This window comes from Methylobacterium mesophilicum, assembly GCF_022179445.1.
GTDB lineage: Bacteria > Pseudomonadota > Alphaproteobacteria > Rhizobiales > Beijerinckiaceae > Methylobacterium > Methylobacterium mesophilicum.
This window is the reverse complement of record NZ_BPQU01000005.1, coordinates 1-55,801: the sequence shown is the minus strand read 5'-3', so window position 1 is coordinate 55,801 and position 55,801 is coordinate 1. Positions and strand designations below refer to the sequence as shown.

52 protein-coding genes and 2 tRNA genes (1 of these 54 cut by a window edge) are annotated in these 55,801 nt (G+C 69.2%); 21 read left to right on the top strand and 33 right to left on the bottom strand.

Features of this window, described 5'->3' with window-relative positions:
- The 3 genes from MFF40_RS07610 to MFF40_RS07600 form a co-directional block, all read left to right on the top strand.
- A protein-coding gene (locus MFF40_RS07610; protein ID WP_147899036.1) for a TadA family conjugal transfer-associated ATPase crosses the window boundary here: on the top strand, nucleotides 1-812 show its 3' portion. It extends 634 nt beyond the left edge of the window; only the last 812 of its 1,446 coding nucleotides appear in the window; the start codon falls outside the window, past its left edge; its stop codon occupies nucleotides 810-812.
- Nucleotides 813-814: 2 nt separating this feature from the next.
- A complete protein-coding gene (locus MFF40_RS07605) occupies nucleotides 815-1,792 on the top strand; it encodes a type II secretion system F family protein (RefSeq protein ID WP_147856379.1) in 978 nt (325 codons plus the stop codon).
- 173 nt (nucleotides 1,793-1,965) lie between these two features.
- Nucleotides 1,966-2,946, top strand: a complete 981-nt coding sequence (locus MFF40_RS07600; RefSeq protein ID WP_147856380.1) for a type II secretion system F family protein — start codon at nucleotides 1,966-1,968, stop codon at nucleotides 2,944-2,946.
- 19 nt (nucleotides 2,947-2,965) lie between these two features.
- Here the strand turns inward: MFF40_RS07600 and MFF40_RS07595 are convergent, their stop codons facing one another.
- The gene (locus MFF40_RS07595; protein ID WP_147856381.1) at nucleotides 2,966-3,199 is read right to left on the bottom strand and encodes a GcrA family cell cycle regulator; all 234 of its coding nucleotides are present in this window, start codon (nucleotides 3,197-3,199) and stop codon (nucleotides 2,966-2,968) included.
- Nucleotides 3,200-3,618: 419 nt separating this feature from the next.
- On the opposite strand from MFF40_RS07595, the gene sseA reads away from it, so the two are divergent.
- The gene (gene sseA / locus MFF40_RS07590; protein ID WP_238260074.1) at nucleotides 3,619-4,464 is read left to right on the top strand and encodes a 3-mercaptopyruvate sulfurtransferase; all 846 of its coding nucleotides are present in this window, start codon (nucleotides 3,619-3,621) and stop codon (nucleotides 4,462-4,464) included.
- A gap of 114 nt (nucleotides 4,465-4,578) precedes the next feature.
- Here the strand turns inward: sseA and MFF40_RS07585 are convergent, their stop codons facing one another.
- From MFF40_RS07585 to MFF40_RS07570, 4 genes are all read right to left on the bottom strand, one after another.
- Nucleotides 4,579-5,403, bottom strand: coding sequence for an FTR1 family iron permease (locus tag MFF40_RS07585; RefSeq protein ID WP_147854223.1), 825 nt, complete (start codon nucleotides 5,401-5,403; stop codon nucleotides 4,579-4,581).
- 29 nt (nucleotides 5,404-5,432) lie between these two features.
- Nucleotides 5,433-6,749, bottom strand: coding sequence for a 4Fe-4S binding protein (locus MFF40_RS07580; protein WP_238260162.1), 1,317 nt, complete (start codon nucleotides 6,747-6,749; stop codon nucleotides 5,433-5,435).
- 112 nt (nucleotides 6,750-6,861) lie between these two features.
- Nucleotides 6,862-7,206, bottom strand: coding sequence for a cupredoxin domain-containing protein (locus MFF40_RS07575; protein ID WP_238260073.1), 345 nt, complete (start codon nucleotides 7,204-7,206; stop codon nucleotides 6,862-6,864).
- A 34-nt stretch (nucleotides 7,207-7,240) separates the two neighbouring features.
- Nucleotides 7,241-7,804: an iron transporter gene (locus MFF40_RS07570; protein WP_210247790.1), complete on the bottom strand. Its 564-nt coding sequence runs from the start codon at nucleotides 7,802-7,804 to the stop codon at nucleotides 7,241-7,243.
- Between the two features lie 350 nt (nucleotides 7,805-8,154).
- Between MFF40_RS07570 and MFF40_RS07565 the strand changes: the two genes are divergently transcribed.
- Nucleotides 8,155-10,281, top strand: coding sequence for a carbohydrate porin (locus MFF40_RS07565; RefSeq protein WP_238260072.1), 2,127 nt, complete (start codon nucleotides 8,155-8,157; stop codon nucleotides 10,279-10,281).
- Nucleotides 10,282-10,291: 10 nt separating this feature from the next.
- Here the strand turns inward: MFF40_RS07565 and MFF40_RS07560 are convergent, their stop codons facing one another.
- Complete coding sequence (locus MFF40_RS07560) at nucleotides 10,292-10,573, bottom strand: hypothetical protein (protein WP_238260071.1); 282 nt, start codon at nucleotides 10,571-10,573, stop codon at nucleotides 10,292-10,294.
- A 198-nt stretch (nucleotides 10,574-10,771) separates the two neighbouring features.
- Nucleotides 10,772-11,497, bottom strand: a complete 726-nt coding sequence (gene lipB / locus MFF40_RS07555) for a lipoyl(octanoyl) transferase LipB (protein WP_238260070.1) — start codon at nucleotides 11,495-11,497, stop codon at nucleotides 10,772-10,774.
- Nucleotides 11,498-11,600: 103 nt separating this feature from the next.
- On the opposite strand from lipB, the gene MFF40_RS07550 reads away from it, so the two are divergent.
- The gene (locus tag MFF40_RS07550) at nucleotides 11,601-11,906 is read left to right on the top strand and encodes a FliM/FliN family flagellar motor switch protein (RefSeq protein ID WP_147854230.1); all 306 of its coding nucleotides are present in this window, start codon (nucleotides 11,601-11,603) and stop codon (nucleotides 11,904-11,906) included.
- Between the two features lie 4 nt (nucleotides 11,907-11,910).
- On the opposite strand, the gene MFF40_RS07545 is transcribed toward MFF40_RS07550, so the two are convergent.
- Entirely contained in the window at nucleotides 11,911-12,672 is a 762-nt protein-coding gene (locus MFF40_RS07545) for a GDSL-type esterase/lipase family protein (protein ID WP_238260069.1), read from the bottom strand.
- Between the two features lie 85 nt (nucleotides 12,673-12,757).
- On the opposite strand from MFF40_RS07545, the gene MFF40_RS07540 reads away from it, so the two are divergent.
- A complete protein-coding gene (locus tag MFF40_RS07540; protein WP_147854232.1) occupies nucleotides 12,758-13,375 on the top strand; it encodes a TetR/AcrR family transcriptional regulator in 618 nt (205 codons plus the stop codon).
- A 184-nt stretch (nucleotides 13,376-13,559) separates the two neighbouring features.
- Nucleotides 13,560-13,644: transfer RNA gene (locus MFF40_RS07535), tRNA-Leu, on the top strand.
- 145 nt (nucleotides 13,645-13,789) lie between these two features.
- Here MFF40_RS07535 and MFF40_RS07530 read toward each other — a convergent pair.
- The gene (locus MFF40_RS07530; RefSeq protein ID WP_147854233.1) at nucleotides 13,790-14,020 is read right to left on the bottom strand and encodes a DUF6429 family protein; all 231 of its coding nucleotides are present in this window, start codon (nucleotides 14,018-14,020) and stop codon (nucleotides 13,790-13,792) included.
- Nucleotides 14,021-14,279: 259 nt separating this feature from the next.
- Here MFF40_RS07530 and MFF40_RS07525 point away from each other — a divergent pair, with 259 nt between their 5' ends.
- The gene (locus MFF40_RS07525; protein ID WP_147854234.1) at nucleotides 14,280-16,226 is read left to right on the top strand and encodes an OPT family oligopeptide transporter; all 1,947 of its coding nucleotides are present in this window, start codon (nucleotides 14,280-14,282) and stop codon (nucleotides 16,224-16,226) included.
- Nucleotides 16,227-16,252: 26 nt separating this feature from the next.
- Here MFF40_RS07525 and MFF40_RS07520 read toward each other — a convergent pair whose 3' ends face one another.
- Nucleotides 16,253-16,513 (bottom strand): AbrB/MazE/SpoVT family DNA-binding domain-containing protein, encoded by a 261-nt coding sequence (locus MFF40_RS07520; RefSeq protein ID WP_147854235.1) that lies wholly within the window; start codon nucleotides 16,511-16,513, stop codon nucleotides 16,253-16,255.
- A gap of 382 nt (nucleotides 16,514-16,895) precedes the next feature.
- Here MFF40_RS07520 and MFF40_RS07515 point away from each other — a divergent pair, with 382 nt between their 5' ends.
- The 5 genes from MFF40_RS07515 to MFF40_RS07495 all read left to right on the top strand — a co-directional run bounded on the left by MFF40_RS07515 (nucleotide 16,896) and on the right by MFF40_RS07495 (nucleotide 20,057).
- The gene (locus MFF40_RS07515; protein ID WP_147897396.1) at nucleotides 16,896-18,452 is read left to right on the top strand and encodes a DEAD/DEAH box helicase; all 1,557 of its coding nucleotides are present in this window, start codon (nucleotides 16,896-16,898) and stop codon (nucleotides 18,450-18,452) included.
- Between the two features lie 192 nt (nucleotides 18,453-18,644).
- Nucleotides 18,645-18,830 carry a YegP family protein gene (locus MFF40_RS07510; protein ID WP_147857947.1) on the top strand — a complete coding sequence of 62 codons (186 nt, stop codon included), beginning with the start codon at nucleotides 18,645-18,647 and terminating at the stop codon, nucleotides 18,828-18,830.
- Between the two features lie 189 nt (nucleotides 18,831-19,019).
- A complete protein-coding gene (locus MFF40_RS07505) occupies nucleotides 19,020-19,289 on the top strand; it encodes a hypothetical protein (RefSeq protein ID WP_007566004.1) in 270 nt (89 codons plus the stop codon).
- A gap of 149 nt (nucleotides 19,290-19,438) precedes the next feature.
- A complete protein-coding gene (locus tag MFF40_RS07500) occupies nucleotides 19,439-19,576 on the top strand; it encodes a hypothetical protein (RefSeq protein WP_187193523.1) in 138 nt (45 codons plus the stop codon).
- 28 nt (nucleotides 19,577-19,604) lie between these two features.
- Complete coding sequence (locus tag MFF40_RS07495; RefSeq protein WP_187278086.1) at nucleotides 19,605-20,057, top strand: acyl-CoA thioesterase; 453 nt, start codon at nucleotides 19,605-19,607, stop codon at nucleotides 20,055-20,057.
- Nucleotides 20,058-20,063: 6 nt separating this feature from the next.
- On the opposite strand, the gene MFF40_RS07490 is transcribed toward MFF40_RS07495, so the two are convergent.
- Nucleotides 20,064-20,597 (bottom strand): superoxide dismutase family protein, encoded by a 534-nt coding sequence (locus MFF40_RS07490; protein ID WP_147897397.1) that lies wholly within the window; start codon nucleotides 20,595-20,597, stop codon nucleotides 20,064-20,066.
- 110 nt (nucleotides 20,598-20,707) lie between these two features.
- Here MFF40_RS07490 and MFF40_RS07485 point away from each other — a divergent pair, with 110 nt between their 5' ends.
- The 5 genes from MFF40_RS07485 (at nucleotide 20,708) to MFF40_RS07465 (ending at nucleotide 26,090) form a co-directional block, all read left to right on the top strand.
- Entirely contained in the window at nucleotides 20,708-21,490 is a 783-nt protein-coding gene (locus MFF40_RS07485; RefSeq protein WP_238260068.1) for a TlyA family RNA methyltransferase, read from the top strand.
- A complete protein-coding gene (locus MFF40_RS07480) occupies nucleotides 21,487-22,725 on the top strand; it encodes a class I SAM-dependent RNA methyltransferase (RefSeq protein WP_147897398.1) in 1,239 nt (412 codons plus the stop codon). The genes MFF40_RS07485 and MFF40_RS07480 overlap by 4 nt, the downstream gene beginning before the upstream one ends.
- A 127-nt stretch (nucleotides 22,726-22,852) precedes the next feature.
- Nucleotides 22,853-23,140 carry a hypothetical protein gene (locus MFF40_RS07475; RefSeq protein WP_147853631.1) on the top strand — a complete coding sequence of 96 codons (288 nt, stop codon included), beginning with the start codon at nucleotides 22,853-22,855 and terminating at the stop codon, nucleotides 23,138-23,140.
- A 164-nt stretch (nucleotides 23,141-23,304) separates the two neighbouring features.
- Entirely contained in the window at nucleotides 23,305-24,309 is a 1,005-nt protein-coding gene (locus MFF40_RS07470; RefSeq protein ID WP_147853632.1) for a magnesium transporter CorA family protein, read from the top strand.
- 95 nt (nucleotides 24,310-24,404) lie between these two features.
- Nucleotides 24,405-26,090: a methyl-accepting chemotaxis protein gene (locus tag MFF40_RS07465; protein WP_238260067.1), complete on the top strand. Its 1,686-nt coding sequence runs from the start codon at nucleotides 24,405-24,407 to the stop codon at nucleotides 26,088-26,090.
- Nucleotides 26,091-26,105: 15 nt separating this feature from the next.
- Here the strand turns inward: MFF40_RS07465 and MFF40_RS07460 are convergent, their stop codons facing one another.
- The 4 genes from MFF40_RS07460 to MFF40_RS07445 form a co-directional block, all read right to left on the bottom strand.
- Entirely contained in the window at nucleotides 26,106-27,794 is a 1,689-nt protein-coding gene (locus tag MFF40_RS07460; protein ID WP_147857246.1) for a B12-binding domain-containing radical SAM protein, read from the bottom strand.
- Between the two features lie 136 nt (nucleotides 27,795-27,930).
- Nucleotides 27,931-28,737, bottom strand: a complete 807-nt coding sequence (locus MFF40_RS07455) for an SDR family NAD(P)-dependent oxidoreductase (RefSeq protein ID WP_147897411.1) — start codon at nucleotides 28,735-28,737, stop codon at nucleotides 27,931-27,933.
- Between the two features lie 35 nt (nucleotides 28,738-28,772).
- On the bottom strand, nucleotides 28,773-29,540 hold the full coding sequence (locus MFF40_RS07450; RefSeq protein ID WP_147897400.1) for an enoyl-CoA hydratase-related protein: 768 nt from the start codon (nucleotides 29,538-29,540) through the stop codon (nucleotides 28,773-28,775).
- A gap of 11 nt (nucleotides 29,541-29,551) precedes the next feature.
- A complete protein-coding gene (locus tag MFF40_RS07445; protein WP_238260066.1) occupies nucleotides 29,552-31,291 on the bottom strand; it encodes an acyl-CoA dehydrogenase family protein in 1,740 nt (579 codons plus the stop codon).
- A 135-nt stretch (nucleotides 31,292-31,426) separates the two neighbouring features.
- On the opposite strand from MFF40_RS07445, the gene MFF40_RS07440 reads away from it, so the two are divergent.
- Nucleotides 31,427-32,425: an L-threonylcarbamoyladenylate synthase gene (locus MFF40_RS07440; RefSeq protein ID WP_238260065.1), complete on the top strand. Its 999-nt coding sequence runs from the start codon at nucleotides 31,427-31,429 to the stop codon at nucleotides 32,423-32,425.
- Nucleotides 32,426-32,567: 142 nt separating this feature from the next.
- On the opposite strand, the gene wrbA is transcribed toward MFF40_RS07440, so the two are convergent.
- Nucleotides 32,568-33,164, bottom strand: coding sequence for an NAD(P)H:quinone oxidoreductase (gene wrbA, locus MFF40_RS07435; RefSeq protein WP_238260064.1), 597 nt, complete (start codon nucleotides 33,162-33,164; stop codon nucleotides 32,568-32,570).
- Between the two features lie 140 nt (nucleotides 33,165-33,304).
- Between wrbA and MFF40_RS07430 the strand changes: the two genes are divergently transcribed.
- On the top strand, nucleotides 33,305-34,177 hold the full coding sequence (locus MFF40_RS07430; protein ID WP_238260063.1) for a LysR family transcriptional regulator: 873 nt from the start codon (nucleotides 33,305-33,307) through the stop codon (nucleotides 34,175-34,177).
- Nucleotides 34,178-34,183: 6 nt separating this feature from the next.
- Here the strand turns inward: MFF40_RS07430 and greA are convergent, their stop codons facing one another.
- From greA to MFF40_RS07345, 17 genes are all read right to left on the bottom strand, one after another.
- A complete protein-coding gene (greA, locus tag MFF40_RS07425) occupies nucleotides 34,184-34,660 on the bottom strand; it encodes a transcription elongation factor GreA (RefSeq protein ID WP_147857084.1) in 477 nt (158 codons plus the stop codon).
- A gap of 45 nt (nucleotides 34,661-34,705) precedes the next feature.
- Nucleotides 34,706-35,692: an acrylyl-CoA reductase (NADPH) gene (gene acuI / locus MFF40_RS07420; protein ID WP_238260062.1), complete on the bottom strand. Its 987-nt coding sequence runs from the start codon at nucleotides 35,690-35,692 to the stop codon at nucleotides 34,706-34,708.
- A 122-nt stretch (nucleotides 35,693-35,814) separates the two neighbouring features.
- Nucleotides 35,815-36,414 (bottom strand): hypothetical protein, encoded by a 600-nt coding sequence (locus tag MFF40_RS07415; RefSeq protein ID WP_147857218.1) that lies wholly within the window; start codon nucleotides 36,412-36,414, stop codon nucleotides 35,815-35,817.
- A 685-nt stretch (nucleotides 36,415-37,099) separates the two neighbouring features.
- The gene (locus MFF40_RS07410; protein ID WP_147897413.1) at nucleotides 37,100-38,200 is read right to left on the bottom strand and encodes a cell wall hydrolase; all 1,101 of its coding nucleotides are present in this window, start codon (nucleotides 38,198-38,200) and stop codon (nucleotides 37,100-37,102) included.
- Between the two features lie 296 nt (nucleotides 38,201-38,496).
- Complete coding sequence (gene rpoC, locus MFF40_RS07405) at nucleotides 38,497-42,705, bottom strand: DNA-directed RNA polymerase subunit beta' (protein ID WP_147854853.1); 4,209 nt, start codon at nucleotides 42,703-42,705, stop codon at nucleotides 38,497-38,499.
- A 172-nt stretch (nucleotides 42,706-42,877) separates the two neighbouring features.
- Nucleotides 42,878-47,002 carry a DNA-directed RNA polymerase subunit beta gene (gene rpoB / locus MFF40_RS07400; protein ID WP_147854852.1) on the bottom strand — a complete coding sequence of 1,375 codons (4,125 nt, stop codon included), beginning with the start codon at nucleotides 47,000-47,002 and terminating at the stop codon, nucleotides 42,878-42,880.
- A gap of 244 nt (nucleotides 47,003-47,246) precedes the next feature.
- Complete coding sequence (gene rplL / locus MFF40_RS07395; RefSeq protein WP_147897404.1) at nucleotides 47,247-47,624, bottom strand: 50S ribosomal protein L7/L12; 378 nt, start codon at nucleotides 47,622-47,624, stop codon at nucleotides 47,247-47,249.
- 49 nt (nucleotides 47,625-47,673) lie between these two features.
- Nucleotides 47,674-48,192, bottom strand: a complete 519-nt coding sequence (gene rplJ, locus MFF40_RS07390) for a 50S ribosomal protein L10 (protein ID WP_007566048.1) — start codon at nucleotides 48,190-48,192, stop codon at nucleotides 47,674-47,676.
- A 642-nt stretch (nucleotides 48,193-48,834) separates the two neighbouring features.
- Nucleotides 48,835-50,478 carry a B12-binding domain-containing radical SAM protein gene (locus MFF40_RS07385; protein ID WP_147897405.1) on the bottom strand — a complete coding sequence of 548 codons (1,644 nt, stop codon included), beginning with the start codon at nucleotides 50,476-50,478 and terminating at the stop codon, nucleotides 48,835-48,837.
- A gap of 243 nt (nucleotides 50,479-50,721) precedes the next feature.
- Nucleotides 50,722-51,015, bottom strand: coding sequence for a GIY-YIG nuclease family protein (locus tag MFF40_RS07380; protein ID WP_147855890.1), 294 nt, complete (start codon nucleotides 51,013-51,015; stop codon nucleotides 50,722-50,724).
- A 325-nt stretch (nucleotides 51,016-51,340) separates the two neighbouring features.
- Entirely contained in the window at nucleotides 51,341-52,039 is a 699-nt protein-coding gene (rplA, locus tag MFF40_RS07375) for a 50S ribosomal protein L1 (RefSeq protein WP_147855889.1), read from the bottom strand.
- A gap of 11 nt (nucleotides 52,040-52,050) precedes the next feature.
- Nucleotides 52,051-52,500 (bottom strand): 50S ribosomal protein L11, encoded by a 450-nt coding sequence (rplK, locus tag MFF40_RS07370; protein WP_147855888.1) that lies wholly within the window; start codon nucleotides 52,498-52,500, stop codon nucleotides 52,051-52,053.
- A gap of 223 nt (nucleotides 52,501-52,723) precedes the next feature.
- On the bottom strand, nucleotides 52,724-53,257 hold the full coding sequence (gene nusG, locus MFF40_RS07365) for a transcription termination/antitermination protein NusG (protein WP_007566056.1): 534 nt from the start codon (nucleotides 53,255-53,257) through the stop codon (nucleotides 52,724-52,726).
- A 109-nt stretch (nucleotides 53,258-53,366) separates the two neighbouring features.
- The gene (gene secE, locus MFF40_RS07360) at nucleotides 53,367-53,663 is read right to left on the bottom strand and encodes a preprotein translocase subunit SecE (RefSeq protein WP_147897407.1); all 297 of its coding nucleotides are present in this window, start codon (nucleotides 53,661-53,663) and stop codon (nucleotides 53,367-53,369) included.
- Between the two features lie 184 nt (nucleotides 53,664-53,847).
- Nucleotides 53,848-53,924 (bottom strand) — tRNA-Trp (locus MFF40_RS07355).
- Nucleotides 53,925-54,081: 157 nt separating this feature from the next.
- Nucleotides 54,082-54,972, bottom strand: a complete 891-nt coding sequence (locus MFF40_RS07350) for a DUF1444 domain-containing protein (RefSeq protein ID WP_238260061.1) — start codon at nucleotides 54,970-54,972, stop codon at nucleotides 54,082-54,084.
- A 212-nt stretch (nucleotides 54,973-55,184) separates the two neighbouring features.
- The coding region (locus MFF40_RS07345; protein WP_283206093.1) for an EF-Tu C-terminal domain-related protein at nucleotides 55,185-55,801 on the bottom strand (617 nt) is incomplete at its 5' end.

The window sequence follows — 55,801 nt, the reverse complement described above, 5'->3', positions numbered from 1 at the left end:
CGCTCACGATCCGCAAGTTCAAGAAGGACAAGCTGACCCTCGAACAGCTCGTGCGCTTCGGGGCGATCTCCCCGGAGGGCGCCGAGGTCCTGAAGATCATCGGACAGTCGCGCTGCAACGTGGTCATCTCGGGCGGCACCGGCTCGGGCAAGACCACCCTGCTGAACTGCCTCACGGCCTTCATCGAGCACGACGAGCGGGTCATCACCTGCGAGGACGCGGCCGAATTGCAGCTCCAGCAGCCCCACGTCGTCCGCCTGGAGACGCGCCCGCCCAACATGGAGGGCCAGGGGCAGGTCACCATGCGCGACCTCGTCAAGAACTGCCTGCGCATGCGGCCCGAGCGGATCATCGTCGGCGAGGTCCGCGGCCCGGAGGCGTTCGACCTGCTGCAGGCGATGAACACCGGCCACGACGGCTCGATGGGGACGCTCCACGCCAACAGCCCGCGCGAGTGCCTGTCGCGCATCGAGTCGATGATCTCGATGGGCGGGTTCACGCTGCCGTCGAAGACCCTGCGCGAGATGATCTGCGGCTCGATCGACGTGGTGATCCAGGCCATGCGCCTGCGCGACGGCTCCCGCCGCATCACCCACATCACCGAGGTGCTGGGGATGGAGGGCGACGTCATCACCACGCAGGACATCTTCCTCTACGACATCGTCGGCGAGGACCCGAACGGCAAGCTGATCGGGCGCCATCGCTCCACCGGCGTCGGCCGGCCGAAATTCTGGGAGCGCGCCCGCTACTACGGGCTCGACCGCCGGCTCGGCGAGGCGCTCGACGCCGCCGAGATCGTCGACGGGGCGTGACCATGGCGGATTCGTCCCAACTCCCGCTCGCCGCCGGCCTGATCGGCATCGCCGTGGCCGCCGTGGCCTACGTCGCGGTGCTCCCGCTGCTCGGCGGCCAGCGGCGGGCGAGCAAGCGCCTGAAGTCGATCGGCGTCACGGCCTCCGGTGCGGCGGTGCGCGGGGTCGCGGTCAACCGGCGGGAGCAGGTCGCCAAGACGCTGAGCGAGATCGAGGCGAAGGCCAAGAACGCCAACAAGGCGACGCTGGAGCTGAAGCTCGCCCGCGCCGGCCTGAGCTGGACCAAGCGGACCTTCTACACAGTCTCGGGGGCCAGCGCCGCGATCCTCGGCCTGCTGCTGTTCATCGTCACCGACAGCCCGGTGGCGGCGGCCGGCGCCGCCTTCGCGGGGGGCTTCGGCGTGCCCGCCTGGCTGCTGCGCCACCTGCGGCTCCGGCGCATCGCGAAGTTCAACAAGGAGCTGCCCAACGCTGTGGACGTGGTGGTGCGCGGCATCCGCACCGGCATCCCGGTGGGCGACTGCTTCCGCATGGTCTCGCGCGAGGCCGAGGAGCCGGTGCGCAGCGAGTTCCGGACGGTGATCGAGACCCAGGCGATGGGGCTCTCGCTGGGCGAGGCGGTCTCGCGCCTGTTCGAGCGGGTGCCGACCGCCGAGGTCAACTTCTTCGCGATCGTGATCAACATCCAGCAGCAATCGGGCGGCAACCTGTCGGAGGCGCTGAACAACCTCTCGGTGGTGCTGCGCGACCGGGCCAAGATGCGCGGCAAGGTCCAGGCGATGAGCATGGAGGCCAAGGCCTCGGCCTCGATCATCGCGTGCCTGCCCTTCGCCGTGGCGGGCATCACCACGCTGACGAGCCCGGACTACATCTCGCTGCTCTGGACGACGGATGTCGGCACGATCGCGCTGGTGGGGGCGGCGATCTGGATGTCGATCGGCGTCTTCACGATCAAGAAGATGATCGCCTTCGACTTCTGAGGGGGGTTTGCAGAGATGCCCTGCGGTTTTGTGAAACCTGCGATTCCTCAAAGCCCTGAGCGGGCGAAGCGCCGGCCTTCCGACGCAAGTCCGCTCGCAGCATCGCCTCGAAAGGTGGTCGCCGACCTTCGGGATGCGGCGCGGCAAAATCCCAAACAAACGGATCCCGTCCCATGATCGACGCCATCGCGGAGAAGCTGTTCGATCCCCGCTTCATGGGCACGCTGCTGACCGCCGTCGCGGCGGGCGCGACCGCCTTCGCGGTGGTGCAGCCCTTCTTCGAGTCGGACAAGCTCGCCAAGCGGATGAAGATCGTCAGCGACGAGCGCGAACTCATCCGGCGGCGGGAGCGCCAGGCGGACCGGGCCCGGCCGAACGACCGGGCGACCCTGCGCGTGGCGCCCAAAGCCTACATGAAGTCCATCGTCGACCGGTACCAGCTGCACCGCTGGCTCGGCACCGATACGGCCAAGCGCAAGCTGATGATGGCGGGTTATCGCGGCCAGGGCGCCGAGACGACGTTCCTGTTCTTCCGCCTGATCGTCCCGGTGGCCTCGGTGATCGCGGCCGTGTTCTACCTGTTCGTGCTCGAGGCCATCGACGCCACCTACCTGATGCGGATCGGGATGGTGATCGGCGCGGCCTATATCGGCATCAAGGCGCCGGAGCTGTTCCTGGTCAACACCGCCAAGAAGCGGCAGGCCGAGATCAAGCGGGCCTGGCCGGATGCCCTCGACCTGACGCTGATCTGCGTCGAGTCCGGAATGGCGGTCGAGAACGCATTCCGGAAGGTCAGCACCGAGATCGCCACGTCCTCGGTGGTGCTGGCCGAGGAACTGGCCCTGATGACGGCCGAGATGTCGTTCCTGCCGGACCGGCGGCAGGCCTACGAGAACCTGTCGCTGCGCACCGGGCTGGAACCGGTCAAGTCGGTCGCGACCGCGCTGATCCAGGCCGAGCGCTACGGCACGCCGATCGGCCAGGCGCTCCGGGTGCTGAGCCAGGAGAGCCGCGACCAGCGCATGAACGACGCGGAGAAGAAGGCGGCCAGCCTGCCACCCAAGCTGACCGTGCCGATGATCCTGTTCTTCCTGCCGGTGCTGTTCGTCGTCATCATCACGCCCGCCGTCATCCAGGTCATGCGGACGCAGTGACGGCCGAGGGGTCGGGCACTCAGCGGATACGGCCGGGACGGGTCGGCTCGAACACGATGCGCCGGTGGAACGCGCACCAGCTCTTGCCGTCGGAGACCGGCGCGCCGCAGCAGACGGCGCGGTCGTTCGGCTCGCCGATGATGTACTTGCACACGAAGGCACCGGATTGCGCGAAGGGCACGCGCAGGTCCGCCGACGGCTCCTGGACGCCCTCGGCATCACCGATCTGAGACATGCGGACGAGTTGATTCATGGCGGTGATCGGCTCAATAAGCAGGCTGCACGGTCGGCGCGTACGCCTCGGCAGTGAGGGAGGGTTGAACGCCCTGCCTTCAGGCGGCGGCCCCGTCTCGCGTGTCCGGGACTGGCGTCTCGCGGAACGGCATCGGGGGCGACCCGCCCGAGCCGGCCTCGACGGCTGGCGCGGTGAGCGTCATCGTGTTGTCGTAACTGGGGTTACAACGATTGAAAACAAGACCAGCGTGCATTCGCTGCATCGGACCACGGTGCGGGGTGCGTAGCTGGACGCGGGATTGCGGCCCCGCGCCGGTCCGCCCGGGGGCCTGACGAAACCGTCCGACCGCGAAGTCCCCGGCCGGCGACCGGGCGTGCAACAGGGTCCAGCCTGTGGTTTGGTGGGCGCTCGCGCGAACCAGAGCCGGATAGTGGATTATGGCCCACCCGCCCCTCGTCACCCCCGAATGGCTGCACGACCGCCTCGCGGCGCCCGACATCGTGGTGCTCGACGCCTCGTGGTACCTGCCCGCCGCCGGTCGCGACGCCGCGGCCGAGTATCGGGCCGCGCACATCCCGGGGGCTCTGCGCTTCGACCTCGACGCCATGAGCGACACCGAATCGAGCCTGCCGCACATGCTGCCGCGCTCCGACGTGTTCGCCTCGCGGATGCGGGCGCTGGGCGTCGGCGACGGCATGCAGATCGTCGTCTATGACGGCCAGGGCCTGTTCTCGGCGCCGCGGGTCTGGTGGATGCTCAAGACCTACGGGGTGCGCGACGCGCTGGTGCTGGATGGCGGCCTGCCCGCCTGGATCGCGGCGGGCTACGCCACCGAGGACGGCGACCCGGCCCCGCGCGAGCGGCGCCACTTCACCGCCCGGCTCGACCACGGCGCCGTGGCGGACGCCAACGACGTCGCCCGGGCCCTGGAGACCGGCTCGGCCCAGGTGGTCGACGCCCGCTCGGCCACCCGCTTCCGCGGCGAGGAGCCGGAGCCGCGGCCGGGCGTACGGCCCGGGCACATGCCCGGCGCGCACAACCTGCACTACGCGTCGCTTCAACGGGACGGCCGGCTGAAGAGCCCGGAGGAGTTGGAGAACGTGTTCGCGGAGGCCGGCATCGATCCCGACCGGCCGATCGTGACCACCTGCGGTTCCGGCGTGACCGCGGCGATCATCGCGCTGGCGCTGGAGACCCTGGGCCAGCCCGCCCGTGGCCTCTACGACGGCTCCTGGTCCGAATGGGGTGCGGACACGGCGCGCCCGGTCGCGACGGGCGCCTGATCGCGGTTTCGAAAGGTCGGGACCTTTTGCGGGTCCAGGGCGGAGCCCTGGTCCATCATCAGGGCTCCGCCCTGACGACCCGCCAAAGGGCTGAGCCCTTTGGGAACCCGGACCTCAGGCGGTGCGGACCGTCCGGCGCTTGTCTGCGGAACTCCACTGCATCAGCCCGACCATCACCGCGATGGTGCCGAGATAGACGAGCCCCTGCAGGGCGGTGGGTCGGTCGGTGTAGCCGACGAGCGCATGCAGCACCCGGCCCGGCCAGGAATTCTCCGCGATCACCCCAGAGCTGTTCCACAGGGTCTGGCCGAGCACATCCACCACCCCGGCATTGGCCAGGAACTGGGCCGCCTGCGCGGCGAGGCCCGCGGCCAGGAAGATGATCAGCACGCTGGTGATCGAGAACACGTAGCGGCTCGGGATCGCGGCGAGGCCGAGATAGGTCACCGCGGAGAGGAGGATCCCGGCGCCGATGCCCGCGAACGCGCCGAACTGGATGTCCGCACCCGAGGTGCCCGACGCCACGAGGCCGTAGAGGAACAGCACCAGCTCCGCGCCCTCGCGCAGGATCGCGGCGCCGACGACGATCGACAGTGCGGCCGCCTCGCGCTCGCCCGAGCGCACCGCTGCGCCGGCCGCCCGCAACTCGCCCGCGAGCTCCTTGCCGTGCTTGCTCATCCAGGTGTTGTGCCAGATCAGCAGCAGCACTGCGACGATCAGCACCGCGGCGTTCAGGATGTCCTGGCCGCTGCCCTCGAAGGCGTCGGAGATCTTTTCCGCGAACAGCGCCACGAGGCCGGCCCCGGCGAGGCCGCCGACGACACCGAGCAGGACCCAGCGCATGCGGCCCGGGATGCCCCGCGTGGCCGCCAGCACGATCGAGATGATCAGGCCCGCCTCGATGACTTCGCGGAAGGCGATGATGAAGGCGCCGATCATGGCGTTTCCTCAGTTGAACGCGGACCGCGCTACCAGACCCAGAACAGGAGCACCCAGTTGGCGACCGAGAGGGTCACCGCGGAGGCGATGCAGGCCGTGGCCGCGGCCCGCTGAAGGCCGCCCGCCCCGAGGCCGGCGACCCGCCAGGCGAGCCACACGCTCCACAGGCCGGCGCCGGTCAGCATGGCGGCCCGGATTTCCGACACGTACGGGATCACGATGCCGTCGCCGCGCAGGAACGTGACGGTCAGCGCCGAGAGGCCCAGGAAGACGCCGCAGCCCGCCACCGGGATCAGCGTCTGCGTCAGGTGATGGAAGCGCCGGAGCGACCATCCGCCGAGCGCCAGGGTCGCGAGCGCCACGATTCCCGACACGGCGAGCCCGAGGATCACCGTCGCGGCGCCGATGTAGGCCAGGAGCAACCCGCCGTCGAGGAGGGTCATGACGTCGCTGTGGTCGGGGTAGTTCGTCAGGACGAACCACGGCGCCGACATCTCCAGCGGCCAGGTGATGCCGTGCTCGATCAGCCAGGTGGCGGCGATCTGCTTGGCCTCGACGAACCAGGGGCTCGACGACCATTGGAACGCGCCCACCGCCAGGGCCAGCATGCCGAACAGGATCAGCACGGTCTGTTCCAGGCTCGGCTCGTTCCCGGCGACGTGGACGATCTCGTGGTTGGGCGAGCGCAGGGCCAGGCGCACCGCGCCGCGATGGCCGCTGCAGCGCCCGCACATGTGGCAGGAGCCCGAGCCGCGCATCGCCTTGACCGGCACCAGGGGCGCGCAGTTGAAATGCTCGCTGCCCCGCACGGGCTTGGGCGAGGCGGCCCAGGCGGCGCGGTCGACCTGGAAGCTGATCGGCGCCAGCTTCGAGAGCACCGCGAAGACGCCGTTGACCGGGCAGAGATAGCGGCACCAGACCCGCTTGTTGCGGCCGTAGAGCAGGCCCACGACGATCGCCGCGACGGTCGAGCCGCCGAGCACCGCCAGCACCGGCTTCGGGTAGCCGTAGACGCTGGTCATCTGCCCGTAGACGGTGGTGCCGGCAAACGCCAGGAACGGCCAGCCCTGCCAGGTGATCCAGCGCGGCACGGCGTAGCCCCGGCTCCAGCGGCTGGCGAACTCGCTCAAGGCGCCCTCGGGGCAGAGCACGCCGCACCAGGCCCGTCCGACCAGCACCATGCTCAGGAGCACGAACGGCCACCAGATGCCCCAGAACGCGAATTGCGCGGCCAACGTCAGGTTGGTCCAGATATGCGCGGTGTTGTCGGGCAGCGGCAGCAGCGCAGGCACGATCACCAGCACCCCGTAGACGCCGACGATCACCCACTGCACGGCCCGGATCATCCAGCCGTGCTGCCGCAGCCAGTCGCCGAAGCGGGCGAGCCGCTCGTCAAGCAGGTCCCGGCGCGCGGGCGCGTCGGCGAGGAAGGTCGGGGCAGTCACCGTCGAGACCCGCTCACTTGGCCACCAGGGTGGCCTTCGCCTCGGGATGGAAGTCGTCGAACACCTGGTAGGTGCCGGGATCGAGGGTGCGGAACACGATCGACGAGGTCGAGCCGGCCGCCAGCGCCTTCTCGCGCTTGAGTTCCGTGCTCTCGAACTCCACCGGCGACTGCCCGGTATTCGAGATCTCCAGCTTGAACCGGGTGTTGGCCGGAACTTCGATGGTCGCCGGCAGGATCACGCCGTCGCGCATCTCCACCTTGATGACCGGCATGTCCTCGGCGCGCGCGGAGAAGGCCGCGCAGGAGACGGCCAGGAACGCGGCGGCGAAGCGGACGGTGCGCGACGAGCGTGACACGGATATCCTTGCGGTTCAGGAGGCGCCCGACTTCTCAGTAGGCGCCCTTCTTGCCGACGCCGGCGAAGGTGAAGTCCTGGGTTACGTCGAAGGGCTCGAACCAGGGGCCGACACCGGTCTCCTTGTCGACGTGGCGGCCGAAGTGACTGTCCTTGCCGGGGGGCGCCACCGTGACCTTCAGGCGGTAGCGGCCGGGGCCGAACAGCTTGACGTTGTCGCCGTAATGCGGGCCGTCGTTGGCGACCATCGGCATGAGCGCGCCCGAGACCTTCTGGTCGGTGGGCTTGTCGCCGTCGAGCTTCACCGCCTCGAACCGGACTTCGAGGGCGGGCACCCAGTCGCCCTCCGCGAAGCCGTTCCGGTTGTCCTTTGCGGCGCGGATGTCGGTCTCGAGATGCAGGTCCGACTGCGCGGCGTCGCGCATCATGCCGGGCGGGTCCATCTCGATCGGCTGCAGGTAGACGGCGGCGACCTCGAGGCCGTTCTTGGTCACATGCGGACCGATCGGCACCTCCTTGGCCGCGGCGGCCCCCGCCGTCGCCAGGAGGGCACCCGCAGCCAGGCCGCGGAGAATCGGGAAGAGAGTCGAAGCGCGCATGGCGATGCACATAACGCTCCCGCGGGGAGTTTCAAAGAGGCAAACCGGCACAGATCAAATGATAACAATTCTAATCTGACACCATTACAGCGTCGGCGAATGATAGTTCTTGGTCTTTACCTGAAGACGTATCGAGTTTCTGCGGGCGGATCGAAGTTATTCCGCCGGCTGTGTCCGCGCGTATCTTGACCCCCGGAGAGATGTGGAGATCGTCACGGCACTGCCATGCACGGCATCGACAATGCGACCCGGGACGAGAAACGATGTGGCCCGTGTTCGAGGCGATCCGAAACAGCTTGCGTGTCCGCGAACCCTATTATAGCAAGTGCTATACCTTGTCTGCGAGTCCGATGCCGTCCCGTCCCGTGCCCCTCCTCCGTGCCGCCACCCTCGTCCTGGTGGGGCCCCTGATCGCGTCCGTTCCGGCGGCCGCGGCCGACCCCGCCGGGCGGCGCCCGGTGCCCGACCTCCCCGCCTACACCGACTGGTCGGGGGGCTATATCGGCCTCCAGGGCAGCGCGGGCGGGTCCTACGGGGCCTATAATTTCGGTCCGACGGCGATCGGGAACCGCGCGGTGCCGGCGTTCAAGAGCGGCGATTCCACCGGGCGCAGCGACCAGGGCCGCAACGCCACCACGGCGGTCGGGGGCCTGTTCGGCGGCTGGAACTGGCAGACCGGCCCCTGGGTCTACGGAGCCGAGGCGACCCTCGACGTGGCGAACCTGAAGCGGCCGGTGCCCTCGACCGTCACGGGCTTCGGCTACGAGGATGCCGACCAGCCCTTCAACATCGTGCGCGCCAAGACCGACCTCTACGGCACCCTCCGGGCCCGGGTCGGCTACAGCTTCGACCGGTACCTGATCTACGGATCGTTCGGGCTCGCCGGCGCCAACGCGCGGTTCCTGGCGAACTATCCGGACCTCGACGCGGGCGGCCAGAACACGGCGCGGCGCGAACTCGGATATCTCGGCTTCACCCTGGGCGCGGGCATCCAGTACGCGATCAGCGACTCGCTCGCCCTGGGGATCGACTACCGCTACATCGACCTCGGCGGCAGCCGGCGCTTCTCGCTGGGCAGCGTGCCGGGGGACGACGGCGGTCCGGTCACGTCCCGGGCGAGCTTCACCTCGAACCAGCTGTTCGCGCGGCTGATGTGGTTCCCGGGCGGCCTGAAGGCTCCACCCGATCCGGACGAGACCGCCCCGCACGACCCCGACAACGGCGAGACCGGGCGCTTCTCGCTGCACGGGCAGACGACGCTGATCGCCCAGGGGGTGCCGGGCTTCCGCTCGCCCTACGAGGGCGCGCAGAGCCTGATCCCGCACCAGGCCCGGCAGACCACCACGGCCACCATCTTCCTCGGGCTCAAGCTCACCGACAGCACCGAGCTCTACTACAACCCCGAGTTCAGCCAGGGCTTCGGCCTGTCGCGGACGCTGGGCGTCGCGGGCTTCGTCAACGGCGAGGCGCAGAAGGCCGGCGCCCCGTTCCCGAAGCTGCGCTCGAACCGCTATTACGTGAAGCAGACGATCGGGCTCGGCGGCGAGACCGTGGAGGTGCCGGACGGGCCGAACCAGGTCGCCACCCGGTACGATGCGGAGCGGATCACCCTGATCGCCGGCAAGTTCGCGCTGGGCGACTTCTTCGACGGCAACGTCTACGCCCACGACCCGCGGGTCGACTTCTTCAACTGGTCGCTGTGGGGGGCCTCGGCCTGGGACTTCCCGGCCAACCTCCCTGGCTTCACGCAAGGGCTCTACGCCGAATACAACCGGCCGGAGTTCGCGATCCGCGCCGCCTACACGCAGGTGCCCAAGGAGCCGTCCAGCGACGTGCTCGACCCGCGGGTGTTCCGGCGCGCCGGCCTGAACGCCGAGTTCGAGGAGCGCCACGTGCTCCCATGGCTGGAGCAGCCCGGCAAGATCCGCATCGGCCTGTTCTCGAATGTCGGGGTCTCGGCCAACAACCGGGAGCTGGTCACCCTCACGCAGCTCGGCCTGTTCGACAACGGCAGCGATGCCGCCCTCGCGACCCGCAAGCCGCGTCGGAAGACCGGCGGCTACATCAACCTCGAGCAGGCGCTGACGCCCGAACTCGGCCTGTTCGCCCGGGCGAGCCTGAACGACGGGCGCACGGAGAACATCTCCTTCACCGACATCGACCAGAGCTTCTCCGGCGGCCTGTCGTTGAAGGGCAAGGCCTGGGACCGGCCGGACGACACGGTCGCCATCGGCACGGCGATGAACCGGCTCTCACCCTCGCACCGCGCCGCCTTCGCGGCCGGCTATTACGGCCTGCTGGTCGGCGACGGGCGGCTCAACTACGGCAGCGAGCGGGCGATCGAGACCTACTACGCCCTGAACCTGACGAAGTTCGTGACCCTGACCTTCGACTACCAGTTCGTGAACAACCCCGGCTACAACCGCGACCGCGGGCCGGCGCACTTCTTCGCGTCGCGGCTGCACGCGGATTTCTGATCGTCGGTTGTCAGGGGACCGGCGGCGATCCTTCCACCGCCTGCCGCAGCTCGGCCTCGGCTTCGTCCACGCGCGCGGCCATGAACCGGACTTCGGTGATCGCGTCCAAAACGCGGTTCTCCATCGTCAGCAGATCGCCGCGCATCTCACCGACGTCACGCCGGATATAGGCCATGTCGTCGCGGATACGGGTGAAGCCTTCATCCATCCGCACGGCGATGCGGTTCATTAGCTCGATCGTGCGGGCCTCGCGCTCCATCAACTCACGCATGTCACGACGCAGGCCATCCATCTGCCTGAGCAACAGGTTGTTGCTCGGCGCCGGCGCAGCCTCTGACGACCGTGGTTCTTTCGGAGGAGCGAGCGACATGCACCATCATGTGCGCGCGGTCTGTGTGGACGCAAGGGTCCAATCTGGCGGCGCATGGGCGAAGCGCTCCGCTCATCGCCGAGGCCGGTTCCGCCGACCGAATGCCGATGCCCTTTCGGATCACGGATTCTCCGGCGCCTCGCTCACCGTAGCCCCGAAAATCTCTTCGAACGCCGCGCGCAGCTGCATGTCGACCTCCGCCAGGCTCACCGGCAGGCCGAGATCGACCAGGCTCGTCACCCCGTGCTCGCGCACGCCGCACGGCACGATGCCGGCGAAGTGCGACAGGTCCGGCTCGACGTTCAAGCTGATCCCGTGGAAGCTGACCCAGCGGCGCACCCGGATGCCGATGGCCGCGATCTTGTCCTCCACCCCCGGCCCCTTCTCGGGACGGCGCACCCAGACGCCGACCCGGTCCTCCCGGCGCTCGGCCCGGACGTTGAAGGCCGCCAGGGTCTCGATCAGCCAGCCCTCCAGGCTCGCCACGTAGGCGCGCAGGTCCCGGCTCCGGCGGTCGAGGTCCAGCATCACGTAGGCGACCCGCTGGCCCGGGCCGTGATAGGTGTACTGGCCGCCCCGGCCCGTGACGTGGACCGGGAACCGATCGGGCGCCACGAGGTCCTCGGACCGCGCCGAGGTGCCGGCGGTGTAGAGCGGCGGGTGTTCGAGCAGCCAGACGCATTCGGGCGCCGCGCCCCGGGCGATCCGCTCGACGCGCGCCTCCATCCAGGCCACCGCGTCCGCGTAGCCCACGGGCGCGTCGCTCACGCGCCAGCCCACCGGATCCGAGCCGGGGCGCGCCGGGAAGGCATGGGGCGAGACCGTGAGGCGGGGCGCGTTTACCAAGGGTTCACCATCCTGCGTCGATGGTCGAAGCCTTCAACATCCGCGGCCGGCGGTTGCAAGTTTTGGGTGCATCGGGTCGGCGGCGAGACGGGATGGGCGCGCGGTGGCGGTCTTCGAGACCCTGAAGGTCGATCTGACGGTGGTGCTGGGCCGGGCCCGGATGCCGCTGCACATGCTGCTGCGCATGGGCCGCGGCGCGGTGATCGAGCTTGAGGCCAGCGACAGCGACATGGTCGAGATCCTGGCCAACGACCACCCGATCGCCCGCGGCCAGATCGTGGTCACCGGCGACCGCATCTCCGTCGAGATCACGGAGCTGATCCGCAAGGCCGCCGCGATCATCGAGCCCGGCACCACGATCGGCGACAGCGCGACGCCGTTCCTGGACGACAACTACGCGTCCGGGTGATCAGTCACGGCTCTTCGGCGCCCAGCGTCTTACGGATTACCGGGGCGATCGCGGCCGCCAACTGACGGTGATCGGCCGGAGACAGGTGCAGGCCATCGGCACCATGTGCGCCGCCGCCGATCGCGGATGCGGCGTCGAAGCTCGGGATCCGGGCCTTCACCGCCGCTTGCGCAAAAGCTTCGGCGAAGTGCTGCGATTTCTCCCGACCGCCGTCATAGCGCTCGCTCCAGCCCTGGATCGGAATCGTCGCCACCTGGACCGGCGATACCAGTAGCACGCGCGGCGCCGGATAGGCGTTGCCGATGCCTCCCGAGGAGGCCTGCACCTGCCGTGCGAGCCCCACTGCGGCGTCGGCAACCTGCTCCGGCGAGCGTTGATAGCGGGCCTGAAGATCGTTCGTGCCGAGCATGATCACGACCAGATCGAGGGGCATGTTGGCCGCGATCGACACCGGCAGATGTTTTGAGCCGTTGACCGTGTCGGGCCGAATGATGCTGTCGGGCCAAGCCTCGCCGTCGAGGTCGGTCGTGCGCAGATTCAGTCCGTCCTCCACCACCTCGTAATCGGCACCGAGCGCCTGCTGGAGCAGGCTCGTCCAGCGCTGGTCGCGCCCGTAGCGGCGGGCAGGCTGGCCGTCAGGGCTCGCCACATAGCCCCAGGTGTTGCTGTCCCCGTAGATCAGGACCCGCCGCGGGTCGGCCTGCGCCCCTACGCCGAGCCCGGCCCCGAGAGCGAGAGCACCCAGAGCGACGATCGCATGCCGCATCATCGGAAAGCCTTTTTGCAGGAATCGCTACAGAATTGAGGACGGCTTGTGGCGCGCCTGTCAAGGCATTATCGCAGTGGTCGCTATGGAAATCGAAAACCCGTCGGGTCGGAGAGGGCGCGGCCGGCCACGCCAGTTCGATCGCCAAGAAGCTCTCGAGACCGCCCTGGCCCTGTTTCAGGCCCGCGGCTACGAGGGCACGTCGATCGCCGATCTCACGGACGCCATCGGCGTCACGGCGACCAGCCTGTACGGCGCATTCCAGAGCAAGGAAGCCCTCTTCGAGGAAGCGGTCGCCCTGTATCAGCAGCGCGACGGCGCGTTCGCCGCGGCGGCCCTCGAACAACCGGGAACCGTGCAGGAGGCGATCCGCACTCTGCTGACACAAGCGGCGAAGCACTACGCCGCCAGCGGCCGTCCCGGCGGCTGCTTCATTTCGCTGGGCCTGCTGAGCTGCGGGCCCGACCATCACCCGATCGCGCAGCGCATGACCGCTCGGCGGATCGCGGCACGCGAAGCCATCAAGGCCCGGCTCGATCGCGGCAAGAGCGAGGGCGAATTGCCCGAGACGAGCGATACCCAGGCGTTGGCCGCGTTCTGCGCCGCCACCCTGCAGGGTCTGTCGGTACAGGCGCGCGATGGCGCCTCCGAGCGGGACTTGCGAGCCATTGTGCACCTGGCCCTCATCGCCCTCTGCACATGACTCACGGACGGTCGTTTTCGCCGAGGGTCGCGTAATTTCCGCTCTGAGAGACGGTGGGGCGAGCGGAGCGCTTGTCGGAGGCGGATCGATCTGTTATCCGCTGCGCCGCCCGACATGATGGCGGCCCGAGGGTTTCCCCGGAGGTCGCATCGGTCGGGCGAACGGGCGGATCTTCGCGTCCGATGCGGCCATGGCGGAATTGGTAGACGCGCTAGCTTGAGGTGCTAGTCCCGCGAGGGGTGGAGGTTCGAGTCCTCTTGGCCGCACCACACGTTCGTTGTGGTGTTTTCCCTCTGACAGTTGATCGCTCGGCCTCAGGCCGGCACCACGGCTTCAGCCGTTGATTCGCCCCGATACTCTGTTTGCGGCAAGCCGCCTGGCGCATGTCTGCGCGCGGCCGCCGAGGCGAGCCGGTCATTCCTTGCGGGTGAACAGCGCTTCGAACAGCGCCTCGGATCGACGCAGGCCTTCCTCGGTCAGCACCACCGACTTGGCCCGGCCGACCGGATCGTCGATCAGCCCCTTCGCGTGCAGGCGGCCGAGGGCCTCCCAGTCGAACCCTTTCCAGGCTCGACATTCGTTGTGGAGCGTCAGCCACAGAAGGGCGAGCACGGCGTCGTCAATGCGCTCTTCATCGATCTGCATGGCTCGACGTTACCAAACCGCTCCGATCACATCCAGCGCGCGGGGCATTCGCGTGCTACATCTATTCTCGACCGTATAAAATATCGATCGTCCAACACCGGAACCACAAGTTCGGTTTTTCGTCGTCGTGTTTCGATTTTTTCCGACAAAAAATCATATTGATCGTGCATTAGTTCTTGGCCGGTCACGGGAAGGACATTTGCATCTTTCAATCGCCTACCGATAAACTCGGCGTCTTGGCTTCCGGAACCCGATTCGCATGTCCAGCGGCGCCCAACCGGCCGAACTGACCTGGCGCGGCCTCCTGCTCGGCGCGGCGCTGACGCTGCTGTTCACCGCCGCCAACGTCTATCTCGGCCTCAAGGTCGGGCTGACCTTCGCCACATCGATCCCGGCCGCGGTCATCTCCATGGCGGTGCTGCGCCACCTCCCCGGCGCCACGGTGCTGGAGAACAACATCGTCCAGACCGTCGCCTCGGCGGCCGGCACGCTCTCGTGCATCATCTTCGTGCTGCCGGGCCTGGTGATGATCGGCTGGTGGCACGGATTCCCGTGGCTCACCACCGCGGGGATCACCGCCACGGGCGGGATCCTGGGCGTGATGCTGTCCGTGCCGCTGCGCCGCGCCCTCGTGGTCGATTCGGACCTGCCCTATCCGGAGGGGCGGGCCGCCGCGGAGGTGCTGGCGCTCGGCACCCAGGGCGCCACAGGCGCGGCGGACAGCGCGCTGGGCCTGCGCATCCTGGTCTGGAACAGCCTGGCCTCGGCCGGCTTCGCGGTGCTGGCGCAGACCCGGCTGGTGCTCGACAGCGCCGCGCTCTGGTTCCGCGTCGGCGCGGGGGCAACCGGGATCGCCGGCAACCTGTCCTTCGCGCTGCTGGGCGTCGGCCATCTGGTCGGCCTGTCGGTGGGGGCCGCGATGGCGCTCGGGCTGGTGATCGGCTGGGCCGTGCTGGTCCCGATCCTGACCGCGCAGCAGCCGATGCCGGACGCAAGCGTCGAGGCCTGGGTCGGCGCGGCGTTCCGGCAGGAGGTGCGGTTCTTCGGGGCCGGCGTGATGGGCGTGGCCGCGCTCTGGACGCTGATCCGGATCGCCCGCCCGGTGCTGGGCGGCATCCGCTCGGCCTTCGCGACCGGGCGGGCGCGCCAGGCCGGCGCGACGCTGGCGCTCGAGGAGCGCGACCTGCCGATCGCGGTCGTCCTCCTGGTCTCGGCGAGCCTTCTGCTGCCGATCGGTTGGCTGCTGTGGGACGTCCTCGCCGGCACGAGCCTGGAGCGCCACGGCGTCCTGCTGGTCGCGGGCGGCCTGCTGTTCGTCCTGGTGATCGGGCTCGTGGTGGCCGCGGTGACCGGCTACATGGCCGGGCTGATCGGCTCGTCCAACTCGCCCCTGTCGGGCATCGGCATCCTGGCCGCGCTGGCGAGTTCGGCGATGCTGCTGGGCCTGCTCGACCGCGACGGGGATGCGCAGAGCGGCGGGGCGCTCGTCGCCTACGTGCTGACCGTCACCGGCATCGTGTTCAGCGTCTGCGCCATCGCGAACGACAACCTGCAGGACCTCAAGACCGGCCAATTGGTCGGGGCGACGCCGTGGAAGCAGCAGGCGGCCCTGGTCGTCGGCGTGGTGTTCGGGTCGGCGATCATCCCGCCGGTGCTCAACCTGCTGGCGACGAGTTTCGGCTTCGTCGGGGCGCCCGGCGCCGGGCCGAACGCGCTGGCCGCGCCGCAGGCCGGCCTGATCTCGACCCTGGCCAAGGGCGTGCTCTCGGGCGAGGCCAACTGGCGCATGCTGGGCTGGGGCGCGGTTGCGGGCGTGGGGCTGATCGCCCTGGACGAGACCCTCGGCCGCCTGAAGCGCCTGCGCCTCCCGCCGCTGGCGGCCGCCTTCGGGATCTACCTGTCCATGAAGCTGATCCTGCCCCTGGTGGCGGGCGCGGTGATCGGCACGGTCTACGAGCGCTGGGCGCGCCGCCAGGCCGATCCGGAACGGGCGGTCCGGCTCGGCACCCTCACGGCGACGGGCCTGATCGTCGGCGAGAGCCTCTGGGGCGTCGCCTTCGCGATCATCGTCTACGTGTCGGGCGACGATGGCGCCCTGGCGCTGATGGGCGACGGTTTTGGCGGCCCGGCGCTGTTCGGCGGCCTGGTGCTGTTCGCGGGTCTGACGGCGGGCCTCTACCGCCAGACGCGGCGGCTGGCGGCCTAAGACAGATCAGTTCAGGACGACGGCGCTCACGCAACCGGATCCTGGCCGTTCGCCTCGGCGCGGCGTTCTCTCAAGAAGGACGAGGGATCGGCATCCTGGCGGACGTTCTCGCGGTAGAGAGCCTGAAGCTTCGACGCCGCGCGGCCGACCGGTACGAGGCGCACCTCATCGCCATCGACCGTCACGACGAGGCGGCTCTCCCCCGTGAGACCCAAAGCGTCGCGCACGGATTGGGGCAAAACCATCCGGCCGTCGGCGGCCACCTCCGCGTCGGTCACGAACCGCATCGCCAGATCCTCAGCCTTCGCGGAGATATCGACCACACCGGTCCGCGCCCGTCGTCAGGACGTCGTGGACGGAGACGCATCGCCGGAGCCGTGCACCCACGCGATCGGAGCCATGTCCTGCCGGGCACAGCTGTGCATTGACTTCGCAGGCGCACACCCGCATATCGGCGGTGCAGCGTCAGCGGCCGTCATGGCCCGCTTGAGGGGGTTGCGTGACGGATCGGGCGCCTCCCGGCGTGATCCGGCCCCCCTCTTCATAACGTGCATGCACCCGGGCCGCCCCATCACGCGGGCTGCCCCCTGCCAACGGACCGACCAGATTTCTGCGCTGCTCGCAACGAACGCGAAGCGCCCGGCCGGCCCTGCTGCATCGGATATCTCTTTGACCCAATTCACCGATTTCGGCCTTGCCCAGCCCGTGCTGCGGGCGCTCGGCGAGGCTGGCTATGTCACGCCGACCCCGATCCAGGCCCAGGCGATCCCGCCGGCCATGGAGGGCCGCGACCTCTGCGGCATCGCCCAGACCGGCACCGGCAAGACTGCGGCCTTCGCGCTGCCGATCCTGCACCGCCTCTCGCTCTCGGACCGCCGGGCCCCGCGCCGCGGCTGCCGGGTGCTGGTGCTCTCGCCGACCCGCGAGCTCGCCAACCAGATCGCCGAGTCCTTCTCGGATTACGGGCGCCACCTGTCCTACACCACCACGGTGGTGTTCGGCGGCGTCACCATCAGCCGCCAAGAGCGGGCGCTGGCCCCGGGCGTCGACATCCTGGTCGCCACCCCGGGCCGCCTGATCGACCTGATCGAGCGCCGCTCGCTGACCCTCGAGGGCGTCGAGATCCTGGTCCTCGACGAGGCCGACCAGATGCTCGACCTCGGCTTCATTCACGCCCTCAAGCGCATCGTGAAGCTGCTGCCGGCCCAGCGCCAGAGCCTGTTCTTCTCGGCGACCATGCCGAAGAACATCGCCGGGCTCGCCAGCCAATACCTGAAGGATCCGGTGCAGGTCGCCGTGACCCCGGTCGCCACCACGGCCGAGCGCGTCGAGCAGACGGTCATCTTCGCCCATACCGGCGCGAAGCAGGCGCTGCTCGCCCACATCCTGCGGGATCCGGCCATCGACCGCGTCCTGGTCTTCACCCGCACCAAGCATGGCGCGGACCGGGTCGTGCGCGGCCTCGACAAGGCCGGCATCGCCGGCGCCGCGATCCACGGCAACAAGAGCCAGCCGCAGCGCGAGCGGGCGCTCCAGGCCTTCCGGGACGGCGATTGCCGGGTTCTGGTGGCCACCGACATCGCGGCCCGCGGCATCGACGTCGACGGCGTCAGCCACGTGGTCAACTTCGACCTGCCGAACGTGCCGGAGAGCTACGTCCACCGCATCGGCCGCACCGCGCGCGCCGGGGCGACCGGTCTGGCGATCTCGTTCTGCAACGACGAGGAGCGGGCCTACCTGCGCGACATCGAGCGGCTGACCCGCCAGAGCGTGCCGGTCGCCGGCTTCCCCGAGGGCTTCTCGCCCCCGTCCCGTCAGGAGGCGGCCGAGATCGCCCGCGAGGAGGAGCGCCGGCCCGAGCGCCAGCAGCAGCGCCCGGCCGGTGGCCGTCCGGGTCAGCGGTCCCGTCCGCAGCAGGGCCGTCCCCAGCAGGGGCGTCCGGAAGGCGGCCGCGGCTTCGGCGGCGGCGGCGGCCAGGGCCAGGGTGCACCGCGCCAGGGCCGCCCCGAAGGCGGTCGCGGCGACGGTCGCGGTCCCGCCCCGCAGGGACGCGAGGCCCGTTCGGACCGGCCCGCCCGTCCGCAGGGCGAGCGCCCGGCCCAGCAGCAGGCGCGACCGGCGCGGGACAGCCGGCCCCAGCGGGCCGATGCCCGCCCGCGCAGCGCCGGCGGCGGCAACGGCGAAGGCCGCACCATCGGCTGGCTGGAGCGGTCGCCCCGCTCTTGAAGAGAGGGCTCGGGGGCGCAGCCCCCGAGAGATCCGCAGGGCTCTGCCCTGCACCCGCAAAAGGTCTCGACCTTTTGAAACCGGGATTCTTCCAGATTGGTACGGACGCCGCTTCGGGGGAACCTCCCGGGGCGGCTTCTTTTTTGCGCGGGGTGTCCCATCTCACCGGCACGTCGGACGAGAGGCTGCACCATGCGGTTCGAACTCTATCGGGATGCCAAGGGCGAGTGGCGCTGGCGCCTGCGCGCGCGCAACGGCGAGGTGATCGCGGATTCCGGCGAGGGCTACCTGCGCCGCGAGGATTGCGAGCACGGCATCGCCCTCGTCCGCCAGAGCACCGAGGCTCGCATCGAGGACATGACCACCAAGATCGCCTGAGCGCAGGCTGCGTCTCCACGACCGACCGGGGCGGCGAGGTCAAAAATAAACCCTGTCCGAACCTCCGTAGTGGTTACGCTGCAACGCTTCCCATCGCCCATGCGTTGCAGCGTTTCGGACCGCCGACCGGGTTCTCGTCCCGCGTGCGGTCCGTCGTCGAAGACGCAATCACGCGAAGGGAGTCGAGACGTGCTGAGGAAATTCCTGCTCGCGGCCCTGCTGGTGCTGGGCTTTGCGGCCGCGGCGCCGCAGGGCGCATCGGCCGCGCCGGTCGGTCCGGGCATCGCCCTGCCGGCCGACGCCGCGCCGGCCGTGGCCCAGAAGGCCCAGTACTACTACCGCCGTCGGTTCTACGGCCCGCGGCCGTTCTACCGCCGTCCGTACTACCGCCGCCGGTTCTATTACGGCCCGCGCCCGTTCTACCGCCGTCCGTACTACCGTCGCCGGTTCTTCTACTGAGCGGTCCACTACGCTGACAGGCCCGGCGGCTCCCACGAGCCGCCGGGCTTTTTCATGCGCCGATTCGAGATGCGCGGCCGGTCTTCATGCCGTATAATGCAGGAACGGGACGCGCCGGCGACAGATCGGCCTGCCCGGGAGGAAACCCGATGAACGATATCGCGCAGCGCGCCGAGCCCACGGCCGCGACGCCGGACCTCTGGCAATCGATCCCGTTCGAATGCATCCTGGGCGCAGCCGCCATCTTGCTGGCGGCCGGGCTCAAGCTCGCCGGCATCCTTTCCTGACGGCGCGCGAGACAGGCGGATGGACGGCATGCAGCACGTCGCACGCGCGAACCTCGAAGGTGAGCAGGCGCCGCCGCCCGAGGCGGACCTGCCGCGGGGGGATCTGACGGTCCGGACCATCGCGATGCCGGCCGACACCAACGCCAACGGCGACATCTTCGGCGGCTGGGTGCTGACCCAGATGGACCAGGCGGGCGGCATCGCCGGCGTGGACCGGGCCCAGGGCCGGGTCGTCACCGTGGCCCTCGACGCGATGACCTTCATCCGCCCGGTCCGGGTCGGCGACGTGCTGTGCGTCTACACCCGGGTTTCGCATGTCGGCCGGACCTCGATGAAGATCGAGGTCGAGGCCTGGGCCCGCCGGTTCTGCACCCAGGTCCGCGAGCGGGTGACGCAGGCGACCCTCACCTTCGTGGCGATCGACGAGGCCGGGCGCCCGCGCCCGATCCCGCCCCTGGTGCCCTCGCCCAACGCCGCCTGATCACGTCTACTTGATCACCGCGCAGGCGACCCGGTCGCCGGCACCGCCGATCGGCTGGGTGGTGTGGTCGTCCTCGTTGGCGTGGATGATCAGCGCCGAGCCGTCGCCGTCCTTGAGGCCGCCCTCGCCGGTGAGCGGCGTCTCGCTGGTCACCTCGGCATTCCCCGAGCCGTCCTGGGCCACGTAGAGGTTCGGCAGGTCGCCCTCGTCGGGTCCATCCGGATTGAGCAGGCCGTGCTTGCTCTGGTCGTGGTTCACGTGGGCCTTGGAATTCAGGAACTTCGGATCCGAGCAATCGCCGACCGCGTGGAAATGCATGCCGTGCCAGCCGGGCGGCAATCCGCCGGGCTGGATGGCGACGCGCAGCACGAGGCTGTTGGCGCCGTCGCGGATCGCGATCGTGCCGATCGGGTCGCCCTTGGCGTTCTTGACGGGCGCCTGGAACGTCTCGGTCGGCTTGGGGGCTGCCGGCTCCTGGGCGAAGGCGCCGCTCGCCGCGAAAGGTCCCAGCAGCGCGAGCAGCGGCAGGATGCGTGTCATACGGTGGCTCTCCTCTCCAGCCCGGTCTAGGTAGGGGGCACGCCGCCCCTCCGACAGGGCCGGCCCCCGAAACCTTTGCCGTATCCCTGACGCGAGCCTGTAAAGCCCTGATGACCGGAGAACGGCCCATACCGGCAGGCGGAGCGCCCGCGCACCGCGCGCCTGCGCCGAAGCGGGCCGACCTGTTCCTGGTGGAGCACGGCCATTTCGAGAGCCGCGCGCGGGCGCAGGCCGCGATCCGGGCCGGGCTGGTGCGGGTGGACGGCCGGCCGCTGGCGCGGGCCTCGGAGGCGATCCCCCCGGGCGCGCGGATCGAGGCCGCCCCCGAGCACCCTTACGCCTCCCGGGGCGGACTGAAGCTCGCGGCGGCGCTCGACGCATTCCGGCTGGATCCGGCGCGCCTCGCCTGCCTCGACGTCGGCGCCTCGACTGGCGGCTTCACGGACGTGCTGCTCGCCCACGGCGCCACCCATGTCCACGCGGTGGATGTCGGCCGCGGGCAGCTGCATCCGCGGCTGGCCGCGGATCCCCGCGTCACCAGCCTGGAGGGCACCGATATCCGCGCCCTCGATCCGGCGCGGCTCGTCCCGCGGCCCGTGCTGGCGAGCGTCGACGTGAGCTTCATCGGCCTGCGGCTGGTGCTGCCGGCCCTGCCGGCGCTGCTCGCCCCCGGCGCCGCGATCGTCGCGCTGATCAAGCCGCAATTCGAGGCCGGGCGCGCGCGCGTCGGGCGCGGCGGCCTCGTGCGCGATCCGGCCGTCCACGCGGAGGTCTGCGATTCCGTCCGCCTCGTGCTGGAGGGGCTCGGCGCGACGATCCTGGGCCTGATCGATTCGCCCGTGCCGGGTGGCGACGGCAATTCCGAATTTTTGATCGGCGCAACCCTGTCATGAGCGAAACGGTCACGATCCGGGACCTCGGTGCCCGCGGCGACGGCATCGCGGAGGACGGGATCCTCGTCCCCTATACGCTGCCCGGGGAGCGCGTGACGATCCGCCGGGAGGGAAAGCGGGCCGAGCTGCTCGGCATCGAGACGCCCTCCCCCGACCGGGTCGAGCCGTTCTGCCCCTATTACATGCGCTGCGGCGGCTGCCGGACGCAGCATCTCGCGCCCGCCGCGGAGCTGTCCTGGAAGCGCGGCCTCGTCGCGCAGGCCCTGTCGCAGGCCCGTCTCGACGTCGAGCCGGGGGCCGCGATCGACGCGCACGGGGCCGGGCGCCGCCGCATCACGCTGCACGTCCGGGAGATCGACGGACAAGGCGAGGCCGGTCTGATGGCCGCGCGCAGCCACGCCCTCGTGCCGATCGACCATTGCCCGATCACGGTGCCGGCCCTGCATCCGGCCCCCGCGGTGGCGCGCCGGCTCGCGGCGCCGCTGGGCCACGGCCGCAAACCCCTGGACGTCGCCGTGACCGCCACCGACCAGGGCCTCGACATCGACCTGCGCGGCCACGGACCGGTGACCGGCGGCGTCGCCTCCGCGCTGGTGCGAATCGCGGGCGAACTGGGCCTCGTCCGGCTGTCGCTCCACGGCGAGCGCCTGATGGAGGCCGAGCCGGTCTCGGTCACGGACGCCGAGAGCCGCCTCTATCCAGCGCCCGGGGGCTTCCTGCAGGCGACCTCGGCCGGGCAGGCCATCCTCACCGCGCTGAGCCTGGCGGCCGTGGGGCGCCGTCCGCGGCGGGTCGCCGACCTGTTCTCCGGCTGCGGGCCCCTCGCCCTGGCGATGGCGCGGACAGCCGCGGTCCACGCCGTCGAGGCGGATGCGGCGGCGCTCGGCGGCCTCGACCGGTCGGCCCGGGCCGCCACGGGCCTGCGCCAGGTCACCACGGAGCGCCGGGACCTGTTCCGCCGGCCGCTGCTGCCCACGGAACTCGACGGGTTCGACGCGGTCGTGTTCGACCCGCCCCGGGCCGGCGCCGAGGCCCAGGCCCGGCAGATCGCCGCCTCGCGGGTGCCGGTGGCGATCGGCGTGGCCTGCGATACCGGCACCTTCGCGAGGGACGCGGCGACGCTCACGGCCGGCGGGTTCCAGCTCGAATCGGTGACGCCGGTCGATCAGTTCCGGCATTCGGACCATGTCGAGATGGTCGGCGTGTTCCGCCGCGAGGCCCCGCGCCGCCGCTGAGGCGCGCAAGATCGGGAGGCTTGCGGCGCGGAGGCTGCGCATCGAAGACTTGCGCAGTGAAGACTTTCAGATTGCAGGCTTGCAACTTGCTGTAGATTCTGACCTTCTCACGATGACTGGAGGTGTCATGACCGCAGCCTCGATCCGCCTGTTCGCCTTCGCAGCGCTGAGCCTCGCCGCGCTGAGCCTCGTCTTGCCGGCCACGCTGGCGGCTCAGCCGCGCGCCCCCGATGAGACCGGCACCGGCGGAGGGCCGCGATCGACGATCACGGCGCCGAACACCAACAGCCTGGGCGTGACGAAGCCGCCGGGTACGTCGCTGGGCGCGGGCGAGGTCCCGTCACGGCGGGAGCAGCGGCGCGAGCGCGCCCTGACCGACAAGATCGAGGACAGCGTCTGCGAAGGCTGCAACTGACCTTCTGGCCTGACGACACCGCAGTGTCGATGCGGGCCGCGATGTCACGGAAGCGTCAGAAAACAACGCCACACCCACGGCACAGCTTGCGCTTGGAGCCGCCGTGCCGGATGCGGATCGGACCCGGCGCCGCCCAGTGACCGTTTTGCACCCGAGACACCGTCGTGATTTTCATCCACCAGCCCTCGACCGGCGCCGGATCCTCGCTGCTTGAGCGCCGAATCGTCGATCTCCAGGACACGATCCCCGAGGACACCGTCTGGCTCGACCTGATCCGCCCGAGCCGCGAGGAGGAACTCAAGGTCGAGGCCTTCGCGGGCATCGAGGTGCCGACCCGCGAGGAGATGAAGGACATCGAGCCGTCGGAGCTGCTCTACGTCGAGGAGGGCGCCCGCTACATGACCGGCCGCGTGCTCTCGAAGGTCAGCGATGCCGAGGAGCCGGGGCTGGCCGGCATCACCTTCATCCTGCGCGGCAGCCGGCTCGTGACCGTGCGCCACGAGGAGCCGCAGGCCTTCCGGATGTACACCCAGCGGGCCGGCCGCACGACCGGGAACGGCAGCGCCTCCGCGGTCTCCGGCGAGGCCATCCTGGCCGGTCTGATCGAGGCGGTGATCGACCGGGCCGCGGACGTGCTCCAGCTCCAGGGCGAGCGGATCGACCGATTGTCGGGCAAGATCTTCGAAGTGCAGGACGACCCGTCCGCCCGCAACACCGCCCTCCAGGATACCCTGCGGGCGCTCGGACGCCATGGTGACCTGATCTCGAAGCAGCGCGAGAGCCTGGTCTCGATGGAGCGGATCCTGCTTTCGCTGTCGGCGACCTATCGGACAAACAAGGCGCCCCGCGACCTCAGAGAGGATGTCCGCTCGACCCTGCGCGATCTTCAATCGCTGGAAGAGCACGCGACCTTCCTGTCCACGAAAATTCAATTTCTGCTCGATGCGACGCTCGGACTAGTCAACCTTGAGCAGAACAACATCATCAAGCTGTTCTCGGTCATGGCCGTCGTATTCATGCCGCCGACGCTGATCGCCTCGATCTATGGCATGAATTTCAAGTCGATGCCGGAACTAGAACTGCCGTTCGGCTACCCCATGGCCGTGGTGATGATGTTCGTTGCCGCCATCCTGCCCTACGTTTTCTTTCGCTGGAAGAAGTGGCTTTAGTCGCGAATATTCTCCAGCCGCAGATAAAACGTTAAGAGATATCCTGGAGATCATCGCACCCGGAAGCGCGGCTGGCCGCGACGACGGAAGCCCCGATGCGATTCTCTCTGAAGACCGTCCTCTGCGGAGCCATCGGCCTGCTGGCCCTCGCGGCTGCGGGCCAGGGGGTCGTCAGCGTCGTCCGCTTGTCCGAGATCGAGCAGGACGCCAAGGAGGTTTCGCAGGTCTGGCTGCCGGCCCAGAACGAGGCCGAGGCCATCGGCATGGCGGTGCGCGACGTGCGGCTGAAGCTGTACCGGCTGGTCGCTGGATCACCTGACTTCGCGACCCTCGACAAGAACCAGACCGCGCTGACCGACGGCCTCGGGGCGTTGTCCGAACTGCGCCAGACCTACCAGAACCGCCTCGCGACCCCGAAGGCGCGCGAGACCTACGAGCGGTTCACCGGCGCCTGGAATGCCTACCAGAACATCCAGCTCCAGGTGGTCGAGCTGATGATCGCCGGCGACAGGGACGGCGCCCTCAAGCGCGTCCTCGACCCGGAGACGGGCGCCCAGAACGATGCGGCGGTCGGCAGCCTCACCGAGGCGATCGCGCTGGCCCGGTCGCAGACCGACGGGAACGTCGCCGCCACCGCCGACAACGCGACCTCGGCCAAACGCACCGCCCTGGTCGCCACGGCGGTGGCGCTGGCGGTCGCGGCGGCGGCGATGCTGTTCGCCCTGCTCGGCATCGCCCGCCCGATCCAGCGGATGACCGGCGCCATGGGGCGCCTGGCCGAGGGCGACGCCACCGTGGCGATCCCCGGCACCGGCCGCCGGGACGAGATCGGCGCGATGGCGGCGGCCGTCCAGGTGTTCAAGGACAACCTGATCCATAGCCGCGCGCTGGAGCAGGAGACGACGCTCGCCCGGGCCGGCGCCGAGGCGCAGCGACGGCGGGCCGTCCAGGAGATGGCCGACGGCTTCGAGGCCGCGATCGGTGGCGTGCTGGCGGCGGTGACGGAGGCGGCGCTGGACCTCCGGTCCAATGCCGAGGCCATGACCAGCACGGCGACCCGCACGGCCGAGCGCTCGGCCGCGGTGGCGAGCGCCGCGCAGGAGGCGACCGCCCATGTCGGCACGGTGGCGGTGGCGGCCGAGGAACTCGGTGCCTCGGTGCAGGAGATCGGCCGGCAGGTCGACGGCTCCGCCGACCTCGCCCGGGGCGCGGTGGATCAGGCCGGCCGGACCGCGGGCCTGGTTCAGGAGCTGAGGGAGGCCGCGGGCCGGATCGGCGACGTGGTGCGGCTGATCTCCGACATCGCCGGCCAGACCAACCTGCTGGCGCTCAACGCCACGATCGAGGCGGCCCGGGCCGGCGAGGCCGGCCGGGGCTTCGCCGTCGTGGCCTCCGAGGTGAAGGCCCTGGCCGCGCAGACCGCCAGGGCGACCGACGAGATCACCGGACAGGTCGGCCGGATCCAGGGCGCGACCGGCCAGACCGTGGACGCCATCGACGGCATCACCGGCCGGATCCGCGAGATCGACGGGGTGGCGACCTCCATCGCGGCGGCAGTCGAGCAGCAGGGCGCGGCGACCCAGGAGATCGCCCGCAGCATCGCCGACGCGGCCGCCGGGACCGGTTCGGTCACCGGCACGATCGACGCGGTCGCCCGCGCCGCCGACGAGACCGGCACGGCCGCCACCCGGATGCTCGCCTCGGCCGAAGGCCTGTCGGCGCAATCCGAGGTCCTGCGCCGGGAGATCGGCGCCTTCCTGCAGACGGTGCGCGCCGCGTGAGGCCGGCGCGGCCGGTCAGGCCACCGCGGCGAGGTGCTTGACCTCGGCGCGGGCGACCACCTTGCCGACCGGCGCGGCCTTGGCGCCGCTGTCTTTTTCGGGCGCCAGGATCGGGGGCGACACCCAGCGGCCGGCTTCGAGTTCGGCGATCCGGCCGTTGATCTCGCGGATCACGTAGCGCGAGAACGGGTAGACGTGGAGGTAGATCACCATGTTGGTGACCACCGCCTCGAGGGCCGCCGGGTTGTGGCGGGCGGTCTGCAGGAACACGCCCCAGAAGTGCTTGGCCAGTTCGGGCCGCCGCACGGTCATCCGCCAGCAGATCCGCAGCAGCGACCCCAGGTCGCGCGCGACGTGGCGCCAGTCGAGCTTGTGGGCCGCGAATTTGGGCCGCTTCACCCGGCGGGAGATCTCTCGGACGCGCTCGAAAAAGTTCGGCGGGTCGTAGATCTCGGCTAGCACATCCCGGTAATCGGCCAGCACGTCCTGCTGCGGGCGCAGCGTCACGAAGTTGAGCCCTTGCGTGCAGTGGTCGCCCTGCTCGGCGGTGGTGTAGGCGAAGTTCTCGAACAGGCGGCCCTCCTTGCGCAGGCGGCGCGAGAGCTGGGTGTTCGGCATCGCGTAGAGCAGGCCGACCATCGAAATCGGGATGCCGGTCTGGCTGATGCACAGGGACATCGCCTTGGCTATGCTGTCCTTCTCGGTGTCGAAGCCGACGATGAAGCCGGCGGTGACGAACATGCCGTGCTCGTAGAGCTTGTGCACGCTGTCGGCGATCGACCGCTTGGTGTTCTGCTTCTTCTGGGTCTGGATCAGCGTCGCCTCGTCGGGCGTCTCGATCCCGGTGAACAGGGCGAAGAAGTTCGCGTCCCGCATCATCCCGAGCAATTCGTCGTCGTCCGCGAGGTTCAGCGAGGCCTCGGTGGAGAACTTGAACGGGTAGCCGTGCGCCTCCTGCCATTTGATCAGGTGCGGCAGGAACAGCTTGATCGCCTTCTTGTTGCCGATCAGGTTGTCGTCCACGAAGTCGACATGGCCGCGATGGCCGAGGCTGTAGAGCCGGTCGAGTTCGGCCAGCATCTGCGGGGTGGTCTTGGTCCGCGGCGAGCGACCGTACAACTCGATGATGTCGCAGAACTCGCAGGTGAACGGGCAGCCGCGCGAGAACTGGACGCCGATATACAGGTAGTGGCTGAAGGTCAGAAGGTCGAAGCGCGGGATCGGGCTGGTCGTGACGTCCGCCTTGAACTTCTCCGCCGTGAACCGGCCGCGGCGGGCGCCGGATTCCCAGGCCTCCACGAAGGTGGCCAGGATGCCCTCGGCCTCGCCCAGAACCAGGAAGTCGGCCTTGTCGTAGATCTCCGGGGTCGAGGTCGGGGCCGGGCCGCCGACGCAGACCGGGACGCCCAGCGCCGCGCATTTGTCGATCACGACGAGGCAATCCGGCTCCTGGGGGAGCATGCCGCCGGTCATCACCAGGTCGGCCGCCAGGATCTGCGCGTCGGTGAGGTCTTCGCAGTTGCGGTTGATCAGACTCACCTGCCAGGCCGGCGGCAGCATCGCGGCGAGGGTGATCAGGCCCAGGGGCGGCGCGGGTGCGCGGGCGCCCTGCAGCTCCATGGCCTCCTTGAAGTTCCACATCGAGTTCTCGTAGAACTTGGGGAACACCATCAGCACGCGCGGGGCCGTATTCGCATCCGACATGCTTGTTTTCCTCGTCGCACCGAAGTGAGCCTGCCGGGACACCGAAGTGCCCACGCGGCCAATTACGGTCGAGCGTGCGGGAGAATTAAGGCCGTTTTTCGCTCCCGCGGCGGGTCGAACCGGTTTCGGGGCGCGGTCAGGGCCCGACGCGGAAGCGCTCCGGCTGGGTGCCGTCGGCATCGGTGAAGCCGTAGATCCGGGCGAGGTCGCCCGCGTGCAGCACCGCGCCGGCCCGGGCCGCGATGTCCGGGTCGGCCGCCAGGGCGGCGAGCGCCCGGCCGGCATAGAGCGGCCCCTCGGTGGCCCGCTCGTCCTGCCCGAGATCCAGGGCCCGCTCGGTGGCGACGAAGCCCGGCGAGAGGCCGAGCGCGGTCACGCCGTAGGGCGCGAGGTCCTGACCGAAGGCGAGCGCCAGCCGGTTGGTGGCGGCCTTGGCGGAATCGTAGAACACGTCGCCGAGATACTCCTCGGTCCCGAACGAGACCAGCGCGATCAGGCCGGTCCGCGCTGCCACCATGGACGGGGCGACCGCGCGGGCGAGCAGCAGCGCCGGCAGCGGCCCGGCCTGGAGGAACCCCAGATACGGTTCGGCCGACCGGCGCCAGAACGGCGTGCCCCAGCCGGCCCCGTCCGGGTAGCGCTCGCCGTCGTAGCCCTCGTTGCCGCCCCAGACGCTGCAGGCCGCGACATCGATCCGCCCGAACCGGCGCAGCACCCAATGGATCAGCTCATCCGTGGCCCGCTCTGAGCGGTGGTCGCAGAGGTAGTGGTGGCCGCGCCCGCCGGCCGCATCGACCAGGCGGGCGGTATCCTCGATCGATTCCGGCCGCATCTCGGTGCGCGGACCGGTCTCGCTGGAGCGGGCGGTGACGATCACGGTGGCCCCGGCCTCGCCGAGGGCCCGGGCCAGGCCCCGGCCGACGCCCCGGGAGGCGCCGGCCACCAGGCAGATCTTCTGGGACAGGTCGGGGGGCGTGGTCACGCCGACGCGGCGGGCTTGGCTCGCGTCAGGAAGGCCGCGAGCCGCTCCTGGGATTCGGGCGAGCGCAGCTGCGCGTCGAAGGCCCGGGCCTCCGCCTCCAGGGCCGCCTCGACCTGCGCCTGGTCGCCGCGGATCAGCGCCCGGGACGCCGTCAGCGCGCCCCGCGGCAGGGCCGCGAGCTTGGCCGCCTGGGCGATGGCCTGGTCCAGCAGCATGTCGGCCGGCAGCACCGCGTTGACGAGCCCCAGCGCCAAAGCCTCGTCGGCATTGAGCGGCTGAGAGAGCAGCAGCAGCTCCGTCGCCTTGAGCCGCCCGACCCGCAGGGGCAGCAGGTAGCTCGACGCCGCCTCCGGCACGAGCCCGAGTTCCACGAAGGGCATGCGCAGCCGCGCCGCCGGGCTGGCATAGACGAGGTCGCAATGCAGGCTGAGCGTCGCCCCGATGCCGACCGCGATCCCGTCGATCGCCGCCACCATCGGGGTGCGGGTCCGGGCGAGCTGGCGGATGAAGGCCAGGGCCGGCGAGGCGCTGAAGCCGCCCGCGGCGCCGCCCATGAAGTCGGCGAGGTCGTTGCCGGCGCTGAACATCCCGGGCTGCCCGGCGAACACCACGGCGCCGATCCTGTCGGACGCATCCGCCTCCGCCAGGGCCGCGCGCATCGCGTCGTACATCGCCCCCGTGAGGGCGTTCTTCTTCTCCGGGCGGTTCAGGGTGATCAGGCGGACGCCGCCCTCGACGTCGGTGATCGCGATCGTGTCGGCCATGTCCGCCCCCCTCAAACCGCCAGCGCCAGCGCGGCGTCGTCCGTGAAGGCGCCGCCCTCCACGACGGAGTGCTCCAGCCCGCCCGCAGCCACCAGAAGATTCTCGGCGTAGAATCGGGCCAGGGCGATCCGGGCGGCATGGGCCGGGTCGGTCTCGCCGGCCTTCAGGGCCGCGGCGGCCGCGAGCGCGCTGCGGGCGAGGCAGGCGCCGCCGAGCGCGAGGCCGAACAGGCGGAGATACGGGGTCGCGCCGGCGAGCGCCGCGTTCGGGCGGTTGGAGGTCAGGGCGGCGAGCTGGTGGCTGGTCGCCCGGTCGAGGCTGCCGATCCCATCGCGCAGCCGCGCCGCCATGTGGCCGAAGGCGGGATCGCCCGCCTTGAGCAGGCTCTCCGCGGCCCGGCGCATCCAGGCGATCTGCGAGCGAACCGTGGCGCCGCCGTTCAGCGGCAGCTTGCGCGCGGTGAGGTCGATGGCCTGGATGCCGTTGGTGCCCTCGTAGATGCCGAGGATGCGGGCGTCGCGCATCAGCTGGGCCGCGCCGGTCTCCTCGACGAAGCCCATGCCGCCATGGACCTGCACGCCGAGCGAGGTCACCTCGTTGGCGAGATCCGTGGAGAAGGCCTTGGCCACCGGGGTCAGCAGGGAGGCGCGGTCGAGGGCGGTCTGCCCCTCCGGGCCACGCGAGGCGTCGAGCGCGGCGGCCGTGAGGTAGCAGATGCCGCGCGCCGCCGCCGTGTAGGCCTTCATGGTCAGCAGCATCCGCTGCACGTCCGGATGCGCGACGATCGGGCTGGTGGATTCGGCGGCCCCGACCGCCCGGCCCTGCCGACGCTCCTGCGCGTAGGCGAGCGCCCGCTGGGTCGCGGCTTCGGCGACGCCGACGCCCTGCAGGCCGACATTGAGCCGGGCCGCGTTCATCATCGTGAACATGCAGGCCAGGCCCTTGTTCTCCTGCCCGATCAGCCAGCCGACCGCGCCGCCGTGATCGCCGAACGCCATCGAGCAGGTCGGCGAGGCGTGGATGCCGAGCTTGTGCTCGACGCCCGAGCAGCGCAGGTCGTTGACGGTCCCGTCCGGCAGGACCTTGGGCACCAGGAACAGCGAGATGCCGCGGGTGCCGGCCGGCGCGTCGGGCAGGCGGGCCAGCACGAGGTGGACGATGTTGTCCGCCAGGTCGTGCTCGCCGTAGGTGATGTAGATCTTGGAGCCGATGATCCGGTAGGTGCCGTCGTCGGCGCGCTCGGCCCGGCTGCGCAGCAGGGCGAGGTCCGAGCCCGCCTGCGGCTCGGTCAGGTTCATGGTGGCGGGCCATTCGCCCGTCACGAGCTTTTCCAGGTAGCGCGCCTTCAGGTCCTCGGAGCCGTGGGCCGCGAGTGCCTCGATGCCGCCCTGGGTCAGCAGCGGGCAGAGGCCGAAGGCGAGGTTGGCGCCGTTCCACATCTCGGTGCAGGCGGCCTCGACCAGCTTCGGCAAGCCCTGGCCGCCATGGTCGGCCTCGGCCGAGAGGCCGTTCCAGCCCCCGTCCGTGAAGGTGCGGTAGGCCTCGCGCCAGCCGGGGGGCGTGGTGACCGATCCGTCCGCGAACGGGGTGCCGTGCCGGTCGCCGACCCGGTTCAGCGGCGCGAGCACCTGGCCGGCGATCCGCCCCGCCTCGGTGAGGATCGCCTCGGCGTCGTCCGGGTCGACGCCGTCCAGCCCGGCCACGTGCCGGAGGGTGAACAGCATCTCGGGAACGGGGGCGCGGTAGCTCATCGGGTCGTCGCTCCTCTCGGCCCGCCCGCTTGATATCCCGGGGCGGGTTTGACCGCGCCCGGGCACCGGGGCTACGGCGGCCCCAGGATAGGCGCGCGACGGGCGCGCCGCCATCACTTCGCGACGGCTTCCCGCATGAACGATCCCGGGTCAACGGTCCCGGCCGCGACCCGGCGGCTCGACCCCGACGCGGCCGGCCTCGCCCAGGCCGCGGCGCTGCTGCGGGCGGGCGAGCTCGTGGCCTTCCCCACCGAGACGGTCTACGGCCTCGGCGCCGACGCCACCGACGCCGCCGCGGTCGCACGGATCTTTTCCGCCAAGGAGCGGCCGCGCTTCAACCCGCTGATCGCCCATCTGGCCGACGTCGACACGGCCCTGGCCGAGGGCCGCTTCGATGGATCCGCGCAGCGCCTCGCCGCGGCGTTCTGGCCGGGTCCCCTGACCCTCGTGGTGCCGGCCGGACCGGGCACGCGGGTCTGCGACCTCGCCCGGGCCGGCCTGCCGAGCGTCGCCCTGCGGGTCCCGGGGCATCCGATCGCCCGCGCCCTGCTGGAGGCGGTCGGCGGTCCGGTGGCGGCGCCCTCGGCCAACCGCTCGGGCCGCGTCAGCCCGACCCGCGCCGACCACGTGCTCGACGACCTCGCGGGGCGGATCGCCGCGCTGCTCGATGGCGGGGACACGCAGGTGGGCGTCGAATCGACCGTGGTGGCGTGTCTCGACGGCACCCCGCGCCTGCTGCGTCCGGGCGGGGTCACCCGGGCGGCGCTGCGCGCCGTGCTGGGCTTCGAGCCGGCGGGCCCTGCAATGGGCGATGCCGAGCGGCCGGCGGGTCCCGGCATGCTCGCCTCGCATTACGCGCCCCGGGCGCGGGTGCGCCTCGACGTGACGCGCGTGGAACCCGGCGAGGCCGTGCTGCTGTTCGGGGCCGGGCGGCCCGAGGGCCACGCCGAGGCCCGCGCCAGCCTGAACCTGAGCCCGGCGGGCGATCCGGCCGAGGCGGCGTCCCGCCTGTTCGGGGCGCTGCGCACGCTCGATGCCTCCGGGGCCGCCACCATCGCGGTGGCGCCGATCCCCCCGGACGGCCTGGGCGAGGCGATTCGGGACCGTCTGGCCCGCGCCGCCGCACCCCGTTGAGGGCGACCGTTATTTTTATCGGCGCCGTGGAACAGATGACGCCGTGGCCCGTTCATTGATCACGAAGGCCTTCTCAGCCCCCAAATGGCCTTTTTCCTTCAAGGCTCGGAGCGATCCGAGCCTTTTTTCTTGCGCTGTGCTGTCAGGCCAGCTTGGCCGCGATCCCGGCCACGTGGCGACCCTGGAACCGCGCCCCGTCCAGCTCGACCGCGCTGGGCTGGCGCGAGCCGTCGCCGTCCGCGATCGTGCTGGCGCCGTAGGGCGTGTTGCCCTTGACCGCCTCGACGCCGGCCTGACCCGGGAACGAGTAGGGCAGGCCGACCACCACCATGCCGTGGTGGAACAGCACCGTGTGGAAGCTCGTCAGCGTCGTCTCCTGGCCGCCATGCTGTGACGCGGTGGAGGTGAAGGCCGAGCCGACTTTGCCGACCAGCGCACCCTTCATCCACAGGCCGCCGGTCTGGTCGATGAACTGCTTCATCTGCGCGGCCATGTTGCCGTAGCGGGTCGGCGTCCCGAAGATGATCGCATCGTACTGGGGTAGCTCATCCACCGTGGCGATCGGTGCGGTCTGATCGAGCTTGAAGTGGTTCTGCCGGGCGACCTCCTCGGGCACCAGCTCCGGCACGCGCTTCACAACCGCCTCGGCGCCGGCCTCCCGGGCGCCCTCGGCGACGGCATACGCCATCTGCTCCACGTGTCCGTAGGTCGAGTAGTACAGCACCAGGACCTTGGCCATCGAACGATCTCCCGTCTCGGGTTGCGGAGCGCCGCCGAGATCCCCCGGGCAGCGCGCTGGCCTCTCCATCGCGCGTTTTGCGCTTTGCAAAAATGCCCCGCCACGCAAGAACACCCTTGCGGAGATGCAAGGAGGCGAGCGTGTCGCTGGACTGGGACGAGTTCCGCTTCGTGAAAGCCGTCGCCGACCGGGGTGGACTGACCGCGGCCGCGACGCAGCTCGGGATCAATCATTCCACGGCGTTCCGGCGCCTCGGGTCGATCGAGGCCCGGCTCGACGTGCGTCTGTTCGAGCGCCTGCGTACCGGCTACGTGCCGACCCCGGCCGGCGTGGCGATGATCGAGGCGGCCGGCCGGATCGAGACCGACGTGACCCGGTTCTCCCGCACGGTCGCCGGCCAAGGGCAGACGCCCTCCGGGGAGTTGCGCGTGACGGCGCCGGTGAACTTCGCGACCGGGATCCTGATGCCGATCCTGGCGTCGTTCTGCGCACGCTACCCGGAGATCCGTATCGACCTGATCCTGGCTGAGGAAGCGCTGAACCTGTCGCGCCGGGACGCCGACGTGGCGATCCGCGCGAGCCGGAGCCCCAGCGAATCCCTGGTCGGGCGCCGTCTCACCGGTCTCGCCTGGGCCATCTACGGACGCGCCGGGCAGACCTATGGCGATCTCGCCGACGAAGCCTGGGTGGTTCCGGGTTCGACGGTGGGGGGCGGCCTGTTCGCATCCTTCCTCCAGACGCGGGCACCGCCGGAGAAAGTTCGCCTGCGGATCAACACGGTGACGGGGCTGAAGGAAGCGGTGTCGACCGGACTGGGGATCGGGCCGCTGCCGTGTTTCGAGGCGGATACCGACCCCGCCCTGCGCCGGCTCTCCGGCCCACACCCGGAGATCGGGGCGGACCTCTGGGTTCTGACCCACCCCGACCTGCGTCACGCCGGGCGGGTCCGGGCGTTCATGGAGCACCTCGCCGAAGCGATCCTACCGCTCCGGGCGCGCTTCGAAGGCCGGTGACGCCGTTCAGGCGCGAATCTCGACGACTTCGACTTCGCTGCCGTTGACCTCGACCACGTCGCCCACGCTCTTGCCGGTGATCGCCTGAGCGAGCGGCGCCACGTAGGAGATCGAGCCCTTGTGCGGGTCGGCCTCGTCCTCGCCGACGATGCGGAAGGTCTGCTTCGTCTCTTTCCCGGACTCGTCCTCGCGCAGGATCGTGACGGTGGCGCCGAAATGCACGGTCTGGCCGTCGATCGGCTCGACCACCTGCGCGGTGTTCTTGCGGGCGAGCCAGTACCGCAGATCCCGCCCGATCCGGGAATCCTCCGCCTTGTCGGCGTGATCCAGGGTGCCGAGTTCCCGCTCCAAGCGCGCGACCTCCGCCTCGATCTGCGCCAGCCCCTCCGGCGTGACGAAGTTGGTGTGCGGCGAGATGGGACGGTCGGGCAGGTTCTCGAAGGCTTCCCCGCCCTCGGGCTCTTTGACGAATGCTACGCTCATGGGAGGTGCAATGCGGCGGGAACGGCAAGGGTTCCGGCCAAAGCTTCAACCGACCTCCACCACGGTCCGCCCGCGGATCCGGCCCGCCAGGATCTCCGGCCCGAGCCCGCCGACCTCCTCCAGGCTGACCCGGCGCGTCATGCTGGCGAGCTTGTCGAGATCGAGTTCCCGGGCGAGGCGCGCCCAGGCCGCGCGGCGCTTCGTCTGCGGGGTGGTGACGCTGTTGATCCCGAGGAGCGAGACGCCGCGCAGGATGAACGGCGCCACGGAGGTCGGCAGGTCCATGCCCTGGGCCAGCCCGCAGGCGGCGACCGCGCCGTCGGACCGGGTCTGAGCCAGCACGTTGGCCAGGGTGGTGGAGCCGACCGCGTCGATGCCGGCCGCCCACCGCTCCTTGCCGAGCGGCTTGCCGGGCTTCGACAGCTCCGCGCGGTCGAGGATCTCGGCGGCGCCGAGGCCCTTGAGGTAATCGGCCTCGCTGTCCCGCCCCGTGGAGGCGATCACGTGCCAGCCGGCCCGGGCCAGGAGCGCCACCGCCACCGAGCCGACGCCGCCCGACGCCCCGGTGACGATCGCAGGCCCGTGTGCCGGCGTCAGCCCGTGGGCGTCGAGGGCCATCCGGGACAGCATCGCGGTATAGCCCGCGGTACCGATCGCCATGGCCTGCTCGGGGCTGAGGCCCGCGGGCAGCGGCACCAGCCAGTCGCCCTTGACCCGGGCGCGCTGCGCGTAGGCGCCGAGATGCGTCTCGCCGACGCCCCAGCCGGTGAGGACGACGGCGTCGCCCAGCTTGTACTCCGGGTGATCCGAGGTCTCGACCTCCCCGGAGAAATCGATACCGGGGATCATCGGGAAGCGGCGCACCACCGGCGACGTGCCGGTGAGGGCGAGCCCGTCCTTGTAGTTCAGGGTCGAGTGGGTCACCCGGACGGTGACGTCGCCGTCCATCAGGTCGGCGTCGTCGAAATCCCGGAAGGCGAGGCTCTGCCCGGCCTCGCCCTTGTCGATCACCCAGGCCTTGAACGTACCCATCGTCACCTCCCGTTCGTCCGCGGAAGAGGTGTCGCCGGGATGCCCGGAATCAAGGCGGCCCCGTCAGACGCCGAGGCCGCGTCCCGGGGGCGCGACCCGGGATGCGGGCGTCGATCGACCGATCAGTAGCCGTCGTAGCGGCTGCCCGTGGAGAAGCCGAGGCCGACACCGATATCGGCGGAGCTCGCACCGGTGATGCCGACGGCGTCCGGGATCGAGCCGACCAGGGGACCGCCATAGGCGGCAGAGCGGTAGCCGCCCGCATAACCGCCGTACCCGCCGCCGGCCGGCACCCAGCCGGAGCGGGCCGGCGCCACCAGGACGCGCCGGCTGACGGTGGCGTATTCCGGCGGGATGGTCTCCGGGATCGACTGCGCGGGCCGTACCAGGACGGTGCGGCTGCGCACGGCGAAGCGCGGCGGCGTATCGATCCAGCAGCCGATCAGCTCGCCGCCGGGACCGCGGCTCGTCTGCCAGACGCGCCCGCCGGGGGCGACCATCACGCGCTCGGACACGGTATCGTAGACCGGCGGCGTGGTCCGGTAGACCGTCCGCGGCGGCCGCACCAGCACGTTCTCCTGCACGGTGTCGAAGACCGGCGGGGTCGTGACGTGGCGGTAGCATGCGGAGCCGTAGCAGCCGCCGGCCTGCGCGGGGGCTGCGAGCAGCAGGCCGCCGAAGGCGGCGGCGAGAAGGGTGGAGCGTGCGACCGGCGCGGTCATGGAAGTCCTCTGGTACGCGGTACGGGCGAGACGCTGCGCAAGGGCAGCGCTGGTCTCGACGCACTACAGGCCAGAGTCGTTGCCCGACTCGCAAGCAGAGTTCGGAATGAAGGTAAAATTAACCCTCGGTTTGGACTGCTTAGCGATCCACTACCTAGGTAAGATTCTATCGAAGATCGGCGGCAATCCTTAACGCTGTTCGCGAATGCACCGCTTCAGGGACCGATCGGGGCGCGCCCGATTTCGATCGGCGCTCCTCCAACCCGACTCCCCTCCTCCTTCGAGGCCTCCGCTTCGCTCCGTCGCCTCAGGTTGAGGGCTACCGGATTCACAGATCGGGCTCGGCAACACGATCGCAGGGATCAGGCGCGGGTCCCCTCTCCCGTGCGGGAGAGGGGGCGCGTCGCGCCCTATCACAGCCGATGTGTGAACGTCGTAGGGGTGAGGCAGGGGGTGAGCGATGTGTTGATGATTCCGCTCTTGCGGATCACCGTCACGAGGAACCCGAGCGGTGAGTGGTCCGTGACCATCACGCCCGGGCTCGCGTAACACGGAGCTGGCTGGCTACCCAACAAGAGGGTCTGCGGGTGGCACCCAGCGAGCCCTCACCAATGTCATGTGGGCTGGCACCCACGCATGCAAACCCCGTGCGCGTGGATGAGAAGCCGCCACCAATGTGGGCCGCTCAGGTCTGCCCAGGCTTGAGCTGGTAAAAAATGTGCCGCCCGATGACGTCCATCTTGCGCAGGCGCCGGGCCCAGCCCGGCCGCACGTAGTCGGCATGGTAGTGGGTCGCCGCCCCGACCTCGGCCAGGTAGGTCCGGCCCTCGATCACCGAGCGGGCGATCCGGGTGGCGGATTCCCACGCGCCGGCATCGGTGATGCGCAGGGACTTGCCCTCGCACGCGAAGGAGAACTGGCAGCCCATGTAATGATGCCGGTTCTGGTAGACGACGCCGCAGACGCTGCTCGGATAGAGGCCGCTCTTCACCCGGTTGAGCACCACCTGGGCCACCGCGGCGCGACCCGCCTCGGATTCGCTGCGGGCCTCGAAATAGACCGCCTCCGACAGGCAGCGCTGCTCCTTGTCGAGGGATTCCGGGTCGATCAGGTCGGCGTAGCGCCGGCTGGCATCCTCCGGGATCGACTGAAGGATCCCGGGCCGCTCGGGGCGGATCGCGAAATCGGGCAGCGCCAGGCTGGCGGCCGCCACCTCGATCGGGATCGCGTCCGCGGGCGCAGGCGTGGTCGACGACAGGGCGACCGCCCGGGGCACCGGCGGGGTCGAGCCGTCGTAGCGGCGCTCGGTTTCGCCATCCCCGGTGAGGTCGGCGCTGCCCTCGCCCGTGGAGGCGGCGCTGCCGGACCCCGTGGTCAGCCCGAGATCGGGCACGGGCACGAAGCCGCCCTCCGGCTCGGCCTCCGGATCCCAGACCGCCGAGCCCGCGCTCAGCACGCCGCTGACGCTGCCGGTGACGTCGCCGAACACCAGGGCGGCCCCGGTCTCGCGCAGGGCGGCGGCCCGGCGGGCGAAGCTCCCGGCCGGCGGCTGGAACGGGTCGCCCTTGGTCTGGCGCTGCACCACCGGGAACACGTGGGCGCCGGTCTTGAACACGGCCTGGAGCGGCTCGTCGGCGCTGCGCCGCAGCGCGGAACCGATCAGCGCAGTGCCGGGCGGAAGGGCCGGGACCGTGAAGGCGTCGATCGCCCCGAGCCGACTCGACCCGATCGCGTTCTCGGTTCCGGCATCGGCCGTGAACGAGACCAGCAGGCCGAGCCCCGCCATCCAGGGCGTCAAGGCGGCCGAGAGCCAGCGCAGGCTCGATTCCCGTCGTCCTCGTCTCACGCCCACGGCTTCAGACCCGCACCGATGCACCACCGCCGGCTCGATCCTCCCCGTTTCCAGGGCGTTCCGGCGGCCGACGCGGATTTATCGCCCGGCATGGTTGAGCCCCGGTTAAGCCCGCTCCTCGACGGCCGTCCCGGTTTCGGCCCGGCGGCCCGATCCGAGCGCGGGCCACGAAAAAGGGCGGCCCGGAGGCCGCCCTGTCTCATCTCAAGCCTGTCGCGCGTGACGCAGGGTCACTCGGCGGCGGGCGGCAGCCCTTCGATCGGATCCGCGGCGCTGCCGGCCTGCTTCTGCTGCAGGATCATCGCATCGCGACGGCGCGCCACGGCGCGGATGTCGGCCACCATCGAGCCGGTGCCCGCTGGGATGAGCGAGCCGACGATGACGTTCTCCTTGAGGCCTTCCAGATGGTCGACCTTGCCGTTGACCGCCGCCTCGGTGAGCACCCGGGTCGTCTCCTGGAACGAGGCCGCCGAGATGAACGACTTCGTCTGCAGGGACGCCTTGGTGATGCCGAGCAGAACCGGAACGCCCTGGATCGGCTTCTTGCCCTCGGCAAGCAGCTTATCGTTGAACTCGGTCAACTCCGTGCGGTCGATCTGGTCGCCCGCCAGGATGTCCGAGTCGCCGCCGTCGGTCACTTCGACCTTCTGCAGCATCTGCCGGACGATCACCTCGATGTGCTTGTCGTTGATCGACACGCCCTGGAGCCGGTAGACCTCCTGGATCTCGTTGACGAGGTAGGCCGCGAGTTCCTCCACGCCCTTGATCGCCAGGATGTCGTGCGGCGCCGGGTTTCCGTCGACGATGTAGTCGCCGAGCTCCACCACGTCGCCGTCCTGCAGGTGGATGTGCTTGCCCTTCGGGATCAAGTATTCCACCGCCTCCGAGCCGTCATGCGGCGTCAGCGTGAGACGACGCTTGTTCTTGTAGTCGCGGCCGAACGCGATGGTGCCCGACTTCTCGGCGATGATCGCCGCGTCCTTCGGGCGCCGTGCCTCGAACAGCTCCGCCACCCGCGGCAGACCGCCGGTGATGTCGCGGGTCTTGGCCGAGTCGGTCGAGACGCGGGCCAGGATGTCGCCGGCCTGCACCTTGCCGCCCGGATCGAAGCCAATGATGGCATCGACGGGCAGGAAGTAGCGGGCATCCGAGCCGCGCGGCAGCTTCACGGGCTTTCCGTCCCGGTCCACCACCACCATGGCGGGCTTCAGGTCCGAAGTCCGGGCCGAACCGCGCCAGTCGACGACGACGCGCTTGGCGATGCCGGTCGACTCGTCGGTGGTCTCGGTCATGGACTGGCCGTCGACCAGATCCTCGTAGGCCACGATGCCGTCGACCTCGGTGAGGATCGGACGGGTGTAGGGGTCCCACTCGGCGATCCGCTGGCCGCGCTTGATCTTGTCGCCCTCGTCGACCCGGAGCTTGGCGCCGTACTGCAGGCGGTGGACCGCCCGCTCGACCCCGTCCGACCCGACGATCACGACCGCCACGTTCCGGCCGGTGGCGATCAGGTCGCCATCGGTGTTCTTGGCGATCGCGCGGTTGCGGATCTTGATCGTGCCCTCGAAGCTCGACTCGATGAACGACGAGTCGGCGATCTGCGCCGCACCACCGATGTGGAAGGTGCGCATGGTGAGCTGGGTGCCCGGCTCGCCGATCGACTGCGCCGCGATGACGCCGACCGCCTCACCCATGTTGACGGGCGTGCCGCGGGCGAGATCGCGCCCGTAGCAGGTGGCGCAGACGCCGCTCCGGGTGGCGCAGACCAGCACGGAGCGGATCTTCACCTCCTGGATGCCCGCAGCCTGGATGGCCGGCAGGTGCCGCTCCTCGATGGTCTCGCCGGTCTTCACGATCACCGTGCCGTCGGCCGAGACCAGGTCTTCGGCCGTGGCGCGGCCGAGGATGCGGGTCGCCAGCGTCGCCACGACCTGGCCGGCATCCACGATGGCGCGCATCTTGATGCCGTTGGTCGTGCCGCAATCGACCTCGCGGATGACCGCGTCCTGAGCCACGTCGACGAGGCGGCGGGTCAGGTAGCCGGAGTTGGCGGTCTTCAGGGCGGTGTCGGCGAGGCCCTTACGGGCACCGTGCGTGGAGTTGAAGTACTCCAGCACGTCCAGACCTTCCTTGAAGTTCGAGATGATCGGCGTCTCGATGATCTCGCCCGAGGGCTTGGCCATCAGGCCGCGCATGGCGGCGAGCTGCTTCATCTGGGCGGGCGAACCACGGGCGCCCGAGTGGCTCATCATGTAGATCGAGTTGACCTGCTTGTCGGCACCGTTCTCGTCCTTCTGGACGCTCGAGATGCGGTTCATCATCTCGGCGGCCAGCTTGTCCGAGCACTTGGCCCAGGCATCCACGACCTTGTTGTACTTCTCGCCCTGGGTGATCAGGCCGTCGTTGTACTGCTGCTCGTAGTCCTTCACGAGCGTGCGCGTGGTGTCGACGATCGACCACTTGTTGTCCGGCACGACCATGTCGTCCTTGCCGAACGAGATGCCGGCCTTGAACGCGTGGTTGAAGCCGAGGCCCATGATCCGATCACAGAAGATCACCGACTCCTTCTGACCGCAGTGGCGGTAGACGGTGTCGATCATCGCCGAGATCTCCTTCTTGGTCATCAGCTTGTTGACGACGTCGAAGGGAACCTTGGCGTGCTTCGGCAGCGCGCCGGACAGGATCACCCGGCCGGGCGTGGTGTCGTAGGTCTTGGTCAGCGGCTCGCCGTCCGGGCCGATGCCGTTCCAGCGCCACTTGATCTTGGTGTGCAGCGACACGGTCTTGGCCGCGAGCGCGTGCTCCAGCTCGCCCATGTCGCCGAAGACGCCCTGCATCGGGTTCTTGGGGTTGTCCGGATTGAACGCCCCCTTCGAGCCCTCGGCCACGATCGACAGGTAGTAGAGGCCGAGCACGATATCCTGCGACGGCACGATGATCGGCTGACCGTTGGCCGGGTGCAGGATGTTGTTGGTCGACATCATCAGGACGCGGGCTTCCAGCTGCGCCTCGAGCGACAGCGGGACGTGCACGGCCATCTGGTCGCCGTCGAAGTCAGCGTTGAACGCGGCGCAGACCAGCGGGTGCAGCTGGATCGCCTTGCCCTCGATCAGCTTCGGCTCGAAGGCCTGGATGCCGAGGCGGTGGAGCGTCGGCGCGCGGTTCAGCATCACCGGGTGCTCGCGGATCACCTCATCGAGGATGTCCCAGACCTCCGGCTTTTCTTTCTCGACCAGTTTCTTGGCCTGCTTCACCGTTGCGGAGAAGCCCTTGGCGTCCAGCCGCGCGTAGATGAACGGCTTGAACAGCTCGAGCGCCATCTTCTTCGGCAGGCCGCACTGGTGCAGCTTCAGCTCGGGGCCGACCACGATGACCGAGCGGCCCGAGTAGTCGACGCGCTTGCCGAGCAGGTTCTGGCGGAACCGGCCCTGCTTGCCCTTCAGCATGTCGGCGAGCGACTTCAGCGGGCGCTTGTTGGCACCCGTGATGACGCGGCCGCGGCGGCCGTTGTCGAACAATGCGTCCACGGCCTCCTGCAGCATCCGCTTCTCGTTGCGGATGATGATGTCGGGGGCGCGCAGCTCGATCAGCCGCTTCAGGCGGTTGTTGCGGTTGATGACGCGGCGGTAGAGGTCGTTCAGGTCGGAGGTGGCGAAGCGGCCGCCATCCAGCGGGACCAGCGGGCGCAGGTCCGGCGGGATCACCGGGACGACGGTGAGGATCATCCACTCCGGCTTGTTGCCGGACATCTGGAACGCCTCGATGATCTTGAGGCGCTTCAGGAGCTTCTTCGGCTTCAGCTCCGAGGTGGTGACCGCGATCTCTTCGCGCAGATCGTTGGCGATCTTGTCGAGGTCGAGTTCCTGCAGGATCCGGCGGATGGCCTCGGCGCCGATCATGGCGGTGAAGCTGTCCTCGCCGTACTCCTCCTGGGCGCGCAGGTACTCCTCCTCCGACAGGAGCTGACGCTCCTTGAGGGGGGTGAGGCCCGGCTCGATGACGCAGTAGGACTCGAAGTACAGGATCCGCTCGAGGTCCTTGAGGGCCATGTCGAGCAGAAGGCCGATGCGCGAGGGCAGCGACTTCAGGAACCAGATGTGGGCGACCGGGGCGGCCAGCTCGATATGGCCCATGCGGTCGCGCCGGACGCGCGCCAGCGTCACCTCGACGCCGCACTTCTCACAGATGACGCCCTTGTACTTCATGCGCTTGTACTTGCCGCACAAGCACTCGTAATCCTTGATCGGCCCGAAGATACGCGCGCAGAACAGGCCGTCGCGCTCGGGCTTGAAGGTCCGGTAGTTGATGGTCTCGGGCTTCTTGATCTCGCCGTACGACCAGGAGAGGATCTTCTCCGGCGACGAGATCGAAATCTTGATCTGATCGAAGCTGACCGGGGTGGCCTGCTGATTGAAAAGGTTCATGACCTCTTGGTTCATGATCCGCTCCTTGTTGACGCCGGTGGCCCCGCGCCGGGCCCTCGTGTCCTGAAAAAGATCCGGCGCCGCGCCCTGCTCAGGCGCCGCTGGCCGTCGTCACCCGGAGGCCCCGCCCCTCCCCGCTCGACCGTGGCGGCTGGATGCCGCCACGGGAGGTGTTGTCGCGACTCCGCTACTCGGCGGCGTCGGCCGGCGGCTCCAGCTGGTCGTTCGCGGCCTTCTTGGAGGACGTCAGCTCGACGTTGAGGCCGAGCGAGCGCATCTCCTTGACGAGCACGTTGAACGATTCGGGGATGCCGGCCTCGAAGGTGTCGTCGCCGCGGACGATCGCCTCGTAGACCTTGGTGCGGCCGGCCACGTCGTCCGACTTCACCGTGAGCATCTCCTGCAGCGTGTAGGCGGCGCCGTAGGCCTCCAGCGCCCAGACCTCCATCTCGCCGAAGCGCTGACCGCCGAACTGCGCCTTGCCGCCCAGCGGCTGCTGGGTGACGAGCGAGTACGGGCCGATCGACCGGGCGTGGATCTTGTCGTCCACCAGGTGGTGCAGCTTCAGCATGTAGATGTAGCCCATCGTTACCTTGCGGTCGAAGGGCTCGCCGGAGCGGCCATCGTAGAGGGTCGACTGCGCCGAGCGGTCGAGGCCGGCCATCTCGAGCATCTGCTCGATGTCGGCCTCCTTGGCGCCGTTGAACACCGGGGTGGCCATCGGCACGCCGCGACGGACGTTGTTGCCGGCCTCCGCCAACTCCTCGTCGGTCAGGCCGTCGAGTTCGCCCGGGGAGTAGATCGCCTCCATCTCCTGACGCAGCGGCGCGATGTCGTGCGACTTCAGATAGGCATCCACCGCCTTGGAGACCTTGCGACCCAGGCCCGCAGCCGCCCAGCCCAGGTGCGTCTCCAGGATCTGGCCGACGTTCATGCGCGAGGGCACGCCCAGCGGGTTGAGCACGATGTCGGCATGGGTCCCGTCCTCCAGGAACGGCATGTCCTCGATCGGCACGATCCGCGACACGACACCCTTGTTGCCGTGACGGCCGGCCATCTTGTCGCCCGGCTGGATTTTGCGCTTCACCGCCACGAAGACCTTGACCATCTTCATGACGCCGGGGGGCAGCTCGTCGCCGCGCTGCAGCTTCTCGACCTTGTCGAGGAAGCGCTGCTCAAGGCGCTTCTTCGACTCGTCGTACTGCTTCTGCATCGCCTCCATCTCGGTCATGAGACGGTCTTCGATGACGGCGAACTGCCACCATTGCGAGCGCGGGTAGTCGTTGATCAGTTCGCGGGTGAGCGTGGTGTCCTTCTTGAAGCCCTTCGGGCCGGCCACCGGCGCCTGACCGATCAGCACATCCGCCAAACGGGCGTAGGTGTTGCGGTCGAGGATCGCCTGCTCGTCGTCGCGGTCCTTGGCGAGCCGCTCGATCTCCTCGCGCTCGATCGCCTGGGCGCGCTCGTCCTTGTCGACGCCGTGGCGGTTGAACACCCGGACCTCGACGATCGTGCCGGTGACGCCCGGCGGCACCCGCAGGGAGGTGTCGCGCACGTCCGAGGCCTTCTCGCCGAAGATGGCGCGCAGGAGCTTCTCCTCCGGCGTCATCGGGCTCTCGCCCTTCGGGGTGATCTTGCCGACCAAGATGTCGCCGGCATTCACCTCGGCACCGATGTAGACGATGCCGGCCTCGTCGAGGTTCTTGAGCGCTTCCTCGGAGACGTTCGGGATGTCGCGGGTGATCTCCTCCGGCCCGAGCTTGGTGTCGCGGGCCATCACCTCGAACTCCTCGATGTGGATCGAGGTGAACACGTCATCCTTCACGATCCGCTCGGAGAGCAGGATCGAGTCTTCGAAGTTGTAGCCGTTCCACGGCATGAACGCGACGAGCACGTTCCGGCCGAGCGCCAGCTCGCCGAACTCGGTCGAGGGACCGTCGGCGATGATCTCGCCCTTCTTCACCGGCTCGCCGACGCGGACCAGCGGCTTCTGCGTGATGCAGGTCGACTGGTTGGAGCGCTGGAACTTCTGCAGGCGGTAGATGTCGACGCCCGGCTTCGTGGCGTCGGCCTCCTCGGTGGCCCGGATGACGATACGGGTGGCGTCCACCTGATCGACGATGCCGGAGCGGCGCGCCGCGATGGCCGCGCCGGAATCGCGGGCGACCACCGCCTCCATGCCGGTGCCGACGAACGGCGCGTCGGCGCGGACCAGCGGCACGGCCTGCCGCTGCATGTTCGAGCCCATGAGGGCGCGGTTGGCGTCGTCGTTCTCGAGGAACGGGATCAGCGCCGCGGCCACCGAGACGAGCTGCTTGGGCGAGACGTCCATGAGGTCGACGCGCTCGGGACCGACGACGATCACGTCGCCGGCGCGGCGGCAGACCACGAGGTCCTCCGTCAGCTTCTTGTTCTCGTCCATCTGGGCGTTGGCCTGGGCGACGTAGTACTTCGCCTCCTCCATGGCCGAGAGGTAGGCGACCTCATTGGTGACCACGCCGTCGCGCACGCGGCGGAACGGGGTCTCGATGAAGCCGTACTTGTTCACCCGGGCGAAGGTCGCCAGAGAGTTGATCAGGCCGATGTTCGGGCCTTCCGGCGTCTCGATCGGGCAGATGCGGCCGTAATGCGTCGGGTGCACGTCGCGCACCTCGAAGCCGGCGCGCTCGCGGGTCAGACCGCCTGGGCCGAGCGCCGAGAGGCGGCGCTTGTGCGTCACCTCGGAGAGCGGGTTGGTCTGATCCATGAACTGCGAGAGCTGCGACGAGCCGAAGAACTCGCGCACCGCCGCGGCCGCGGGCTTCGCGTTGATCAGGTCCTGCGGCATCACCGTGTCGATATCGACCTGGCTCATGCGCTCGCGGATCGCGCGCTCCATGCGGAGCAGCCCGAGGCGGTACTGGTTCTCCATCAGCTCGCCGACCGAGCGGACGCGACGGTTGCCGAGGTGATCGATGTCGTCGATCTCGCCCTTGCCGTCGCGCAGCTCGACCAGCGCCTTGACGACGGCCAGCATGTCCTCCTTGCGGAGGGTGCGGACGGTGTCGGCGGCGTCGAGGTCGAGGCGCATGTTCATCTTCACGCGGCCGACCGCGGAGAGGTCGTAGCGCTCGGAATCGAAGAACAGCGAGTGGAACATCGCCTCGGCGGTGTCGAGGGTCGGCGGCTCGCCCGGGCGCATGACCCGGTAGATGTCGAACAGCGCGCCTTCGCGGTTGGAGTTCTTGTCCACCGCCAGCGTGTTGCGGATGTAGGGGCCGACATTGACGTGGTCGATGTCGAGCACCGGCAGCTCGATGATGCCGACCTCGTCGAGGCTCTTCAGGAGCTTCTCGGAGATCTCCTCGCCGGCCTCGGCCCAGATCTCGCCGGTCTCGGTGTTGACCAGGTCCTCGGCGATGTACTGGCCGACCAGATCCTCGTCGGTGGCCTTGAGGTACTTGGTGCCCTTGTCGGTGATCTGACGGGCGTTGCGGGCGTTGAGCTTCTTGCCGGCCTCGAGCACGACCTCGCCGGAATCGGCGTCGATCAGGTCGACCGTGGCCTTCATGCCCTTCATCCGCTCGGGGTCGAACGGCACGCGCCACTCGGCGCCGTCGCGGTCGTAGACTACGCGGTTGTAGAAGGTCGACAGGATCTCCTCGCCGTCCAGCCCGAGGGCGTAGAGCAGCGAGGTCGCCGGCAGCTTGCGCTTGCGGTCGATGCGGACGTGCACGATGTCCTTGGCGTCGAACTCGACGTCGAGCCAGGAGCCGCGATACGGGATGATGCGGGCGGCGAACAGGAGCTTGCCCGACGAGTGGGTCTTGCCCTTGTCGTGGTCGAAGAACACGCCCGGCGAGCGGTGCATCTGCGAGACGATGACGCGCTCGGTGCCGTTGACGATGAAGGTGCCGTTCTCCGTCATCAGGGGCATGTCGCCCATGTAGACGTCCTGCTCCTTGATGTCCTTGACCGACTTGGCCTGGGTGTCCGGATCGACATCGAACACGATCAGCCGCAGGGTCACCTTCAGCGGGGCCGCGAAGGTGATGCCGCGCTGGCGGCACTCATCGACGTCGTATTTCGGCTGCTCGAAGGTGTAGCGCACGAACTCGAGCAGGGCCGTCGAGGCGAAGTCCGAGATCGGGAACACCGACTTGAACACGCTCTGGAGGCCTTCATCGCCGCGGCCGCCCTCCGGCTCGTCGACCATGAGGAACTGGTCGTAGGATGCCTTCTGAACCTCGATGAGGTTCGGCATCTCGGCGACTTCCTTGATCTTGCCGAAGAACTTCCGAATGCGCTTGCGACCGACCAGCGTGTTGGCCATGTGAACTCGCTCCATCCCGCGTGCCTCGCGCCCGGGGAAGCGTTCCCGACAGGGACCTCCCGCACCGGACTGTGACGCGCGCCCCGCCGGACCGCGCCACCGAACCGAATCTCTCTGGCCCGTTTTCAGGGCCCTCCGCCGAAGCGGCCTAAAGCCCGCGGGTGCTGCACCCGCGGGCTCCAGTCACGATAGGCCCACGATGGACCTCCGTGGGGTGATGGGCCGGATCCGGCCCATCGGCGACTTACTTGAGCTCGACCTTGGCGCCGGCCTTCTCGAGCTGGGCCTTGAGCTTCTCGGCCTCGTCCTTGGTGACGCTCTCCTTGACCGGCTTCGGAGCGCCCTCGACGAGGTCCTTGGCCTCCTTGAGGCCGAGGCCGGTGATCGCGCGGACCTCCTTGATGACCTCGATCTTCTTGTCGCCAGCGGCGGCGAGCACGACCGTGAACTCGGTCTGCTCCTCGACGGCGGCGGCGGCGCCACCGGCGGCCGGGCCGGCGGCGACGGCGACGGCGGCAGCAGCCGAGACGCCCCACTTCTCTTCGAGCATCTTGGCCAGGTCGGCGGCCTCGAGAACGGTCAGCGAGGACAGGTCGTCGACGAGCTTGGCAAGATCAGCCATTTTCAATTCCTCTCAGATATCGGTTCGAACGATGGGTTTTTGAAGGGCCTCAAGCGGCCTCGTCCTTGGTGGCATAGGCCCCGAACACGCGGGCGAGCTTGGCCGCCGGCGCATTGACGACCTGAGCGATCTTGGTCGCGGGCGCCTGTACCAGGCCCACGATCTTGGCGCGCAGTTCGTCGAGGGACGGGAGCGAGGCGAGGGCCTTCACGCCGTCCGGGTTCAGGGTTGTCTTCCCCATCGCGCCGCCAAGGATCACGAGCTTGTCGTTCGTCTTGGCGAAATCGACCGCGACCTTCGCGGCTGCGACCGGGTCGCCGGAATAGGCGAGCAGGGTCGGGCCCTTCAGGAGCGGCTTGATGGAGGCGACGTCCGTACCATCGAGTGCGATGCCGGCGAGGCTGTTCTTGGCGACCTTCACGGTGGCGCCGGCCTGCTTCATCTGCGAGCGCAGCTTCTGCATGTCGGCGACCGTGAGGCCCTTGTAGTGGGCCACGACGACGACGGCGCTCTGATTGAACACGCCGTTGAGCGTCGAGACGAGGTCAGCTTTTGCTGTCCGGTCCACTGGGCTCTCTCCGGTTGGCGGAACCCGGAATCGGGTCCGCCGGTTGCACATGCCGCCCGGACGTCGTCTCGGCCTTCAAGAGACCGGGAACGTCCGAACGACGCTTCGCGGCCCTGTCCCCGCACGTGCCCGCGAGGGCCGCTTCGGGTGAGTTGGTTCAAACCGACACCCCTCCGCGGCGTATGCCGCAGCGAGGCTTTTCCTAAGTTCGGTCTTCCCCGTCTGTGCAGGTTGGGCGTTGATTAAGCCGGCGAACCGGCACCTGCAGTCTCGGACAGGACATAGCCGGACAAGGCTCCGCGGGGCTCGTCGCCCTCAGGATCCTGCCGGCTATTGCCACCCGGTTGCCCGGGCGACATTTCATGCGGAAACCGGCCGATTGGCCGTCTCCTTCCGTGAGGATGAAATGCGTAAGGCGCGGTGTATAGAGGCTAGCAAGCCGCCTGCCAAGGGCTGAAGCGCGACTTTTCCGCCGCAGGCAAGGGCTGGCGTGGGAGACCGGCTTGGGACGCATGGACGGTCCGTCGCCGACTCGGCCCAGAGGTATCACCGGACGCGCAAACCGGGAGCACGCATGCTCCCGGTTTGGATCGGTATCGGCGTCGATAGCCCTCCCGTACCTTAACGTGCCAAGCCCGAAGGCTACGCCGCCTCGCGCTCCGGCACCAGTTTGCGCCGCGCAGTCTCCCACCACGAACGCCGCCGCGCATCCTCGGCCTCCGCGGCCTTGGCCGCGTAGAACGAGGCGTTGTGCTCGCCCCGCAGGGCCTCGCGGGTGAAGCGGATCAGGTGGTGGGCGACGAAGCCCATGTTGAACACCGCCTCGATCTGCCCGCGCTTGAGCGCGTAGCCGGCGGCGCTCCAGAACGGCCTGCGGTAATCGGAGAGCAGCCCGACCCGCGTGATGATGTTGAAGCCGAGGATCAGGCCGCGGCGCAGGTTCGTGAAGGTGAGCTTGCCCTTGGTCGGGGTCTTGATCCGGTTCCGGTAGGTGGTTTCGCACTGGTGCTTGAACCGGGAGAAGAGCTGCTCCGGCTCGTAGGCATGGGCGATCGCCCGGCGCCAGCTCGACACGACGGTGTCGTGCGGGCGCTTGAACAGGACGTTCGATTCCAGCGCCGCATCGTGGACCAGGCGCCCCTCGCGCTCCAGCCGGTCCCAGAGCGGGGTCTTGGGCAGGGCCTGGAGGAGGTTGATGGTCAGCACCGGGATCGCCGACTTGTCGATGAAGTCGATCAGGTTCTGCTCGGACTTGTCGCTGTCGGTATCGAGCCCCAGGATGATGCCCGAGGTGACTTCGAGCCCGTAGGAATTGAGCGTCTCGATCGCCTCGTACATCGGCACGGCGGCGTTGTGGGTCTTGTCGATGCCCTTGAGCGCGTCGGCCTCGGGCGTCTCGATCCCGACGAACACGGTCATGAAGTTGGCCTGGCGCATCAGCTCGAGGATTTCGGGCTGCTTGGCCATGTTCAGGGTCGCCTCGCAGGCGAATTGCAGCGGGTAGTCGTTCTTCTTCTGCCACGCCACGAGATGGGGCAGCATCTCGCGGGTCGCCTTGCGGTTGGCGATGAAGTTGTCGTCCACGAAGTAGACCACCGCCGGGTGGCCGGGCTGGCTGATGATCGCGTCCAGCTCGGCGCACATCTGCTCGGGGCTCTTCAGCCGGGGCTGACGGCCGTAGAGCTGCGGGATGTCGCAGAACTCGCAGCGATACGGGCAGCCGGACGAGAATTGCAGCGAACCGATCAGGTAGCGCTTGAGCGGCGCGGCCTCGTAGGCCGGGGCCGGGAAGTCCGAGAGCGCGAGCCGCTCACCGGTCTCGAACACCACCTGCTGGGTCGGACGGGTAATGTCTGCATCGAGCCGTTCGATCAGCCGGTCGGTGGCGTCGCCGATCTCGCCGACGTGGAGATAATCGAAGTCCGGATATTTTTCCCGGGCGCCGGACACCGAGGGGCCGCCGAGCGCCGCGACCTTGCCGGCCGCGTGGGCGCGCCGGCCGATGTCGTGGATCTGGCCCTCCTGGATGTGCATCCCGGAGACGAACACCGCGTCGGCCCAGGCGAAATCCTGGGCGGAGGCGCGCCGGATGTTCTCGTCGATAAAGCGGTACTCCCAGCTCTCGGGCATGTAGGCCGCGATCACCAGAAGGCCCTGCGGGGGCATGAACGCCTTGACGCCGCCCATCAGCGGATAGGCGTGCGAAAACGTGCCGAACGAGGGCGTGTAGGCGGGGAAGACGCAGAGGATGCGTCGACGGGTCGTGACGGAGACTGTGCTGCGCATGAGGGCTATCTAGCACAGCCGCGCGGGATGGCGCCCCCCTTCGATGTTGAGAATGACGTGAAGGGCGGTGCTAAAGAGCCGCTGCTCGGCGACACTTACGCTGGGTCCCGGATCAGGTTCCGCTTCGCTGCACCTGTCCGGGAAAAGGGCGGTGCAGGATGAACCGCGACGCCCTTTCCCGGGCGCATGCAGCGCTAGCGGAATGCGACCCGGGACCCAGCGCAGGACGCGCCGCGCAGCGGCTCAAAACCCGAGATCCTCGTAGAGATCGCGCCAAGCCGGGTTGAATGCCTCGATCAGCGCGAGCTTCCACGCACGGCGCCAGCGCTTGATCGCATACTCCCGGATGCGGGCACCGATGATGCGGGAGTACTCTTCGTACCAAACCAGCATCGTCACGCCGTAGTCACGGGTGAACCCCGGCATCGCACCGGTGCGATGCTCATAGACGCGCCGGGCGAGGTCGGTCGTTGAGCCGGTGTAGAGCGTTCCGTTCCGCCGACTGGCGAGCATGTAGACGTGGGACCGGCGCTCCATCACCCACCTCCCCAGCACGGCAGGCGGATATGATGAAGCTTTGCCGATTCGACGACACCTTTTCCCGGGCGCATGCGGCGCTAGCGGAATGCGACCCGGGACCCAGCGCATCAAGATAAGGCGCTGACTTGCTACAACGTGGCTCCTCAACTGAGCCGCTACGCGGCACATTTCTAAGCTGGGTCCCGGATCACCTTCCACTGTCGTTCCAGGCGTCCGGGAAAGGGGAGCGCCTCATCCGCAAAGGAGTTTTGCGCCGAGGCCCCCAACGCAAAACGCCCGGCCGTCTCCGGCCGGGCGCTTCGTAAGGATGGTGCGTCGAAGATCAGGCGGTCAGGACCGTGTTCGGCTCGACCTTCACGCCCGGGCCCATCGTCGAGGTGACGGCGATGCGCTGGACGTAGGTGCCCTTGGCGCCCGCCGGCTTGGCCTTGGCGACCGCGTCGGCGAAAGCCTTGATGTTCTCGATCAGCTTGTCGGCGTCGAACGAGACCTTACCGACGCCGGCATGGACGATCCCGGCCTTCTCGACGCGGAACTCCACCGAGCCGCCCTTGGCGCCGGCCACGGCGGTCTTCACGTCCATGGTAACGGTGCCGACCTTCGGGTTCGGCATCAGGCCGCGCGGGCCCAGCACCTTACCGAGACGGCCGACCAGCGGCATCATGTCCGGGGTGGCGATGCAGCGGTCGAACTCGATCTTGCCGCTCTGGACGATCTCCAGGAGATCCTCGGCGCCGACGATGTCGGCACCCGCCGCCTTGGCGTCGTCCGCCTTGGCGCCGCGGGCGAAGACCGCCACGCGGACCGTCCGGCCGGAGCCGTTCGGCAGGTTGCAGACGCCGCGGACCATCTGGTCGGCGTGACGCGGATCGACGCCGAGGTTCATCGAGACCTCGACGGTCTCGTCGAACTTCGCGGTCGCCCGCTCCTTGACCAGCTTGATCGCCTCGTCGAGCGGGTAGAGCTTGGTCACCTCGATGCCCTCGCGGGCCGCGCGGATGCGCTTTCCTTCGCGTGCCATGATGTCCTCCCTCAGGCCGTGATTTCGAGGCCCATGGCCCGGGCAGAGCCGCGGATCATGGCGACGGCCGCATCGACCGAGTCGCAGTTGAGGTCGGGCATCTTCTTCTCGGCGATCTCGCGCAGCTGCGCCTCGGAGATCTTGCCGACAACCGGGCCCTTACCGGGGGTCTTCGAGCCGGAGGCCGGCTTCTTGCCGATCTTCAGGCCGACGGCCTTCTTCAGGAAGAAGGTGACCGGCGGCTGCTTCATCTCGAAGGTGAAGGAGCGGTCCTGATACGCGGTGATGATCACCGGGATCGGGGTACCCTTCTCCATCTGCGCCGTCTTCGCGTTGAAGGCCTTGCAGAATTCCATGATGTTGAGGCCGCGCTGACCGAGCGCGGGACCGATCGGGGGCGACGGGTTCGCCGCGCCGGCCGGGACCTGAAGCTTCACGTAGCCCGTGATCTTCTTCGCCATGGGATATCTCCCAAACTGCGTCCGCCGCCGGGCTGCCTAGGCGCGGGCGGGTCGGACGATGACAGGTCGCGGTGCGATCCGTGGATCCCGGAGGCGAGGCCGGGCGGATCTTCCGCGGGTGAGACCGCCCCTTTGCAGGGTGCGGCCGCTTCACGGCCGAGGCTGAACGCCGGCCGGAAGAGGATGGACGGCCGAAAAACCGGCCGCCGAAAACGTGCGTGCCTCAGGCCTTCTCGACCTGGGCGTATTCCAGCTCCACCGGCGTGGCCCGGCCGAAGATCGACACGGCCACCTTGAGACGGGAGCGGGCCTCGTCGATCTCCTCGACGGTGCCGTTGAAGCTCGCGAACGGGCCGTCGGCGACCCGGACGGTCTCGCCGATCTCGAACGCGATCGACGGCTTCGGCCGATCGACGCCCTCGGCGACCTGGCCCTTGATCCGCTCGGCCTCGGCGTCGGGGATCGGAACCGGCTTCGACTTGTCGGCCCCGAGGAAACCCGTGACCTTCGGGGTGTTCTTGATGAGGTGGTAGACCTCGTCGGTCAGGTCGCACTTCACCAGCACGTAGCCGGGGAAGAACTTGCGCTCGGCATCGACCTTCCGGCCGCGGCGCACCTCGACGACCTTCTCGGTCGGGACCATCACCTCGTCGAACAGCTCGGTCAGCCCGCGCTGGGCCGCCTGGTCCTTGATGGACTGCGCGACCTTGTTCTCGAAGTTCGAGTAGGCGTGGACGATGTACCAGCGCTTCGACACGGTTCCGTTCAACTCCGACAAGTCCGCGAGGTCTCCCCCGGATCGATATCGCCCCCCTCAACGCATCACCTTTTCCCGAAAGCCGGAGGCCACCTTTCGGGACGATGCTCTAGAGGCCGAGCACGAGGCCCACCACGAAGCGCAGGGCCTGGTCGACCACCGTGAAGAACAGGCTGGTGACCACGACCATCACGAACACCATGATGGTGGTGATCGTGGTTTCCCGGCGGGACGGCCAGGTGACCTTGCGGGCCTCGTCGCGGACCTGGGAGAAGAACTCGCCGGGCGTCGCGCGCTTCTGCGGCACCTTGGCGGGCGTGGCCGGACGCGCCGGCGGCGTGTTCGCGGGACCGCGAGCCGCGCCGCGCGCCACATCCACCTTCTTGGTCGCTTCGTTCGATGCCATGGCGCCAGTGTTTTTTGCGTGCGCGGGCCCGAGGCAGGGCCTGCTTCCGGGAACGCGAACATCCGGCGCCGAGGGCCTGGGGAGGCCCGCACCGACGGTCGCTTCAGATCTCGGATTGCGCCCGCTCTAGCGCAACTCCGCCGGCTTGTCGACCGGGCGACCGCGCGGGGTTGGGTGAGATGTCTGGCAGGAGTGGAGGGACTCGAACCCGCAACCTCCGGTTTTGGAGACCGGCGCTCTGACCAGTTGAGCTACACTCCTAGCGTTCTGCCAAATGCCCGATTGCGGCGGCGCTTGCAAGAGGTTCGGCGACACGGACAGGCCCGAGAAAGCAAAATGCGGCCCTCGCGGGCCTGTCCGTCCCACCCGATCATGACCGGAGCGGCGGGTCCTTCGGGCATCCCGCGGCTGCGCAGCGTCAACGGCCGTGATCCGCGCGCTCCGCAGCGGTCAAGGGACGCAATCCGTTTCGGTCGAAGTGGAACAGGTCGTCGCTGCGACCGTAGGGGCCGGCCCGCATCTGCTTGGTCGCCTCTGCGGCCAGTTCGTGCCGCGCAGCGCTATCGGCGGGCCAGGCCATCAGCGCATTCCGGGTCGGAGCGGTCAGGGTGATGCTGTCCGCCTTCAAGGCGCGGCGCATCTGATCGAGGTAGTCCGGCACCAGCAGCCGCGCGGCGTCGTAATCGTCGCCCGAATCGGCGATGGCGAAGATCGGCGTGTCATCCCCGACGCCGAGGCTGAACGGAGCATCCTTCGAGGTTGCCGCGAGGTTCTTGACGGCGGTCGACTCCACCAGGGCGGGCTCGACATGCCAGCCCGCGAGCATCGCGCGGGTCACGTATTGGTACCGCTTCGGTTCATCGAGTACGTAGACGACGAACAGCGTCTCGGAAAACCGACGGCGGGCAATCTCCGGGCGCTGGTGAAGGATCTCTTCCGGCACGAGTTGCACGCGCAGCCGCGATTGGATGGCCGCGAAATCCCCGGGATCCGTCGCGGGCTGGGACCGCGCCAGAACGTCGGCGATGAATTCTGCGATGGCCCGTCGGCGTTCCGAGCCGGTGAGCCTGGCAACGCGCGGGTACAGGTTTGTGAGGGCGATCGTCCTGGGCCCGACATTGATCTGCCCCGGATCGGAATCGAGACGGATCTCGGCCGCCGGTTGCAGAACCCGGACCAGCGCCGCCACCTCGTCGCGGAATCGCCCGTCGCTCAAATCATCGGCGCGCGCCCCACCGAGCGCGATTGGGGCCCCGGTACAGATCAGGACCAGCAAATCCAGGGCGCGGCGAAGAAGACCAGCGGACATATGAGTCTCCACCGGAGCACGGTCGAGACATGACAAAGCAGCGCCGGCGCTCCGTCAAGACGAAGGCCGGCGGGAATCACATCAGATCTGCAGATTGGCACCTGGCATCCCGGCCGGACCGGGACATGTTCACGCCGCGATGAGACGCAAGCTGCGAAAGGTACGCCGTCTGGCGGATCGGCGCGCCTCGCGACGCGCCGATCCGTCCTGGCTTAGTCGTTGATGGCGGCTACGACGCCGGCGCCGACGGTGCGGCCGCCCTCGCGGATGGCGAAGCGCAGCTTCTCCTCCATGGCCACCGGCACGATCAGCGTGACGTCCATGGTCACGTTGTCGCCCGGCATCACCATCTCGGTGCCCTCCGGCAGCTCGCACACCCCGGTCACATCCGTGGTCCGGAAGTAGAACTGCGGCCGGTAGTTGGTGAAGAACGGCGTGTGGCGGCCGCCCTCCTCCTTGGTCAGGATGTACGCCTCGGCCTTGAACTTGGTGTGCGGCTTCACCGAACCCGGCTTGCACACGACCTGGCCGCGCTCCACGTCCTCGCGCTTGGTCCCGCGCAGCAGCACGCCGACGTTGTCGCCCGCCTGGCCCTGGTCGAGCAGCTTGCGGAACATCTCCACGCCGGTCACCGTCGTGGTCGTGGTCGCCCGGATCCCGACGATCTCCACCGTCTCGCCGACCTTGACGATGCCGCGCTCGACGCGACCCGTCACCACGGTACCGCGGCCCGAGATCGAGAACACGTCCTCGATCGGCATCAGGAACGGCAGGTCGATCGGACGCTCCGGCTGCGGGATGTAGGCATCCACCGTCGCCATCAGCGCCA

What these genes read in the sequence shown, in the direction of transcription:
- MFF40_RS07605 (WP_147856379.1), top strand. Translation starts at nt 815, where the DNA reads ATGGCGGATTCGTCCCAACTCCCGCTCGCCGCCGGCCTGATCGGCATC.
- MFF40_RS07600 (WP_147856380.1), top strand. Translation starts at nt 1,966, where the DNA reads ATGATCGACGCCATCGCGGAGAAGCTGTTCGATCCCCGCTTCATGGGC.
- MFF40_RS07595 (WP_147856381.1), bottom strand. Translation starts at nt 3,199, where the DNA reads ATGAATCAACTCGTCCGCATGTCTCAGATCGGTGATGCCGAGGGCGTC.
- sseA (WP_238260074.1), top strand. Translation starts at nt 3,619, where the DNA reads ATGGCCCACCCGCCCCTCGTCACCCCCGAATGGCTGCACGACCGCCTC.
- MFF40_RS07585 (WP_147854223.1), bottom strand. Translation starts at nt 5,403, where the DNA reads ATGATCGGCGCCTTCATCATCGCCTTCCGCGAAGTCATCGAGGCGGGC.
- MFF40_RS07580 (WP_238260162.1), bottom strand. Translation starts at nt 6,749, where the DNA reads ATGATCCGGGCCGTGCAGTGGGTGATCGTCGGCGTCTACGGGGTGCTG.
- MFF40_RS07570 (WP_210247790.1), bottom strand. Translation starts at nt 7,804, where the DNA reads ATGCGCGCTTCGACTCTCTTCCCGATTCTCCGCGGCCTGGCTGCGGGT.
- MFF40_RS07565 (WP_238260072.1), top strand. Translation starts at nt 8,155, where the DNA reads ATGCCGTCCCGTCCCGTGCCCCTCCTCCGTGCCGCCACCCTCGTCCTG.
- MFF40_RS07560 (WP_238260071.1), bottom strand. Translation starts at nt 10,573, where the DNA reads ATGGATGGCCTGCGTCGTGACATGCGTGAGTTGATGGAGCGCGAGGCC.
- MFF40_RS07545 (WP_238260069.1), bottom strand. Translation starts at nt 12,672, where the DNA reads ATGCGGCATGCGATCGTCGCTCTGGGTGCTCTCGCTCTCGGGGCCGGG.
- MFF40_RS07540 (WP_147854232.1), top strand. Translation starts at nt 12,758, where the DNA reads ATGGAAATCGAAAACCCGTCGGGTCGGAGAGGGCGCGGCCGGCCACGC.
- MFF40_RS07530 (WP_147854233.1), bottom strand. Translation starts at nt 14,020, where the DNA reads ATGCAGATCGATGAAGAGCGCATTGACGACGCCGTGCTCGCCCTTCTG.
- MFF40_RS07525 (WP_147854234.1), top strand. Translation starts at nt 14,280, where the DNA reads ATGTCCAGCGGCGCCCAACCGGCCGAACTGACCTGGCGCGGCCTCCTG.
- MFF40_RS07520 (WP_147854235.1), bottom strand. Translation starts at nt 16,513, where the DNA reads ATGCGGTTCGTGACCGACGCGGAGGTGGCCGCCGACGGCCGGATGGTT.
- MFF40_RS07510 (WP_147857947.1), top strand. Translation starts at nt 18,645, where the DNA reads ATGCGGTTCGAACTCTATCGGGATGCCAAGGGCGAGTGGCGCTGGCGC.
- MFF40_RS07500 (WP_187193523.1), top strand. Translation starts at nt 19,439, where the DNA reads ATGAACGATATCGCGCAGCGCGCCGAGCCCACGGCCGCGACGCCGGAC.
- MFF40_RS07495 (WP_187278086.1), top strand. Translation starts at nt 19,605, where the DNA reads ATGCAGCACGTCGCACGCGCGAACCTCGAAGGTGAGCAGGCGCCGCCG.
- MFF40_RS07490 (WP_147897397.1), bottom strand. Translation starts at nt 20,597, where the DNA reads ATGACACGCATCCTGCCGCTGCTCGCGCTGCTGGGACCTTTCGCGGCG.
- MFF40_RS07485 (WP_238260068.1), top strand. Translation starts at nt 20,708, where the DNA reads ATGACCGGAGAACGGCCCATACCGGCAGGCGGAGCGCCCGCGCACCGC.
- MFF40_RS07480 (WP_147897398.1), top strand. Translation starts at nt 21,487, where the DNA reads ATGAGCGAAACGGTCACGATCCGGGACCTCGGTGCCCGCGGCGACGGC.
- MFF40_RS07475 (WP_147853631.1), top strand. Translation starts at nt 22,853, where the DNA reads ATGACCGCAGCCTCGATCCGCCTGTTCGCCTTCGCAGCGCTGAGCCTC.
- MFF40_RS07465 (WP_238260067.1), top strand. Translation starts at nt 24,405, where the DNA reads ATGCGATTCTCTCTGAAGACCGTCCTCTGCGGAGCCATCGGCCTGCTG.
- MFF40_RS07460 (WP_147857246.1), bottom strand. Translation starts at nt 27,794, where the DNA reads ATGTCGGATGCGAATACGGCCCCGCGCGTGCTGATGGTGTTCCCCAAG.
- MFF40_RS07450 (WP_147897400.1), bottom strand. Translation starts at nt 29,540, where the DNA reads ATGGCCGACACGATCGCGATCACCGACGTCGAGGGCGGCGTCCGCCTG.
- MFF40_RS07445 (WP_238260066.1), bottom strand. Translation starts at nt 31,291, where the DNA reads ATGAGCTACCGCGCCCCCGTTCCCGAGATGCTGTTCACCCTCCGGCAC.
- MFF40_RS07440 (WP_238260065.1), top strand. Translation starts at nt 31,427, where the DNA reads ATGAACGATCCCGGGTCAACGGTCCCGGCCGCGACCCGGCGGCTCGAC.
- wrbA (WP_238260064.1), bottom strand. Translation starts at nt 33,164, where the DNA reads ATGGCCAAGGTCCTGGTGCTGTACTACTCGACCTACGGACACGTGGAG.
- greA (WP_147857084.1), bottom strand. Translation starts at nt 34,660, where the DNA reads ATGAGCGTAGCATTCGTCAAAGAGCCCGAGGGCGGGGAAGCCTTCGAG.
- acuI (WP_238260062.1), bottom strand. Translation starts at nt 35,692, where the DNA reads ATGGGTACGTTCAAGGCCTGGGTGATCGACAAGGGCGAGGCCGGGCAG.
- MFF40_RS07415 (WP_147857218.1), bottom strand. Translation starts at nt 36,414, where the DNA reads ATGACCGCGCCGGTCGCACGCTCCACCCTTCTCGCCGCCGCCTTCGGC.
- MFF40_RS07410 (WP_147897413.1), bottom strand. Translation starts at nt 38,200, where the DNA reads ATGGCGGGGCTCGGCCTGCTGGTCTCGTTCACGGCCGATGCCGGAACC.
- rpoC (WP_147854853.1), bottom strand. Translation starts at nt 42,705, where the DNA reads ATGAACCAAGAGGTCATGAACCTTTTCAATCAGCAGGCCACCCCGGTC.
- rpoB (WP_147854852.1), bottom strand. Translation starts at nt 47,002, where the DNA reads ATGGCCAACACGCTGGTCGGTCGCAAGCGCATTCGGAAGTTCTTCGGC.
- rplL (WP_147897404.1), bottom strand. Translation starts at nt 47,624, where the DNA reads ATGGCTGATCTTGCCAAGCTCGTCGACGACCTGTCCTCGCTGACCGTT.
- MFF40_RS07385 (WP_147897405.1), bottom strand. Translation starts at nt 50,478, where the DNA reads ATGCGCAGCACAGTCTCCGTCACGACCCGTCGACGCATCCTCTGCGTC.
- MFF40_RS07380 (WP_147855890.1), bottom strand. Translation starts at nt 51,015, where the DNA reads ATGGAGCGCCGGTCCCACGTCTACATGCTCGCCAGTCGGCGGAACGGA.
- rplA (WP_147855889.1), bottom strand. Translation starts at nt 52,039, where the DNA reads ATGGCACGCGAAGGAAAGCGCATCCGCGCGGCCCGCGAGGGCATCGAG.
- rplK (WP_147855888.1), bottom strand. Translation starts at nt 52,500, where the DNA reads ATGGCGAAGAAGATCACGGGCTACGTGAAGCTTCAGGTCCCGGCCGGC.
- secE (WP_147897407.1), bottom strand. Translation starts at nt 53,663, where the DNA reads ATGGCATCGAACGAAGCGACCAAGAAGGTGGATGTGGCGCGCGGCGCG.
- MFF40_RS07350 (WP_238260061.1), bottom strand. Translation starts at nt 54,972, where the DNA reads ATGTCCGCTGGTCTTCTTCGCCGCGCCCTGGATTTGCTGGTCCTGATC.